Source organism: Peptoniphilus sp. BV3AC2, from assembly GCF_000478945.1.
Classification (GTDB): domain Bacteria; phylum Bacillota; class Clostridia; order Tissierellales; family Peptoniphilaceae; genus Peptoniphilus_B; species Peptoniphilus_B duerdenii.
In genome coordinates, this window is the sequence record NZ_AWXD01000020.1 from 1 (window position 1) to 55,277 (window position 55,277).

Here is a 55,277-nt window from a genome sequence, read left to right on the forward strand (position 1 = left end):
TATTAAAATCGAACTCTTGTCAAGGACATTTTTCAAATTTTTTAAAATTTTTTGAAGTTTAAAGGGAAGATCAATGTCTTAGACAAGGTCGACTTTACTAGTATACAAACTTTGTATATTCTTGTCAACAACTTTTTTAAAAAATTTATAAATTTATTTCTTTTCTCTTCCTAGTCTTAGGTTAAAGCCTTGTAATTCTAGTATGTCTGCTACATTTCTCTTGACTTCTATTTCTGGTTTTAGCCTTGCTACTACTTGTTCACTAAAGGTGTCACTTCTCTTACCATTTTCTCTTAGGTCGTAGTAGTTTGTCATTTCTTCGTCGTATTCTTTTATCGCTTCTTTATATGATGGAAGTATTTTGTATTCATTTTCGAAGAATTTAAGTTCCATTGGCATTCTTGGTTTTAGTTGAGGTTCTTCTTTTGGATATCCAAATCCTATTCCTAGTACTGGGAATACCAATTTTGGAAGTTTTAAAGCTTCTACTAATTTACCCATGTTATTTAAAATTGAGCCGAAGTATACTGCTCCCATTCCCATTGATTCTATTGCTACTGTTAGGTTTTGTATTGCCAATGTTGCATCGGTAAATCCTTGAAAGAATTTATCCATGTCACCTGAGGTCTTTGGTTCAAATCCATTTTCTCTTGCAATTCTATCATTTCTTAATGTATCTACAACGAAGATCCAAAGCTCTGGTACATCTAGCAAATATTTTTGTGTGGAGATTTCGTAAATCTTTTCTCTTAAGTCTTTGTCTGTCACTCTTATAATAGAAGAGTTTTGCATGCCGGTGCTTGATGCTGTTCTATTTACTACTTCCAGAAGTGTGTCTAGCACTTCTTTTTCTACTGGTCTATTTTCAAATTTTCTTATGGTTCTGTGGCTAAGTTGTGTTTTTATGGTTTCGTTCATACTTACCTCTTTTCTTTCTAAGTTTTCTATTATCTTCTAATAAATAATAGATAGAATTATCGCTGTCAGTAGTCCGCATAGACATGTGGCTAGGGATGCCATCGCTCCTGCAACTTCCGAATGTTCCATCGCCTTATTGGTTCCAAAGACGTGACTTCCTGTTCCTAATGCTAGTCCCATGGCTTCGTCTGTTTCAATCTTTAGTCCTTTGTGGATGAGTTCCTTGGTCATTACTCCCGTTATTCCTGCTACTACTATGGATGCTATGGTCAGCGGAACTATTCCTCCTATCTGTAAGGATACTTCTGATCCGATGGCTGTGGTTGTTTGTTTTGGAAGTAGACTTAGAAATGTTTCTCTATTTAGTCCAAATAGCTTGGAAAGTCCATACACTGATCCTAGTCCGACGCAAGTTCCTACTATTATGGATATCAAAATTTCAAACTTATATTTTTTTAGTAGATCTCTCTTTCTATATAGTGGAAGTCCGAGCGCCACTGTTGCTGGTGCTATGAAGAATGTGAGGATTGATCCTCCTGCGTTGTACTGTTCGTATGGAATTTTTAAAATATGGTTTATTGCCATTATTAATATCGCAGAGATTAGAAGGGGATTGAGTAGTGGAAATTTCACATTTTTAAGAGATCTTGTCACTACAAAAAATATGCAGATGGTAATGGTAAATCCAAATATTTCTGTACTTATAAATTTCATTTCTTCCTCCTTATTAATGCATCTGCAACTTTCGCTGTCACTACATTTATTATGAAGGTTGAGATAATACAAGTTGCCACTATTCCTATAACTTCTGTTTTAATCTGCGGATATATTTCCTTCACCTTTACCATTCCAGGTATAAATGCTATTACCATGTTTGCTAAGAGAAATTCTGCCGCTTTTTCTATTTTCTTTTCTTTTATTATTTTACTTTGTAGTAGTAGGACTAAGAGAATTAACCCTATTACTGGCGCCGGAAGCGGAACTTTCAAAATTTTATTAAAAAAATCTCCCGCTAGAAGCACCGCCATTATTATTGCAAATCCTTCAATCATATACTATGCTCCTTTTATAATTGTAGTAGGCACTTAGAATTATTATTGCCATACCTGTAAGACTTATTAGGTCCGTCCTCTCATTGAATAAAAAGTATCCTATAAATATGGAAAATATTATTTGAGAGAAACTGTAGATGGCAATCTCTGTTGCCTTGCCCGATTTATATGCTAAAGTCAAGAAAAATTGTCCAAGCCCAGCAGATACTCCTATCATTAGAAGGTTTAATATTTCCGTTTCATTTGGAATTACAAAGTGTCCCACTAAGAACGGAATGCAAGCTAATGTAGAAAATATTCCGAAGTAGAGAATTATTACTTCTCCTCTTACCTTCTTGCCTACAGATGAAAGCATAACCATTGCAAGTCCCGCTGTCATCGCCCCAGTTAGTGCAACAAGGGACGGGATAGTCGATCCATCAAATTTGGGTTTTACTACCATTAGCATACCTAAAATGGAAAGGATGATTGCAATTATGGAATGTCTCTCCAACCTTTCTCTGAGAATTAATGCTGCAAATATCATTACAAAAAATGGGCTAAGTTTTCCTATTGCTGATGAGTCTGCTATGTTTAGATATTTTACAGCATAGAAGTTACTCACCATTCCTATAAATCCAAAGAGAGATCTATAAAATATTTCCTTCTTCCCATCTTTTACCTTCATCTCATGTATTCTTTTTTCTTTTACAATTAATAAAAACATCAAAATGGAAATTACAAAGTTTCTAAAGACTACCTGTTCAAAGGTGGGTAAATCTTTTGTATACCTTATAAATACCGCCATTAATGCAAAGAAGAATGAAGATGCTATCATATAGATAGGACCTAGATTCTTCGCTTTTTTTAAACTATTCAACTATACTCCTTAAAAATTCTACTACTGTGTCTATTTCTTCTTTTGTGTTAAATGTGGAAAGGCTAAATCTAACCATACCTTGATCTACTGTACCTGCCTTCTTGTGTACCAGTGGTGCACAGTGGCTGCCAGGTCTTGAGCAAAGTTCAAGCTGTTCAAATAAAACTCTTGAAACTTCTCCTGAAGGATTATCTCCTATGTTAAATGAAAGTGTAGGAAGATGATTTTCTCCAAATGATCCATAGACTTTTATGCCTCTTATGGTCTTCATGGATTCGTAGAGATAATCTTTTAGTTCTCTTAAAATTTTGTAGGTGTCCTTACTCATTACATAGTCGATGCCCGCTCCTAGTGCCGCGATGCCTCCACTATTTATGGTTCCATATTCAAACACGTCTGGAAATACGCTCGGAGTTTCTCTTTCGAAGGATCTAAATCCTGATCCTCCAGAAAATACTGGATGAAAATTAAAATCTCCAAGTTTTATGATTCCGCCTGTCCCTGTTGGACCGTAAAGACATTTGTGACCGGTGAAGCAGTAAATGGTATTTGTAAATTTAGATAGGTCTAGTTTCACCGCTCCAGCTCCTTGTGCTCCGTCAATGATTAAAATAAGTCCGTGTTTCTTCGTAAATTCATAGACTCTTTCTAAGTCTGTCACGTTTCCGATTACGTTAGATGCGTGGGTTATGACTACCGCCTTTGTATTTTCTTGTAGAAGTTCTTCTAACATTTCCAGTTTCAAATCGAAATTTTCATCCACATCCACAAATGAAAGTCCCATTCCTTCATCTTCCAATTGGTATAGAGGGCGGAGAACTGAGTTGTGTTCAAGAATTGTGGTTATAACATGGTCCTCTTTGGTTAGAAGAGATTTTAAAACAAGGTTTAAACTCGTGGTTATATTGTAGGTAAATGCAACGTCCATCGGACTAACGCTAAAAAGTTTAGCAACCTTTTGTCTAGTTCCATAGACTTTATCCATTGAGTATTCGCTAGCTGTATATGATCCACGGGATGGATTACCCATTTTATTGAAATCGTCAACTATTTCTTTTAAAACTGACTCAGGTTTTATAAGCGTAGTGGCGCCGTTATCAAAATAAATCATAATAACTCCTTTCCGAATTAAGTGTTAATAATTATATTTTAGCAGATTTCTGCATTAATAAAAACTTTAATAGAAAATTAAACTAAAGTTATCTCAAATATTTTAAATATAAAAATAGGAAGGCAAAGCCCTCCTATAATTACTTAATAACTTCAATTGTAGGCGGTTTAAAAGCACAACCCTTGTCTATTGAATAGGTAGCTTTGTAAATGCCATCGATTTTTAAATCATTCTTTTCTATGATTTCATTTATTTTTTCAAGATTTTCAAATGGACTCTTAAGCATTAGTCCACAGCCCGCTTTTATTGCGCCGAAAACTGGCACAAGTCTTGCATCGACATCATGGGACTGTACCTCCATCTTGCAAGCTTCTGCAAAGCTGGTGCTTTCAAAAGTATAAAGTACAAATTCCAAATTAAGGTTTCACCACCTTGTACTTGCCCATAAGTTCAACGATCTTGTACATATTTGTAATAGATCCAACTTGAACCTTTTCTTTTAGTCCGTAGTGTTCAAGGCAAAGTCCGCAGGAGAATATTTCTGTACCGCGAGATTCGATGAACTTAAGATCCTTTATAGAATTTTCCCACAAAGTAGGAATATGAACTCCGCCGTTGTAGAATACAATTACCTTAGGAGCCACTTCTTGTTCAGAAAGAGCGTAGATAAAACCTTCGAGAAGTTTCTTAGCGAAATCTTCGTCTCCGCCGCCCATCATTTCAGAAGAAATAACTACCATGTATTCGTCGCTGTAATGAGGACCATCTTCGTGTTTAATTTCAATAGATGGATCTTTTTTAAATACAACGGTGTAGCTTTCCTTTGAATGTTCTGTCATTTCAGTTTTGTAGCCCATTTCATGAGCCATCTTCGCAAGGTTTTCAGTAGCAATAAAATTGTCAACCTTAACTTCAAATTCTTCTGGACTTTCTTCAGAAATCAATTTCTTAGAAAGAATAACTGGTCTTGGACATGCAAGTCCCATAGCATCAATAGTTTTCATTATTTCACCTCTATAATATTTTTATCAGTAATAACTCCCACTCTCTTTAGGAAGACTCCCTTATCTCTAAATTCACGCATAACTTCTTGTGAATCAGCTGGATCAAGGGTAAACATAAGTCCTCCAGAAGTTTGAGGGTCGAAAAGAACTTCTTCATATCTGAAATCATCGAAATCGAATTTAACATCGTTCTTCAATGAATTTCTATTCCTTTGACCTCCCGCAGTAAATAGGAAGTCGCCAGCAGCCTTAAGTGCGCCGCTAATCATAGGCACTTGGTCCTTGTAGATAAGAGCTCCCTTGCCTTCAACCATTTCTTTTAAATGGCCCAAAAATCCAAAACCTGTCACATCAGTAACAGAAGTAGGATTGAATTTTCTTAAAATATCTGCCGCATATTTATTTAAAGTAACCATGGACTCCTTAGCTTCTTCGTAGCAAGATTTGTCCACTTCACCTTGAAGATATCCACCACAGATTAGAGAAACTCCAAGCTTCTTAGTGATGAAGATTTCGTCTCCAACCTTAGAGCCTGTGTTCTTCCAGATCTTGTCAGGATGAACGACACCGGTTACACTCATGCCGTACTTAATTCTCTTGTCGTGGATACTGTGACCACCGATTAGAGAACCTTCAGCCTCTTTAACCTTTCTAGCTCCTCCTTGTAGAATTTCTTGAAGAATAGAAGAATCTTCCTCTTCAGGAAAACATACGATGTTAAGAGCAGAGATAACTTCGCCGCCCATAGCATAGATGTCAGAAAGAGCATTGGCAGCTGCGATTTCGCCAAAAGTTGCAGGTTCTTCCACCATCGCAGGGAAAAAGTCTAAAGTATTTATGATGGCAATATCATCTGTAAGTTTTATGACAGCACCATCATCCTTGCCTTCGAAACCAACAATAATTTCCGGTCTCTTATATATATCTAAAGATTTTAAAATTTCGTCAAGGTTTTCAGCGCCGATCTTCGCGTTGCAACCTCCACATACTTCTAGTTTCAAAAAATCACATCCTTTTCTTTATTTTACCACAGAGAAAAATAAAAAGATTAAACTTTTAAAAAATTCTTAAATATTTTTTTAAAATTTTTTAACAGGAAGTATATTTGTAAATAATAGGAATATTTTGAGAAGTAAATGTTACTTAATTCTAAAAATTGAAATGTAGTTTTATATAATTATGACTGAAAAATCAAAAATTTCGATTGTAATTTGCATTTGTAAATTTGAAAAGAAATTTATATTATTGAAAATAATTTTCAAATTTATTTTCTTTGTGTTATAATTTATTTATAAGTGATAAAACTTATTAAAATTATTAAGAGGTGATAAAATGAATTTAATCGGATTTAAGGTTGAAGATTTTAAATCTCCAGTACTAGTAGGAAGCCACTTTGAAGAATTGACAGCCAAAGATTTAGAAGGCAAATGGTCAGTATTCTTCTTCTATCCAGGTGACTTCACATTCGTATGTCCAACAGAGTTAGAAGATCTTCAAAATAATTATAAGAATTTTAAAGCAGCAGGATGCGAAGTATACGCAGTGTCAACAGACTCTGAATTCGTACACAAAGCATGGAAAGATCATTCAGATAGAGTATCAAAAGTTGAATACCCAATGGTATCAGACAGAAACCTTGAACTTTCAAAAATGTTTGGAGTACTAATTCCAGAAGAAGGACAAGCACTAAGAGGAAGCTTCGTAATAAGCCCTGAAGGAGAAATCGTAGCATACGAAATCCATTCACCAGGAATCGGAAGATCTGCAAAAGAACTACTAAGAAAAGTAAAAGCATCACAATTCGTACACGATCACGGCGATCAAGTATGTCCAGCAAACTGGGAAGAAGGAGACGAAACCCTAAGCCCAGGAATCGATCTAGTAGGAAAACTTTAATAAAAAAATCATCGGTGTTTCGGCACCGATTTTTTATTTTTTGATGCTATATAGATAGCATGAGGTTTATATTTTTTATGCTATCCGGATAGCATTTATTAATTAATTTATTAATTAGTATTTTTTAAATAATTCATTTGCATAGACTAGGTCCTCGGAGGTTATACCCCTCGGCTACGCTCGGGGTGACTGCAGTTGGGAGGATACTCTCTGTAAAGGTTCCAAAGAAGCCGAATGAAATGAAGTCTGATTTGCAGAACTCGACTGCCTCTCAGGGTGACTGTAGTTGGGATTTTAATCTCCTGCATTTCCAAAGGAAGGCAGTCACCCTGAGCGGAGACGGCGGAGATCACGTAGCCGTCGCAGTCGAACGGGTATAGCCATGGTTAGGTTATGCATGGATGACTGGATCTATTAAGCCTTCGGCTGTGGAAGCAAAATGCTTCCGCTACGGATTCGAATAGTACTTTATGCTGTTACACGCCTTCGGCTGAGGGAAAAGAATTTAGTACATAAGTTAATGGAAGCTGGTAGCTTCCGCTACGAAGATAAATCATAATCTATGTTTTTATACGGCTGCGCCTAATTTTTATTTTCCATACACAAAATTAAAAGTTTCTCTACATATTTAACACCATTTAAATTCCAGTAAATATAATCTTTAAACTTTGATACAACCAACCTATACAACTTCTGTGATTTTCCATGAGGCGTTAAAAAATTTGGGTGTCTGAGCGTAGCGAGTTCCCAAATTTTAGCCGAAATGTGAAAATCACTTCCCTGATAATGCGAGGTGGGCAGAGGGAGCTCGAGGGGGATGGGAGGAAACTGCGAGTCTCGTGCGTAAAACCGTAGGTTTTATCGGCGAGACGTTAATTACGTTAAAGCCCTAGCCGAAATCTTTGATTTCGTAGCAGGTCTTATGCAAAGAGTTCCAAAGAAGCCGAGCATTGCGAAGGCTGATTTGCAGAACTCGACTGCCCCGCCCCCTCGTAAAAGAAAATTGGAAGGAGAAAGAATAGGGTTAGGTTACCCATAAGATATTTATTTATATTTATTTTTGATGCTATCCGGATAGCATGAGTTATAAAAATTATTAATTTCATTTGTGAGGACTAGGTTAAATACAGCTTATACCCGTTCGACTACAACGGCGTTGCCGTCTCCGCTCAGGGTGACTGTAGTTGGGAAGGTTATTGTAGCCTTCGGCTATGGAAGCAAAATGCTTCCGCAACAAAGATAAATCATAACTTATATTGTCATACGGCTGCGCCTGATTTTTATTTTTCTAAAATTTTGCAAATTAAAACGCATTTTACATAAATAAAAAGCTCAAAATGAGATTCCGTCTGGAAGAAACTCGTCAAAATTCAAGCCTAAGGAGACCGGCTATAAATCGCACTGTTTGAGCGAAGCGAGTTGCGATTTATAGGTCGACGTGGCTTAGAATTTTTGAGTTTCTGTAATCGGAATCGACTTTGAGCTTTTATTTTTGATGCTATCCGGATAGCATTTGATTTTATTTTTTTATGCTATCTGTATAGCATTTAAAAATAACAAAAACAAAAAGCAGTATTTCTACTGCTCTTTCAAAAACTTTTCTATATTCAAAAGCAATTTCCTATTGTCTTCTCTTCCTAAAATACAAAATCTAAAGTATTCTTCTCCAAGATTTTTAAAACTTGCGAGGTTTCTTACCACCTGCTTTTGTGGAATCAAATAGTCATAGAGTTCCGCTGCGGTTTTACCTCCTGTGAGTTTACACATTATGAAATTTCCTTTGGATTTATAAACTTTTAGTCCTTCTAAACCTTTTAGAAATTCCAATGCATACTCTCTTTCTTCTTCGACAAATTTATATACTTCCTCTTGATATTTATTATCAGAGAACATCTTCTCTCCAGCGATAGTTGCGACGATGTTTACTCCCCATATCAAACTATCCTTGAAGAAATATTCTTTGCATTTCTCGTCAGATGTGGTGGCGTATCCCAGTCTTATCCCCGGAGATGCGAAGAATTTGGACGTTGAACGAGCAACTAATACCTTGTCGTACTTCTTTGTAAGTTCTATTTGGGAATATACTTTCTTGTCCGCAAATTCCACATAGGTTTCGTCGACAAATACTTTGCACTTCGTCTGTTTTAAAATCTCTTCTACTTCTGAAACTGTAAGTATGGTTCCCGTTGGATTGTTTGGGTTTGCAAAGATAAATAGTTCCACATTATTTTCATTTATTTTATCTATCAAACTTTCTATTTTGATTTCAAAGTTATTTTCTTCTTCCAAATCGTAGTAGAAAATCTCTGAGCCTATCTTTCTAAGTTCATTTTCATATTCTGAGTAGCATGGACTTAAGAGTATCGCCCTCTTCGGATTTACATATCTTATATAGTTTGCAATTATTTCAGATGTTCCTGAGCCGATTAAGATATCTTCTTCGCAGGCACCGGTGTATTTTGCGATGGATGCTTTTAGACTTCTATATTCTGGGTCTGGATAGGTGGATAGGTCGTCAATCCTTCTTATTACTTCGTCTTTGGCAGATTTTGGCATGCCGAAGGGATTTATATTCGATGAAAAATCGACTATGTCCTCTTCTTTGAATCCATACTTCTTAGATATTTCAAATAAATTTACTCCATGAGAATCATGTTTCATATTATCATTCCTTTTATTTTGTAATATACTATTATTATAGTTAAAAAAAAGAAGTTAAACAATGGAGGCGCTATGAAAAATTTTTTAAACGATTATAATGACAAAGGTCATCCACAAGTATACGAATTTTTGGCAAAGCTAGATGAAGATAAGATGATCGGTTACGGTCAAGACGATTATTCCCTTTCTGTTCAAGAAAAGATCAAGAAAGAAATCGGTCGTGACGATGTGGTGGTTGAATTTCTTCCAGGAGGAACTATTGCAAATATCGTCGCTGCAACCCATACTCTTATGAGTTACGAAGCAATCGTCTGTGCAACTACCGGACATATTTCCATCCACGAAACCGGATCAATGGAAGCGACTGGTCACAAGGTTGTAACCATAGACACTCCAGACGGCAAGCTTACAGAAAATCTTCTTCGTGACAAGCTCGCCCTCTTCGGTGCGGAAAATGATGTAATTCCAAAGGTTGTATATATTTCTAACACCACAGAAGCTGGTACTGTTTACTCCATTGACGAAATCAAAGCTCTCTACGAAGTATGTCTTGAGTTTGGAACTTATCTATTTGTCGACGGAGCAAGACTTGCTGTTGCAATGGCAAGGGAAGGATTTACCCTTAAGGAACTTTCCGAAAGCTGCGACATCTTCACCATCGGCGGCACCAAAAACGGTGCAATGTTTGGCGAAGCTCTAGTAGTTGTAGAAGATGATCTAAAGGAAAGACTTAGAAACCATATGAAACAAAAGGGTTCCATCATGGCGAAGGGATTTATCCTATCAGCTCAATTCGACGCCCTATTTGAAAATGGTCTCTACTACGAACTCGGTAAAAATGCCTACGAAAAAGCGATGAAGCTAAAGGATGGACTTTTAAAATTGGGAGTGGTATTTGCATTTCCACCAGAATCCAACCAACTTTTCATAAGTTTAACCAAGGATCAAATAGAAAAAGTAGAAGAGTTTGCGTTAATCGGTCTTGAAAACTTAGGTACCGATGTCTACAACGTAAGACTTTGCACATCTTATAGAACCACCGACGAAGAAGTGGAAGGTTTCTTAGAAAAATTAAAGGAAATTCTATAATGAAATATTATGGAAAAGTGTTCAGGCCTCCTAGTGAGGCTCGTTCTTTAATTGTGCAAGCAACGGTTGGATGCAGCTACAATAAGTGTGACTTCTGCTCCATGTACAAGGACGATACCTTTCATCTTAGAGATTTGGAAGAGCTTAAGGTGGAAGTGAAAGAATACTTGGAAGAGAGACCATTTTACAAGAGAGTCTTCATCGCCGACGGAGATGCTCTATGCCTTTCAAACGATAAACTCATAGATCTCTGTGATTTTTTCGCAAAGAATATGGAAAATTTGGAGAGAATCACCGCCTATGCAACGGCGAAGGATATCTTAAGAAAATCCGATGTAGAGTTAAGAGAACTAAGGAAGCACGGCATCGAAATGGTCTATGTGGGATACGAAAGTGGCTCCGACGAAATCTTAAAAGATGTAAACAAGAACTCCACTGCAGAAGAATATATCTTGGCAACTAAGAAGGCAAAAGCCGCAGGGATAAAGGTATCTGCCACCATCATTGCAGGACTTGGCGGAATGGATAAGATGGAGTTAAACGCAGTTGAAACCGCAAAAGTTGTAACTGGAGCGAAGCCAGATTATATTTCCTACCTGACCTTGGACCTATTTCCAGACACACCCCTCTACGAAAGGTATAAATCCGGAGAATTTAAAAGACTAAGCCCACTGGATATTCTTCAAGAGATTAAAATATTTTTAAAACACGTGGATTCAGAAGGCACAGTCTTCAGATCAAACCACGCAAGTAACTATATCTCCCTCGCAGGAAATCTAAACGAAGATAAGAATCGAATGATCGAAGAGATCGATGAAGCACTGCGGGAAGAAAATTATAAGCCAGAATATTTAAGAGGATTTTAAAAGATAAATCGAAAAAACTCGGAACTTTCCGGGTTTTATTTTTCTAAAAATTTACAAATTCAAAAGCCATTCATTGTAAACAGTTGGTTTGTAGACGAGTTTACGTGAGATTTACAATTATTTTACATATTGCTAAATGTAATATTTTAAAATGAAAGTGGAATAAAATATTGGAGGTTAATATGGAAAGTCTAATAGAAGTAAATGGACTTGTTAAAAAATATAAGGAGTTAACTGCAGTAGATAATTTGGACTTAGAAGTGAAATCCGGAGAAATACTTGGCCTACTCGGTCCAAATGGAAGTGGCAAATCAACCACCATAAACTGCATCCTCTCACTATTAAAAAAGGACGCAGGCAGTGTGAAAATCTTCGGCAAGGAGATGTCTCCAGATGCCTATGATATCAAAAGAAGGATTGGAGTCGTATTTCAAGACGTGGCTGTCTATGACGAGCTAAGCGTCTATGAAAATATCGACTACTTCTGCGGTCTATACATAGAGGACAAGGAAGAAAGAAAAAAACTCGTCAGGAGGGCACTGGATCTAGTAAGTCTAAATGACTTTGTGAAGTTCAAACCGAAGAAGCTCTCTGGAGGTCTATTAAGAAGGCTAAACATCGCCTGTGGAATTGCCCACAGGCCAGAGATAATAATCTTAGATGAGCCAACCGTTGCGGTGGATCCTCAATCTCGAAACAATATACTTGAAGGGATAAAAAAATTAAACAAGGAAGGCTCCACCATCATCTACACATCACATTACATGGATGAGGTCGACTTTTTATGTAACGATATAGTCATAATTGATAAGGGCAAGGTCATCGCCAAAGGCACATCAGAAGAGTTAAAAAACAGTATAGAAATGAATGAAAAGATAAGCTTCACCTCTTCCAATCTAAGTGAAGAAGTAAAAGAGAAGGTTAAATCTCTAGAACATATTCTAAGCTTTGAACAGAGAGACGGCTCAGTTAAACTCACATTTTCCCATGGAGATGGATATCTTATGAAACTAATTAAACTTCTCGATGAAAATAATATCAAGTACAGCTCCCTTAACGTGGAAAAACCTAGCTTAAACGATGTGTTCTTGGAACTTACTGGCAAAGATTTGAGGGATTAGTATGTTTATTCATTCTTTAAAAAATACTTTTAAGGTGCTTATAAGGCAGAGACCCCTGCTATTTTGGTCACTGATCTTTCCTATCATCATGGGACTGTTTTTTAAACTTGCCTTTGGCAATATTACAGAAAATATGAAGTTTAAGACAGTGGATGTGGCAGTAAACACAAATCTAATGGAAGATGCAAACTTCAAAAGCTTTATGGATGAAATGGAAAAAGAAAAATACTTCAAGGTCAGAACCGCAAGCAGCGAAAATATCTTGGATGAAGATAAAGATGTAAAAGTCTATATCAAATCCACGGACAAAATCTATACAAAAAAATCTGGAATTTCAGAAACGATCGTTGAGACTATCATGAATGCATATTCTCAAAAATCTTCTATGATAAGTAAAGTGATGATGAAAAATCCAAGGACAGACATAAGTAAAATATTGGGAGTTGAAAACCATATAAAAGATGTGTCTAGGAAAAATATGGATCAAGTCAACACATTTTTCTACACCCTTCTAGGCATGACAACCATCTATGGCTATATGTGGGGGCTCTTCGTAAGTTTTCAGTACGAGGCAAACCTATCTACAAACGGCAAGAGAAACGCAGTCGCCCCTACCAAGAAGAGCGTCATGCTGTCCGCATCGATTCTGGTAAGTTGGATAATAAATTTTGCAATCACACTTATATTTGTAGCCTACTTAAAGTATGCCCTAGGAGTTGGGTTTGGAAACCGCTCTTTGGAAATCATAGAACTTGCAGCCCTCGGCTCACTTTGCGGAGTCTCATTCGGTATCTTAATCGGAGTTTCAAATAAGGCAAGCCTCGACACCAAAGTCGGAATGGGAATTGCAATCACCATGCTCATGTCATTCTTAGCAGGAATGATGATTTCAGATATGAAGATAATAATCGCTGAACATGCACCTATTGTAAATAAAATAAATCCAGTTGCAATTATAACAGATGCTGTCTACTCCCTATACTACTATGATTCCACTGCAAGGTTTGGTAATGACATGGTAAATCTCTTGGTGTTAACTGTAGTGTTTATGGGTGCATCACTGATATTTATGAGAGGCAAAGAATATGAAAGTCTTTAAAAATTATTTCAAAATAACCTGGGCGCATAAGACATCCATAATTTTATATACGATAATATTTATAGTTTTGATGAGCTTCTTTACCAAGACTACGAATGAATCCTCTTATAAATCTGTGGATGTAAACATATATTTGGAAGATAATGCAGACACACAGCTTTCTCGCGCACTCACTGCTTACCTGGATAAGAACACCACCATCGTGAAGATGAATAAAGACTTGGTAGAGGACAAACTCTTCTACAATTTTATAAGTGCTGCTATAGAAATTCCAAAAGACTTCGATTCCAATAGAGAAGTACTTTATAAATCAGCTCCAGACGATAGCTATGCTACAAATGTGGAAAATAAAATAAATATATATCTAAGCCAAGTTGGTGCATATGAAAAAGCAGGGTTCACAGAAGATGAAGCTATAAAAAATACCGATGACGACTTGGATAAAAAAGTAGAGGTCAATATAAAATCCGGCGGCGCAGGCGTTAAAAAGGACACAAGTCGCTACTATTTCAATTTTTTAAACTACGTGCTTCTTTCTCAAATCATACTTATAGTCTCAACCATAGTAAAAGTCTATAAAGCAAAACCTATCCTAATGAGAAATATTGTATCTCCACTTCCAAAAACTAGGATCAACCTTGAGATGATGTTTGGTCATATAGTGGTTGGACTTGCTGCATGGATTCTTTACATGGCACTCTTCGTCATTATGTATCGCTACGACTTCAGTAAAACTCACATAAACCTCATGATGCTAAACTCATTTGTCTTTACAATTTCAGTGGTGTCAATGGCGGTTATGATTGCAAGTGTAATTAAAGATTTCAATGCCATACAAGGTGTGATGAATGTGGTTGGTCTAGGATCATCCTTTCTATGTGGAGCATTTGTGCCACAAGAAATTTTAGGGAAGACTGCCCTCACCATAGGCAAAATATTCCCAAGCTACTACTTTATAAAAAATAATGAAATCCTTGCAGAAGATCCAAGCCTATCCACAATCATTCCAAATATGATGATAGTGCTAGGATTTGCAGCAGCGTTTATAATTGTGTCCGCATTTGCAAAACCAAAGGCAAATGACAATATAAATTAAAAATAACACCTTCATAAAAGAAAAAATTGATTATTAATATATTTATTATGCGTCCATTATAGCGGGCGCATTTTTTTATAGACTGACAAAATTTAAAAAAGCAATAAAAAAGACAAGAAATATTTTTTTTCTTGCCTTATTCTAACTTCTATCTATCCTTGGTAGGTGCATATCAAATGTGATTGCCATAAGTCTTACCATAAACACAACCATAAACGCAAGCATCTTCGCCAAGTTTAAGTTAACTACTCCTATTAAACTTATATAGACCATCGCCCCCAAGAAACTTGCAACCGCGTAGATTTGCTCTCTAAATATCGCAGGGATTTCGCTTGCGAACACATCTCTTAGTGCTCCTCCACCTACTCCTGTCAAAACTCCTACGAATAGAAGCAGGAATTTATATTCAAAGCCCATGTTTAATGCGGTGGTGATTCCAGTTACGGTAAATGCACCGAGTCCTAGCGCGTCAAATAGCATCATCACAAGAGTGATCCTTCTCATCCACTTGGATTCGATGATATCAAACCTTATATAAAAAATCATAAAGAGAAGTACTGAGGACACTATTGCATAGATTGCCATGCGGGAATCGCGAAACATGACTGGAGGAGTGTTGCCGAGGATCAAATCTCTTACGAGTCCTCCTCCCAGTGCAGTTACCACTCCTAGTGCCATTACTCCGAAGAGGTCCATGCCCCTTTTGATTCCAACCATGGCTCCTGAAAATGCAAATGAAATAGTCCCAAGTATTTCAAAGATCATATCCAGTACGTTGTAATCTAATTTCATTTTTTCTCTCTATTTATTTTTAAAAAAATCTTTTAAATCTAGTACTGTATCTACGATGTAGTCTGCACCATAGTGTTCAAGTTCGTCTCTCTTTCCATATCCGTAGAGAACTCCTACCGATTTAACACCTGCGCCTTTAGCTCCTACGATATCTGAGAATCTATCACCAACCATGTAGATCTCTTCGTCTTCATCGCAATCTATTTGAGATAGCGCATCTCTTATTATTAGTTCTTTGTTGTGCTCTCCAGCCACCGCTCCGGCGATGTATTTAAAATACTTTGAGTATCCTAGTCTATCTAAGATATCCCTCGCCCTTTCCTGTGGTTTTGATGTGGCGACCAAGAGTTTGTGGTCTTTTATTTCTTTAAACACATCTTCTATATTTTCGTATGCAACTAGTTCATACTGACCTTTTCTGTCGTAATACTTTCTAAAATCTTCTATTACCTCTATAATTTCTTCGTCATCATTAAACACAGCCTTTAAGCTGTCGCTAAGTGGCGGACCGATAAACTGATTGTAGTCCAAGGAGTCTGCGTCCTTTACTCCGTATTTTTTAAAAGTTTCCTTGAGACCGGAGCTAATTCCAAGGTACGAGTCTATAATCGTTCCGTCTAAATCAAATAATACTACCATTTTCCTCCTATAAATTCTTCGTGAAATTTTCTAATATATCGATATAAGTTTTAAACATCAGCTCTGCCATGGAGACTTGATAATCAAAGATAATCTTTGCCAAATTCTTTTCTTCCGTCTTTGGAAGCATAGGTCTTTCAACCTTTTGTGGAAGTTTAGATGTCATGCTTATTGCAATATCTGTCACTTCCTCTTCTGGAGGATGAACTTCTATTATAAGTTCTGCCATATTTTCCTGCGGTTTTATAATCTTCTTCTTCGAACGAGGCTTTCTCTCCTCTTCTTTTAAAACCAGGTAGGAATATTGTTTTGGCACCACAGCTCCAGTGACCTTGGTAAGACCTAGAGATTTTTCGTAAAAACCTTCTGCATTTATCTTTCTAAAGATATGTCCGCCGAGGCTTTTCTTAACTTCCATTGGCATAGAAATATTTTCTAAATTTTTAAAATCAAATAGAATATCAAATCCGCCGTCAAACTTAGCATCTTCTCTAGCTATTCCTATGGCAAGGCTACCTTCTGCAACAAGGTACAGAAGATCGCCTTTTTTAATTTTATTTAGTCCATTTAAAAAGTTCTTTATATATTTTGAATTTACAAACTCTTGTGAAACTATTTCACTATATTCTTTGAAATTTTTATAATCTCTACTTAATTTAAAATTAAATGCAATTTTTCTTTCTTTTAAATAGCGGTTAAAATCATCTCTATCCACAATAAGTCTATAAACATCCATTATTTTCTATGCTCCTTCAAAAGTCTGTCCTTGATATCCCATAGATCTTGTGAAAGGTCGACGATGTATTCGTGAGGATTTTCAAGTCTCTTCACTTCGTCCCAAAGGCTAGCTAGTTCTTTCTGAGCGTAGTCTTTTATTTCTTCCAAAGTTGGCATATCGTAAACAAGTTTTCCTTTTTCAAATACTTTTACCATTAGATTCTTGGCTACAAAATTTGTAAATTTCTTTCTCTTCCAAGTGTAGATTGGATGGAAGATTTCAAGTTCGTCAAGCTCATCTAGCTTTTCTGAATTTAAACAAACTACGTCAGCTTCAGCCTTCATAGTGCTCTTGTCGTAGATTCTATATAGGGATTTGAAACCTGGAGTGGTGATCTTCGCAACATTTTCAGAAATCTTAATAGTTGGCACGATCTCTCCATTTTCTTCATAGGCAACGAGTTTGTAAACTCCGCCGAATACCGGGCTTGATTTAGAAGTGATAAGTCTTTCTCCGACGCCAAATGAATCGAGTTTCGCCCCTTGGGTCAAGATAGATTCGATGGTCCATTCATCAAGAGAGTTAGATGCCATTATAATCGCATCTGAAAAACCAGCCTCATCAAGCATAACCCTAGCTTTTTTAGAGAGATATGCAATATCTCCAGAGTCGATTCTGATTCCCTTTGGTCTGATTCCCTTTGGTACAAGTTCTTCGTTCCAAACTCTAATAGCATTTGGAATACCTTCCTTCAAAGTGTCGTAGGTATCTACGAGTAGAAGACAATTGTTTGGATATACCTGTGCATAAGTTTTAAAAGCTTCGTATTCAGATCCGAAAAGTTGTACCCAGGAATGAGCCATAGTACCTAGAGCAGGCACTCCGTATAATTTTTCTGCAAGAGTGTTTGCGGTTCCAGCACAACCTCCAATATAGGAAGCCCTCGCACCGAGGTTTGCACCAGTGTAGCCTTGGGCACGTCTGGATCCAAATTCCACAACAGGTCTACCCTTAGCAGCAGTTACGATTCTGTTTGCCTTTGTAGCCACCATTGATTGGTGGTTTATGGTTAAAAGAATCATAGTTTCAAGCATTTGAGCCTGCATAATCGGACCTTTAACTATTATAATAGGTTCTTGAGGAAATACAACGGTACCTTCCCTAAGCGCCCAAACATCACATTCAAATTTAAAATTTCTCAAATATTCTAAAAAATCTTCGTGGAAGATTTTCTTTGTACGCAAGAAATCTATATCTTCATCAGAAAAATGAAGATTTTCTATATAGTCTATGACCTGTTCAAGACCTGCGATAATTGAGTAGGATGCATTGTCTGGCACAGTTCTGTAAAACATGTCAAAATATACAATTTTTTCTCCCATGCCCGCTTCGAAATATCCATTTGCCATAGCAAATTCGTAGAAGTCGCAAAGGAGGGTTAAGTTTTCTTCCTTTAAATTTCTCATAATTTCCCCCTATTAGTTAATATAATTATACTCCATAAGGCGCAGTATTTCTAATAAATATAGAAATTTACAAAAATACAACTGTTTCACAAAAATAAATTTAAACTTAACAAAAAGTTTTGCAATTTTTAATAATAGCTGAAATAATAGAAACGGAGGTATCTATGAAAAATATACTAATAACAGGAGGCTCACGAGGAATCGGAGCAGCCATTGCAAAGGCTCTTTCAATTAAAGATTACAGAGTCATAATAAATTACAATAAAAGTAAAGACGAAGCGCAAGAAGTTTTAAATTACATAAAGGAAAGAACCGTCGGCTACATGGTGAAGGCGGATATTTCAAAACCAGAAGAAGTAGACGCCATGTTTTCAGAAATAGAATGTATGGTAGGCCCTGTTGATATACTTATAAATAACGCAGGCATCGCCATGTATGGACTTTTCCAAGATGCGAGCGTAGAAGAGATAGAAAATCTATTTAAAATAAATGTTGGAGGACTTATAAATGTTACAAGAAGAGCCCTTCCAGGTATGATTTCAATGAAGTCAGGAAAAATTTTAAATTTAAGCTCCATCTGGGGCATAGTCGGCGCATCAAACGAAAGCCACTACGCAGCAACCAAGGCGGCAATCATCTCATACACCAAGAGTTTAGCAAACGAACTATCATATAGCGGGATAAGTGTAAACTGCATCGCTCCCGGTGCGATTTTAACACAAATGTGCCAAGATCTCGGCGCGTGTACATTGGAAGAAGTCCGCCATGAAATACCATTTGGAAGACTTGGAACAGTAGAAGAAGTGGCAAACCTAGTTAAATTTCTCGTAAGCGATGAAAATAGTTACATGACAGGACAGGTAATCTCCCAAAACGGCGGGATGATTGTGTATTAAGTTTGTATTATTGAATAATGTTTTTAAATCTCCATATACAAGTATGGGGATTTTTGTTTTTTGGTATAGAAAATAATTTTAGGACATAATAACTCTACATCTATAGCCATTCCAACTGCAGTCACCCTGAGCGAACGAAGTGAGTCGAACGGGTATAATCCTGGTGAAGTCTATTCTTGCACTTGGTCATCCTGAGAGGCAAACCTCACCAATATTCATATAATCATTCAGATTTATATAATTAGAGCCTTCGCCTATGGAAGCAAGATGCTTCCGCTACGGGATAAATATTAATAATGGTTTTCCTACGGCTTACGCCTAATTATATTTATCCTTTTTCAAAATTAAAAGCATATCTACAGATTTAACACCATTTAAATTCCAGTAAATATAATCTTTAAACTTTGCTACTACCAATCTATGCAACTTCTGTGATTTTCCATGAGGCGTTAAAAAATTTGGGTGTCTGAGCGTAGCGAGTTCCCAAATTTTAGCCGAAATGTGAAAATCACTTCCCTGATAATGCGAGGTGGGCAGAGGGAGCTCAAGGGAGATGGGAGGAAACTGCGAGTCTCGTCCGTAAAACCGGAGGTTTTATCGGCGAGACGTTAATTTCCTCCCGCTCCCTCGTAAAAGAAAAGTTGAAGAAGAAAGAATAGGTTTAGGCTATGTATTGGATATTTATTTAAATTTATTATAATTTTTGAAATTATTTTATTTGCAAATACTTAACCCTCGGAGGTTATACCCATTCGACTCACTTCGTTCGCTCAGGGTGACTGTAGTTGGGAAGTTAGTCTCGTGAATAGTCCCAAAGGAAGACAGTCACCCTGAGCGGAGACGGTGGAGTTTTAACGGAACCGTCGTAGTCGAATGGGTATAGCCATTGTGGGGTTATGTATCGATGACTGTAGTTTGGAATTTTTATAAAAAATTAATTGCATAGAATAGGTTAAATATAGGTCAGATCCTTCGAAGCCCTAGCCGAAATCTTCGATAAAAAAATCAGATGCCTAAACATCTGATTATATTTTTATATTTTTTCTATTATTATATCGCTTCCATCTTTAAATTCTATTCTCCAGGATGGGATGGCTCTTCCTCTTAGTGCTTTTGTGATATCATCTAGATATCCCTGTTCTTCTGGGTCGAAGTAGTAGCACGGCTCTATCTTAACTATGGTTTTTTTATTTAAATTCTGTTTGTCCAGTAGTGTTAGTAGAGCTTTTGATGCTGAGCCTGTGCTTAGTTTCTTGCCAGATTGTTCCAGCACGTTTAGCCATAGTCTATCCATCTTCTGGATTCCATTTCTGTTTAGGGTAAAGTTGGTGTAGGATGTTTCCAAAAGCTTTTGGTCATAGGATTTTCTGTACTCTATGTCGTAGGTTCCGTCGTCGTTTTTTTCGGATCTTACGAGGATTAGGTCGTCGCTTTTAAATTCATGCTTCAATAGAAAATCCTTGGTTGCATCTATGGCATTCTCTATGTTTTGTACATTGTATCCATTCGGTTTTTGATCTTCGTAGATGATCCTTCTTCTGTTTATAAGGATTAGGGTCTTGTCCCTTCCCCTTATGATTCCATTTTCTCCTTGTGGATCTTCAACTTCTGCTGTTCCGCCAAAGAAAACTTTGTTTAAATCTTCGATTTCGCTGGTTTCAAATTCAACGCTCAATGTATTCATGTTGTAGTTTTGTTTTGGTACTTTCGCTTCTACTTCTATGTTTTTCTTTTTTAGAAGCTCCACAGTCTTTTCGATAAATGGCTTCTGGTTCGTCTCATCCATGTAGGCCACCTCTTTTTTATAGATAAATCCAAAGAGAATGATGTTTGTGATTATAAGAGATATTATGATGATTTTTTTTGCTAATTTTAAATCCATCAGATCACTCCTTTTACCACATTTTTATCCAGGTCGATGTAGTAATTCTTGTCATTGTAGTAGATTTTCATGCCTAGGATGAGTTCTTCTTCGTCTTCATCATCCATATAGACTAGACTTACTCCCTTTATATTTTCCACCACCTGTTGCACTGTTTCTGCTTCAAACTTATCTAAATTTTCTCCAATTATATATTCGAAATGTCTTAGACGATGTGGATATTTTACTAAATCTTCGTCAGAGTCTGCTCTTCTGTATCTTTCCTTGTAGCTTCTCACCATATTCTCTTCGTTTTCGATTTCGATGTATGGATTGCTATCTTTAAGCGGCACTACCTGGATGCCATCTTCTCTCTTTTCAAATAGTATCTTGGTCTTATTTTTTTCATCGTACATGGTTCTTAGATAATGACCTTCTGTACGACCGGTCTTGTCAACTATGAAGTTTAAACTGTTTATAAGCTTTTGAGATTTTTCTATTTCTTCTTGTTTTCTTGAGTTTAAGTCTTCGAATCCAAGGTGACCATCGTTTAATATTTTAAAGATTAGCGATTCATAGACGTAGATATCTTTTTCTTCGTCTCTGATTTCTTTTATAAAGTCTATATCTTTTGAGATAAATCTCTGCGCTAGCATTATTCTATCCTGTGCTGACAGATCTAGAACTCTGTTTGTGTATTTAAATTTTCTTGCATAGATGTAGTCTCCAACCGGTATAAATATATTTTTCGGCACATGGTATAGTTCGTAGATGGTCTTCGCTTCTATTAGATCCTTCGTTTCTTTTGATTTAAGAATATTTGAAACTACTACCTCTGATGGATTTTTGAGTTTAAAATGTTTCTCTCCTCCTGAGAGGACGATTGCTCTATCGGAAAGATATATTTCATTTACCTTTATATTTAGTCCTTCCGTCTTTTCTGAAAGTCCCATTGCTTTTACAAAGTCTTGGTCCTCAATGTAGACTGCCATGGTTAGAACTATGGAGTCTTCTTCTTGTAATTTTAAATATTCTTCGGCGCCTATCTCTTCGTAGTTTTCAAGTGTTGTAGTCGTGAATATTTTTGAAATATCAGGCAGAAGTTTCTTAAATATATCGTCTGTTTTGTATTCGAGGTAGTGTTTCTTGTCCTTGTTATATACTACAACTCTTGGACTTAGCACCTTGCGAACGAGATCTTCTGATTTAAATTCTTCTTTTACTTGAACCTTTTCTGATTTGTCGTCATATTCACTCCAAAGGTAGTAGGTCTGAAAGATTGCAGCTGCCGCAAGAACCACTATGAGTAAATTTCCTAAGAATCTTTTCATGCTACACCTGGGAATCTAAGTGTCATCTTGGTTCCCACTCCTATTTCTGATTCGATGCTGATTCTACCACCCATGGATTCCAATATTTCTTTTGCAATGGATAGACCTAGTCCTGTGCCACCCATTTCACGAGATCTCGATTTTTCAACTCTGTAGAATCTTTCAAAAATCTTGTTTAAATCTTCCCTTTGGATACCAATTCCATTGTCTTCAACGATTATTTCGACGCTTGCTCCTTCTGATTTAGCGGTGACTTTAATCTCGCCGCCCTTTCTTGTGTATTTAAGAGCGTTTGAAAATATATTTCTAAATACTTGATCCGCCCCATGTCTATCCACATACATGGAATTTATATCCATAGGTACGTCCAAGGTGACCTTGTGATGCTTTTCTTTTATGAGCATGTCTAGAGAATTTATATTTGTAGACAAAAAGTCGTAGGTGTCCACCGCTTCATAGTTCCACTTGGTTTCTTTGTAATCCATGTTTGATAGTTGTAAGAGATCTGTAACAAGCCTTGCCATCCTATTGTTTTCTCTGTCGATTACTCGAAGGAAATTACGAATAGAATCCAAGTCCATATCCACATCCAGCATGGTTTCTGTGTAAGATCCGATGGTTGTGATTGGAGTTTTAAGCTCGTGGCTGACATTTGCTACAAATTCTCTTCTCATGACATCGAGCCTGTGTTCTTCGTTGATATCTTGAAGCACAACGATTACTCCCAACACCCTGCCTTCGCTTTTGTATGGGGCATACTTAACTTTGTAAAAGACGTCCTTGATCTGCGCATTTACCTCCCCAGATAGTGTGCTCACATCTTTAAAGTCTATGTCCTTTATATTTACCATGGAAAAATCTACCACCGATCCAACGTGATTTTTGGAAAGGGAAAGAATCTTCCTAGCTATTGGATTTGCATGGACGAGCCTTCTATTTCTGTCGATTGCTACCACGCCTTCTGCCATATAGTCAAATATTGTGTTAAGTTTACTTCTTTCAAGTTCCAATCTGTCGAATGTATTTCCCAAATCCCTATTAAGTCCGTTAAACATTTTGGAAAGTTTGCCAATTTCGTCGTTTCCCTTTACTTCTATCTCTTGGTCGAAGTTTCCTTCACTCATCTTCTTCGCAGATGCGGTCAGTTCTTTAATCGGATTGGTTACAGAACTTGCCATGAAGTATGCCATTACAGATGTAATTGCAAGGGCAACAGCCACCGCAGAGATAAAGATGGATCTTGCGTATCCAAGGACTGAATAGACTGAAGATAGGTTCGCCACCATGTAAAGAGATCCTAGCACTTCGGAATTTTTCCCGATTATAGGAGTTGCATAGTGTAATGTGTTGGATGAACGATTCACGTCTTCTACTAATAGATCCTTCTTCTCACCTTGGAACGATCCAAGAAGTAGAGATGGATCTAAAAGCGGATAGTTAAGTGCGTTCACACGGTCTAGCTCCTTTGTATCCACCGCCGATGATGTGGCGATGATCTTTGGCGAATCTCCTCCTGTCACTACAAAGGCGCTTACATAGGATGGAAATGACCACACATCCATCAGTTTGTCTATTTCTTTTTTATCTATCGTATCTTTTGAAAATATATCTGACCCTGCCCCGATGAATGAATCGCTGGATTTTATCATCTCGTCCTTTATATTGTCAATCTGTTCAAATTCCAACCTGTTTAATATAAATGTACCGACTATTGAAAGTACGATTAAAACTAGGACGAAGTAGAGTCCAATCAATCGAAATTTTATACTTTTAAACATTATCCACCAAAATAATATCCGACACCACGGACGGTTACTATGTAGCGATAGTCTTTGTCCTTGTCTTCGATCTTTTCACGAAGCCTTCTCACAGTCACGTCTACGGTACGAATGTCTCCGAAATATTCATATCCCCACACAGATGATAGAAGTTCTTCCCTTGAAAAAACTTTGCCTTCATTCTGTGCCAAGAATTTTAAAAGTTCAAACTCACGAAGGGTAAGTTCTATGGTCTTTCCACGCTTCTTCACCATGTAGCGTTTTAAATCTATTTCAAGGTCGCCCCTCTCCATAGTTTCTTCTACTTCCACAGATTTCACTTCAACTTCTCTTCTTCTTAAGTTTGCCTTGACCCTTGCGATAAGCTCTCTCATAGAGAAAGGTTTCACTACATAGTCGTCCGCTCCCAGTTCAAGACCTAGGACTCTATCCACTTCGTCATCTTTTGCGGTGAGCATGATGACAGGAATGTAGGAGAATTTTCTAAGCTCTCTTAGAGTTTCAAATCCATCTAGTTTAGGCATCATCACATCTAGTATTAAAAGGTCGTATTCATTATCTTTTAATATTTCTAGACATTCTTCTCCGTTTGAGCAGGTGTCTGCCTCGTATCCTTCTCTTTTTAAATTAAATTTTATGATGTCCGCTATTGCAGTTTCATCGTCGCATACTAATACTCTGTTCACGAAATCACTCCCATCTCAAATCTTTTCCATAGAACTTAATCGGTACAAATTTTTCAAAGACTCTTGAAAATACTCTGTCCGAATATGTCGCTGCCAACTCTTCTGGATCTAGGTTCGTTGAAAATAGACATTTCTTACCTGATAAAAGTCTCAAATTTATAATGTTAAACAGTTCTGCCGCCACAAGTTTGCTGCTAAATTCGCTTCCCAAATCATCTATGATAAGTAGGTCGCAGCTAAGTAGGGCTTTGAATTTGTTTTCGTCGAAGTTTATATCCCTTCTAAATCTTCTCTCTTCCAAAAAGTCAAAGAGTTCCCAAGAGGTTTGGTACACCACACTGTGTCCCGAATCTAAAATCTCTCTTGCGATGCAGTTAAGTAGGAATGTCTTCCCCTGTCCCGTCGCTCCGTAGAATAATAAATTCGAAAAATTTCTGTCCTCAAAATTTTTTATAAATCCCCAACATAGATCTAAAATTAGGTTCATATTCTGTCTCGGACTTGGAAGTCCTTCCAAGTACACTTCGTCGGAGAATTTTTCTATATTAAATGTTTCAAAATTTTCTTTTTCCAAACTATATTTTAGGTTTGAGCTTTCGTAGAGGCTTGAGATTATCTTTTTCTCAAAGCAGCTACATCTTCTACCATCTGGCAAAACTCCAGTGTCCTTGCAAGCCTTGCAACTATAGATTGGGTCTAAAAAATCCGTCGGAATATTGTGTGCAGCGAGAAGTTCTCTCTTAAAATCAGAAAGTTCTTCGATTCTCTTTTTGTAACTTTCCACTTCCTGTCCTTCTATGGACATAAGCGCCGCCTTTATCCCCAATGACTTTATTTCCGAGTCCACATCTTTAATCTGCGGTATACTCTCGTAGAGAAACTTCTTTCTATTTTCCAGTTCCTTCTCGTTTTCTTCCCTGAGATCTTCGAAGTATTCTCCTATCTTTCTATACACGTCCATATTATCACCTGTTTATCTTCTTCATCGCATCCATCATCTTCTGTCTCGCAATCTTTTCCAGTTCTTCTTTAGAATATTTAGAAGTTTGATGGTTGGTGCTGGTGAAGTTCTTCTTTATATTTACCTTTGGAGGTCTCTTTTCGCTTCTTACCTCTTCAACGGTCTTAAATCCTTTTTTACGCCAATTATCTATGACTCCATTTACATAGGCAACGGAAGGAGATTTTACATTTACCACCTTCGACGTTGCTTCCATAATCATTTCATCGCTGAAGTCGTCATACCAAGAGTTGATCATTTTAAAATCATACTTGTTGAATTCCTTTTTAGAAAGTCCGATTGCTTTCATAATCTTATTGTATCTAAAGTATTTTTCTTCGTGGGTTCTATTGTATTCGTCCAGATCTTCCAAGGTCCTTATATTTTTATCTGCCCAGTTAAGCACGATCTTCTCAACATATTTAATCGCATAGACGCCACGAATTTCCGATGCAAAGTAGAATGCTTCTTCAATCATAAATAGTGGCATATTGTAGATGGAAGTCCAGTTGTAAATATTCATCTTTTCCGAAGACGAAATAGATTTTCTAAGGTAGAACTCTATATTTGCAAAGAATTCTGCCACCCTAGAATTATCAAGTAGGTCGCTGACATCATTTTGCACTGGCACCACATTCCATATATTGTCTATATATAGCTCTTTTAAATTTACATAGCTGTAGATATTTTCTTCCCCTTCGTTTTCAACTTCTACGATTTGAAGGTCGCTCCAATATTTATAGGCCCTCTTGATGTCCGATTCCGTCATGCCTAAGATGTCCGCCAAGTTTTTCTCGCTGATGGAGTCGCCTTTGTTTTCTTGAAGAAGTTTTAAGCCCATTAGGTACACTTTTACAAATGCACCGTCAGCGGAAGGCATAAAATCATTTATAAATATATTTTCGATTATCGTGTAACCGAGGTCTTTTTCTGTTTTTTTATATTTAATCATAGCACCACTTTTTTCATTAAATAGTATCTGTGGAAACTCATTCCCAGTATATTTATTTTATCTTTTTTTTCGACAAATTGTAGTATTCCTCTCGGCAAAAATGTATACCAGGTGAGGATCCTTTTAAATCCCAAACTTTTGTAGAGGTTTAAGGCGCGAATATTGTCCGTATGTACTCTTAGATAAAAATTCTTTATCCCAAGTTTTCTATAGTAATCGATCATGGTCTCCATTGCATCTCTGCCATAACCCATACCTGTGTAGTCCGCTCCAATTGAAATCCCAAATGTTGCAGATTTGAAACGAGTGTTCACATTTTTAAGGGAGATAAATCCAATTCTATCCCGCCCCACATTTATCGTGTAGTAGTAGGTGTGCCTTAGAGAAATCTTCTCCTTGTACCAACGCTCTACATCTCTTCTCGTCATCTGTTTGAAATTGTAGTAGCGAAGCCTTTTATCTTCGTGTTCCTTATGATTTCTAAAACTCATTGCATCGTCAAGAGTAATAGCACTCATGTATACATTCTTTCCTTTAATCATACTACCCCCTTATATTATAACAGAAAAATCATTGTAACTTTTACAGAAGAGTAATTCATTGTATAATAAAATAGAGGTGTATAATGGATTTTTTAAAAACTAAATTTGAAGGTCGCCAGGTTGCAAGGATGTTTCTCGACGGAATAATCGTAGGAATCTTCGCAGGGCTTATTTCAGTTCTATATAGATTTATCCTTGCGTCTTTAGAAAAATATAGATATATTTTCTTCGACGGTTCAACCAGGGCGATTCTTGCAATCTTAATCGTATTTCCAATATTTGCAATTATAATTACAAAACTTTTGAAATGGGCACCCCTTAGCGGCGGTTCCGGAATCCCACAGATAAGAGGAGAAGTCATCGGTCGTTTCGACATGGATGAAAATAAAACCATAGTCTCAAAACTAGTGGGAGGATCCCTGGGAGCATTTGCAGGACTGAGCCTCGGAAGAGAAGGCCCAAGCATCCAGCTCGGCGGTTCCATTGGAAAAGTCATGGGCAAGATTCTAAAAAGAGACGAAGTTGAGATGAGCTTCATGGTTACAGCAGGAGCATCAGCAGGACTTGCAGCAGCGTTTAACGCGCCAATCTCCGGCACACTTTTTGCATTGGAAGAAGTGCACAAATCTTTTTCAAGATTTATCCTCGTGCCATGTATCATCGCATCAGTAATAGCAAACTATGTTTCCTACACAATTATGGGATTTGAACCATCCCTATCATTTAGATTTGTACACTACCTTCCACTTAATAAAATATATATCGGAATCATCATCGGAATATTTTCTGGAATCGTAGGAGTAATATTTAATAAAGGACTAGTTGGCTCACAAAAATTATATAAGAAACTTGATTCACTATTTGTAAGAATCTTAATCGCACTGGGAATCTCTGCAATCTTGGGCTACACAATAAAGGAAGTCCTAGGCGGAGGTCATGGAGTGTTGGAAGAAATCGCAAAATCAAGACTACCACTTATGTTTTTGGTACAGATATTGGTATTTAAACTAATATTCACATGGACCAGCTACGGCTCCGGCGCCCAAGGCGGAATATTTTTACCAGTCTTAGTCATAGGTGGAGTAACAGGAGCAATCGTCTACTATATTTTTAAAGGACAAGTGCCGGAAGAATTCTATGTTAACTTTGTAATCCTCGGTATGTGCGGAGTGCTCACATCAGTAGTAAGAGCGCCAATAATGAGTATACTACTAGTAAGCGAAATGACTGGATCCTTTGCCCACTTGATATTTTTAACCACAGCGGCGATGGTATCATTCCTCGTAGCAGAGCTAATGGAAAATCCTCCAATCTACGAATCCCTATACGAAGGAATCGTAAAGTCACAAGGAGATGAAATAACAGAAGATAACAGTAACTACAAAATGTATGAGTACAATGTAGAAGAAAACGGAAAATTAAAAGACAAACTCATAAAAGATATCTCCTTCCCAGTTAATCTAATGATTGTAGAAATTGATAGAGGAACAGAAAAAATCGTACCTAAGGGCGATACAAAACTCATGTCTGGAGATAAACTCCTAGTCATCGCACCAAAAGGCGACTTTTACAAAGTGGACGAATACTTCAAAGATTGACTTTGTAAATCTTTACCTATAAGATTAGACTGTAAAAAGGATTTGTAAAAAATCCTGTTAATAAAAATAATCGGAGGGAAAATGGATAAATGTATTTATTGCGGCAGCGAATATGCCTACCACGACGGAATGACATACAACTGCCCAGAATGCGGAAAAGAATGGACAGAACACACAATCGAATCGATGAAACTATACGATTCAGCAGGAAATGAAATACAAGAAGGCGACGACGTAATCACCATCAGAGATCTAAAACTTGGAAAAGACATATTAAAAAGAGGTATTAGATATCCTGATTAACTATAGAAATAATATTTATTTAGAAAGGAGGAAATAAAGTGAGTCAAGAAAATAATATAAATCAATCTTGCTGAGTTTCAATACAAAAAACCATTGGTACAATGGAAGAAATAAAAAATTGCCCCAAATGTCACGAAATAGGAGAAAAGGTTAAGAATATAACTGTAAAGCATATGGTATCAGAAAACCTTATGGGAAAGGTTGTAGATGAAGAAACTTACTATTTATGTATGAATGAAGATTGTGATGTCGTGTATTATAACTTAAACAATGAAAGAGTTTTTTATAAGGAAGATGTAAAAGTTCCTATATGGTTTAAAAAGGATGCAAATCCCAAATATATATGCTATTGCAACCAAGTTACAGAGCAACAAATTATAAACGCTGTTTTAGATGATGGTGCAAAGAATATTAAAGATATTATTAGACTTACAGGGGCAATGAAAAATGGAAAGTGCGAAATTAACAATCCTTTGGGAAAATGCTGTAGTCCTTTTATTCAAGAAACCATCAATAAGGCATTAAAAAGCAAATAATAGTTTGCGACACATAATTTATAAAGTACGTCACAACAGTAATAAAATTAAAAATAATAAAAAACTATAGAATTAAAATTTTAACGGTTCAGATGCAAAAGTCTGGGCCGCTTTTTTGTTTTCCCCGGAAAGGAGGTCACCTATATGGTAAATGATGAAGTTAATAATAAGACTATAAATATTGATATAAAAGTGGCTCAGTATTCAGCAAAGGATATTTTAAAAGCTATGAAAAAGATTATAGAAGATGCCGATTAAATAACAGAAGATAACAGTAACTACAAAATGTATGAGTACAATGTAGAAGAAAACGGAAAATTAAAAGACAAACTCATAAAAGATATCTCCTTCCCAGTTAATCTAATGATTGTAGAAATTGATAGAGAAACAGAAAAAATCGTACCTAAGGGTGATACAAAACTCATGTCTGGAGATAAACTCCTAGTCATCGCACCGAAAGGCGACTTTTACAAAGTGGACGAATACTTCAAAGATTGACTTTGTAAATCTTTACCTATAAGATTAGACTGTAAAAAGGATTTGTAGAAAATCCTGTTAAGAAAAATAATCGGAGGGGAAAATGGATAAATGTATTTATTGCGGCAGCGAATATGCCTACCACGACGGAATGACATACAACTGCCCAGAATGCGGAAAAGAATGGACAGAACACACAATCGAATCGATGAAACTATACGATTCAGCAGGAAATGAAATACAAGAAGGCGACGATATAATCACAATAAGAGATCTAAAACTTGGAAAAGGCACATTAAAAAGAGGAAGTCGCGCAAAGAGAATAAAAATACTAGATGAACTCCACGACGGTCACGATATCCTAGGAAGAATCGACGGCGTAGGAGAAGTATATTTAAAGTCATCGGTAGTAAAAGTATTAAAATAATAGATTATGCCTATTATTTTTTTATTTTTTCAACTACATCCACCCAGTCATCCCGAGCGAAGTCGAGAGATCTCGAATATGGTGAGGTCAGTTGAAAGGAATGGTTGAATGTAGTCTATACTCCTTCGACTCCGGCGGTTCCATTTTGTTCCACCGATTTGGAGCAGTTCCAAGTGGGACAAGTAAAAAAACAAAGACTATCTCAATAAATACTAACGCAAGCACAAGTATAAAATAGGTTAAAGTGAATTATCAGCCTATTTGTGATATAATATACATTAATAAATTAAACAGATAAGGGGTAATAATATGGCAATTTTTTATAAACCATTATGCCACTTATTAGTAGAAAGAGAAATGAACAAGGAAGACTAAAAAAGTTCTGCACACGTAACAAGTAACATAGTTTCAAGAATGAGCAAAAACTCTTATGTGAACTTAGAGTCATTAGAAAAGAGAAAAGGTTAACTCAACAAGAATTAGCCTATGAGTTAAGTGTAACAAGACAATATATTAGTCTTTTGGAACGTGGAGAGGCTCAAGCCACAATTTCAATAGCAATGGAAATTGCAAACAAACTAAATACATGTGTTTATACACTATTTGGCTTTGATAGGTTTGAGTGTGAGCAGTGCCATGAAGGCGTAGGAGGAAATTAAATGAAGAATATAAAAAAATTTTCAATAGTACTTTTGCTTTTTACATTAGTTTTTAGTCTGAATGTAGTAATGGCTGCGAAAAAAAACAACGATGTAAAATGTTTTTCAAGCAAAAATTTTTTAGTTGAATCTAGGGATACGAAAGGATCTACGCATTTTCAAATCCGCTTGTTAAAAGGAAGTGTAGCTATTTTTGCTAGAGAAAAATGGAAAAAAGGTGATACCGTAGTCATTAAGTTAAAGTCTTTAAAAAGAAATGATTTAGAAGTAGGTATTTTGCCTGCCGAAGACATTAACGCTGGCTGGGGCTATAATGCTTATGGTGCTCCTATAAAAAGGGTAGAAAACCCAGAAGATGATGTAAAATTTACTATTCCAAATGATGGAGAATATGGAATTTACGTTAAAGATATGAAATCAAATGCTATTTCTTTTCTAGAATTATTTAAGGGAAAAGAAATAGTATCTACAAAGTCGGAAGGGAAAAAATCAGAAAAAGATCATGGTCATAAATTAAATAAACATAATTGTATTGAATTTGAGTTAGAAGTAAATAAGAAATTTATAAATCCTTTAACTGAAACAGAAGGCTTGGAGTAAAATTATTCATGATGTTTATAATAATATCTGTAATAATAGGAATTGTAATAAATCTTATTTTTCCATATTATGTAAATGGTGGTTTGATGCATACAGGAGTTGGAACTTGTATTACTATTGGGCTAATAGCCATTAAAATTTTAAACGAGATTAAAGAAATAAAAGAAAAGTTAGATAAGTGATACTCAAATTTAAGTTTGATTTTAAGCATCTAGAGAATCTAGGTGCTTTTTTCATGTCTATTTTTAGGAGGTAAAATATTGGCAAATAGAATAAAAGGGATATTTGTTGAGATTGGTTGGTACTACCAAATTACAGACGGTTCTAAGACATCCAGAGGCAAGTGTCAGAATACCAGCCACAGTTTTACAAATTTTCTATATTGTATATGTATTAGTAATGATTCTATACCTTTTAAGATATTTAAAAAGAAAGATAAAATAATGCTGCAAATGTAGCATTTTTTTGTTTTCATTTCCTAGACTAGGTTAAATATGGGTTATACCCGTTGTTAAGATGGTATTCTTTATAAAATTCCAAAGGAATGCAGTCACCCTGAGCGTAAGCGACGAAGGAGCTGGAGTCGAATGGGTATAATCTACGAATGTAAAGCCTTTACAAATGAAATAATTTCAAAAAATATAATGGATAAGAATAAATATCTTATGGATGACCTAACCATATTCTTTCTTCTTCAAATCTTTTTTTACGAGGGAGAGGGAGGGAATTAACGTCTCTCGAAAAAACCTACGGTTTTCTCTTCGAGACTCGCAGTTTCCTCCATTCTCCCTCGAGCTCCCTCTACCCACCTCGCATTGGGCTTTTTGTTGAAGTGATTTTTTTATTCGGCTAAAATTTTCCAAACTCGCTACGCTCAAACAGTGGAAAATTTCTTAACGCCGAAAGCAAAAATCACATGCAGTGGCACTGACTATATAAGAATATGGATTACAAGTAAGGATTCTACGGAATAAATATGATTAATGCTTTTCCCACGGCTAACGCCTGAGGGAAAATAATTTAGTATCAATGCTATGGAAAAAGCCTTCTTCCGCTACGGGATACACAGTTGGAAAAGCTGTAGCACATTATTTAAATTAATAAAAAATAAAATGGGATAAATTATGGACAAAAATTTTTTAGTTCTAAATGAACAAGAATTAATGCTAGTTGATGGTGGATCATTTTTGATAGGATGTGCAGTTGTCGGTTGTATTGCACTTTTTGGTCTAGGATTATATAATGGATATAAAGATCCTAAGGATCAAAAAATAAACCGTTATAGATTGGAGGCGACTTTTCTATGAAATTTTTAAGAAAATCAATGGATTCTTATCCTACATATTATAAAATAGTAGGTATTCTTATACTTATGTTTCTTTTATATAAGTTTGGGTATTTATTTGGCAAGTTTGCTGCAAATATCAATTTGTAAAATGTGTGCTGATTATTTTTAAAGCTCAGCATATTTGTAAAGGAGAATAATTGAAAACAGAAATACTTAGAGTTTTTAAAATTGTATTGCTATTTATTTCATTATTTGTGATTAATATTATATTCTTTAAAATTATTTCACTTTTAGGGTTTAGTATTATTATGACAGATTTAAGTTTTTTGGTGCCTCCGTTATTTGCAACAATTGTATTGTTATTAATTAATAAATATAAAAAAACTAAGTAATTATTTGATAGGTTGTAAAATTAAATGTGACAATAGAATAAAATAGAAAACTCTGAATAATAGGTTATGCCTATTATTTTTTTATTTGCAATTTTTAAAAAATTTACGCCTTCGGCTGTGGAAGCAAGATGCTTCCGCTACAAAAATATATCATTACTTAGACTTATGTAAAAATAAATTTAGAAACTTCCTTCGAACTATACCATAGAATCCTTAATCACAATCCTTCGACAGATACAAACTGTGCCACTACAAGTGATTTTTGCTTTCGGCGTTAAGAAATTTTCCACTGTTTGAGCGTAGCGAGTTTGGAAAATTTTAGCCGAATAAAAAAATCACTACCAAAACCTCCCAATGCGAGGTGGGTAGAGGGAGCTCGATCGGCAGTCGAGTTCTACAAATCAGCCTTCATTTCATTCGGCTTCTTTGGAACTCTTTGCATAAGACCTGCAACGAAATCGGAGATTTCGGCTAGGGCTTTAACAAGGGAGGAAACTGCGAGTCTCGTTCGCAAAACCGTAGGTTTTTCGGTGCCTCCCGCTCCCTCGTAAAAAAAGATTTGAAGAAGAAAGAATAGGGTTAGGTTATCCATAAGATATTTATTTAAAATTATTTTACATTTTTGTTTTAGATGGGTTAAATATGGGTCAGATCCTTCGACTTCAAAGGCTACCGCCTTTTCCGCTCAGGATGACAAGTTGTTTAGACTATCGCTATATTGGTTTTAATTATTTGCAAGTTTTAAATAATTTACGCCTTTGGATATGGAAGCTGGTAGCTTCCGCTACAAAGTTTACTTTAAAGGAAGGGTTGTTTTACGGCTAACGCCTGAGGAAAGAGAATTTAGTATCGAGGTTGATGGAAGCAGATTGCTTCCGCCACAATATATCAAAAAAATAAATCTCCTCCCGAAGGAGGAGTTTAATAATAAGGTTAGCAAAATCTTCCACGGTTGGGGTCAATTTTACTTTCTGTATCAAAGAATGTGTCTATCTTTATATTATTTTCATCTGCTATTTTTTGTATCTTTTCTCTATCTTCTTCATTTTCATAAAGAATTGCTATTCCACAGCAGTGATCTACTTCTCTTGGCGTTGGAGCCATTGTTGATTCTATTCCGTCTAGCTTTTGATAGAGTTCATAGGCTACCTTTGAGTTTGGGACTAGGACATAGTGTAATATTTTCATCCTTTGTCCTCCTTTTTATCCAAGTATTTCTATGAATGCACCTATTCTTGTCTTTAGTTGTTCTGCGTCTTCGTCTGTGTAGTCGGTTTCTATTCCTATTACTGGAATGTTGTCTTCTCTTAGAGATTTTTCTACTTTTAATCCTTCTACATCGTATAGGTTACAGAATTTAAGGTTGACGTCGATTACTCCGTCTGCGTTATATTCTTTTACTAGTCTCTTGATGTCGTCGATTCTTTCCATGTTTGGTGTGAAGCATGCGCAGTTGATGTGTCCTAGATATCTTCTTGCTAGATTTTCTACCATTGTATCCATGTCTGTAGCTTCTTCGTCTACTAGGTTTTCACAGTATCTTAGTCCTGTACACATTTCTTCTCCTACGATTGATGCGCCTAGTGTTTCGATTATATGATGTAGTTTCCAGTTTGGTATTGATAGTGGTGTTCCTGTTAGAAGAATTCTCTTTGATCCTTCTTCGTATACGGATACGCCGTTTTTAACTCTTTCGTCTAGTTCATCACATAGTTTGTTTACCATGGTTGTGAATCTTTCTGGATCGTCGAAGAATGCGATTTGGTGGATTAGTAGTACGTCTACTCCACTTATTGGTACATTCTTTTGTTTTCTAAAGTTATTTAGTCTTTGTAGTGCACGTCTCTTGTTGTTTACTATTTCTATTGCTTTATGAAGTGATTCTTCGGTTATTTTGTTGCCTGTTAGTTCTTCTAGTCTTTCCATGTAACCTCTGATTTCTTCTTCCCAATGTTTAAAGTCTCTTTCTCTTTTTAGTTGAGGAATATCCATTATGTACATAGGTGCGTCTTCGGCTAATATTTCCCAAGCTTTTTTCTTTCCATCACAGGTTGTTTCTCCTACGAATAGGTCTGCTATTCTGAAGAAAGGACAGGTTCTATCAAATCTTGCACCTAGTGATGCTTTGATTAGTGGGCAGGTTGCTGTTGGTAGTACTTTTTCTCCACCTGGTACCCAGAATTGTGATCCTGAGCATAGTCCTGTTGGGATTGCTCCTGCTGCTATTACTACTTCGTCTGGTACGTGGATACAGAATGATCCTACTACTTTTTGTCCGTTTTTTTGTGCTTCTATTAGCTCAGCAGGTCTGATTCCGTGTATATCTCCAACTACCATGTTGAAATAATCCATTCCCTTTGGTCTGTTTTCTTGTGATAAGAATACATCTGAGAATGCTCCTGGTAGTACTTCACATAGAATATCATGTGTTGCTACATCCATTCCTAGGTCAGCCCACATCTTATGATTGTCTGTCATAAAATTAACCTCCATATTTTAAATAATGTTTAGATCTTTTGTAGCAACCTCTTACTGCATACATTCCGTCTCTTGGCTTGACTTCATAGCATTTGCTACAAAGATCTTCATTAATGCCATCTATTATCCCTCCGGGACATATGGCGAAAATTTCATACCTTTTTTGTTTGTGAGTTTTGTTTGCGTCTTTAAACTCTGGAGAATACATGTTAAGTACGTTTTTGTAAAGTTGTATCCTCTCGCTTAAATCTATAATATATCTTGAATAGAATTTTAAAAGAAATAGTTCATAACCGCCTATGGAGGTTTCTCTTATTTTTTCATAAAGTGAGTCTAACTCCTCTAGGTTTTCCTTTGCTCTTTCGAAAAGTTCTTCAGAAAATTCATAACGATCTTTTAGGTAGGAATGCAAATCGTAATGATTTACGACGTCCTTTTCTGTTGCTCCTCTTAGTTCTTCTTTTAAGACATGGCAGTAATCGTCTAAAACGTAGAACTTAGATGAGTAGAGTATCGGGCATTTGTCGGTTTTAAGATACACTAATGTGGATCTTACCTGATCACATCCTTCGTGAAATCCATATTCAAAAATATAGCTATCAAGCCCCTCAAGAGGAAGGGGCTTTATGCCAAATCCATACAGAAGTGCTATGTCTACGTCGCCAAAATAAGATGCGAGATTATCTGTACTCATCTTAGTTTCTATTGCTGTGACGAAAGACAGCCTTCTTAAATTTTTTAAGTCAGTGAAATTAAATATTCCTTTTTCAGGAAGTAGGCTCATGACAATAGCGCCGCTCCTATTGCGCCTGCAAATCTTGCATCTGGATCGGTGGAAACTTCTGCTCCTAAACGTTCAGAAAGTTCCTTAGTCATGTAAGGAGAGCTACAAAATCCTCCAGTTAGGAAGTAGTGGTTTGCTCTCGATTTTCTGCTTGCCAAAGATACGACTTTTGCACAGATGGAGTTAACTACTCCTGCTGCAATATCTTCCTTTGGAGTTCCTCTTCCCATTAGGGAAATAATTTCTGACTCAGCAAATACTGTGCAGGTTGAACTTATCTTAACTTCAGTTCCTTTTTCGGCAGATGTAAACATCTCATCTATGGAAAGTCCTAGTCTATTAGCCATGACTTCCAAGAATTTTCCTGTACCTGCCGAACATTTATCATTCATAATAAAGTCTACAACCATGCCATTTTCAAGCACTATGATCTTAGTATCTTGGCCGCCTATATCTATTATAGTTGCGTCCCTTCCTAAGAGAAATTTGGCACCGGTACCGTGACATGTTATTTCAGTCAAGGTTTTATCTGCATAAGGTACCGAAATTCTTCCATAACCGGTAGCCATTATTCTGGAATCTGAAAGGTCTCCGTATTTTTCTTCTAGATAGTCTTTGATCTTAAGGCTGGTTTCCTTTGAATTCCATCCACTTGGCATGAGTATTTTTTCAATTATTTTTTCTTTATTCGAATCCATAACTACGACCTTGCTGGCGGTGGATCCAATATCAATTCCTATACAGTACATATTCACCTCATACATTTAAATTTACCTTAGCTATATTCTACAACAAAATAATAAAAAATTCAAATTTTCATTTAAAGAAAGCAAAAATATTTTTGTAAAATTTTTTAGAAAAATAAAAAAGGATGTTTTTTTAACATCCTAGTCCTTTAAATACTCTTCTATTTTTAAAATAAGTTCATCTATCATCTCTTCTGTTAAGTTCATATCCGTCTTGAAGGAATGGGCTTTTTCTATAATCTCGTCTCTTACTTCTTTTTCAATCTCTATGGTTTCGTCACTTTCAAGCCTCTTTACATACTCTCCAAGCTTTTGCCACTTGGTCACAACCCTGTGCTCATCCTTTATATGATCCATTAAATATTCCAGAGTCCATCTTAAGTTGTTAGGTGTGGCTACAGATTTATGCGGAAGATTAATTCCCATTTTGTTTGCAACTTTTAAAAAGTCGTATAATTTGTTCCTATCCATATTTGAGAAAAAAATGAAACTTATGGCATGTGAGAAATTTTTATAATCTGGTTCACTTTTTTTATAATATAAGATATCTTCCATAGGAACTTTTAAATCCTTATCACCTGTATAGATGGTTTCAATGTCAAATTCTTTAGCGATAGCTTGTAATTTTAAGTTTAAATCCTTTGTAAATCCGTACAAAATTATTTTATCCATTGCAGTTTTACCTCCCTGTTGCTAAAATAAAATAGTTAATATGAGTTAAGGAGAACTTATGAAAAATAAAAATTTAAAAGGTTATTTATATACACTTCTCGGTGCAACCTTTTGGGTACTATCTGGCACCTGTGCCTACTACTTGATGAATGATAGAAGTATTCCCCCACTTGAACTAAGCACTTATAGGATGCTAATAGCAGGAAGCATAATGCTTATATACATTCTAATTAAAAATGGAAAAGAAGCCCTAAGGGTCTTTACAAATCTAAAGGACACCCTTGTGCTAATTTTATTTTCAATCTTTGGCATGGCAGCGATGCAGGTCACATATTTAATCACAATCTCCTATACCAACGCACCCACCGCCACAGTTCTCCAATATACCGGGATAGTGATGATCGTGGTGCTAGTGTGCGTGCTTGAGACACGTCTACCATATAGGTCCGAAGGATTTTCAATAATATTTGCAATCCTTGGAACATTCTTCCTTGCGACTAGAGGAAATATTCACACCCTAGTCATCTCCAACGAAGGACTCCTATACGGAGGACTCTCAGCAGTAGCTATGATGATATATACCCTTGTACCGCCAAAGTTATTAAAAAAATACGGAACAATAAATATAACTGCTCTCGCCACATTTATATCTGGGGTTATGATGATTTTAATCTCTAGACCACCTATACCAGAAAAAACAGATTCACTGATTATTCTTGCATTTATGGGACTTACATTTTTTGGAACGATCATTTCCTACACCCTTTACTTTGAAGGGCTATCCATCATCGGACCGGTTAAGACATCACTTATCGCCTGCGTTGAACCAATCTCTGCACTATTATTTTCAATGATGCTCCTTGGAGAACACTTTGTGTTTATGGATTTTGTAGGAATCATGTGTATCCTATTTGCCGTTGCGATTCTTTCGATAAAAGACCTTTGGGTAAAGGAATAGTTTGATAAGTAAAAATTTAAATAAATGAATTTAATCTCCTTATATTAAGGAGATTTTTTTGAAGGTTTTAGATACACTTAGGATTTGCAGCCTAAGAATCTGTCAAGAAAACCCAATGAATACAGTCACCCTGAGGGGCAGTCGAGTTCTGCAAATCAGCCTTCGCTATGCTTGGCTTCTTTGGAACTCTTTGCACAAGACCTGCTGCGAAATCGTAGATTTCGGCTAGGGCTTTGAACGGGTATAACCCTGGTGAGGTAAAATATTTATGAAAAAATATTTAATCTAAGGTAAAAAAAGCCTGGTAGTATTTACTACCAAGCCTTTTCTTATAAAACTTCTTCTGCAACTTCTCTACAAAGAGCGACCTTTTTCCATTGGTCTTCTTCTGTCAAAGCATTTCCTTCTTCGGTTGAAGAAAAACCACATTGAGGTGAGATACAAATATTTTCTTTAGCTATATATTTGCTCGCTTCTTCTATTCTTCTTTTTAAATCTTCCTTCTTTTCAAGCTCCGGTCTTTTTGATGTAACAAGACCAAGCACAACTTTTTTACCTGCTGGGATTTTTGCTAGAGCTTCAAAATCTCCACTTCTTTCATCATCATATTCAAGATAAAAGGCTGAAACTTTTTCATTTGCTAGTAAAAAGTCTGCTATCTTGTCATATCCACCGCTAAAGTGCCAAGCTGATTTGTAATTTCCCCTGCAAACGTGGCTCGTTATATTTAAATCTTTTGGAGCATTTTCTATTGCCTTGTTATTTATTTCTAGGTAAAGTCTTTTTAATTCATCTACATTTTTACCATTTGCTTCATATTCTTTTATTGAATCTTCATCTACCAAAGCTCCCCAAGTGCAATCGTCTAGTTGAACATTTCTGCAACCAAGATCATATATCTCTTGGAAAAATTGTCCGTAGGCTTTTGCAACATCTTCTATAAATTCTTGGTCGTCTTTATAAACTGAATCTTCCTTTCCAATTTGAGTGTACACATTTCTTAAAAATTGTGCAGGGGCTGGTATGGTTTGTTTTGCACACACTTCATCATCTTCAAATTCTTTTACAAATTTAAAGTGTTCTAAAAATGGATGAGATGTTCCTGTGATTTTTCCAACTATCTTAACTCCTTCTGGTCTAAGACTTGCTCCATGGAAATGAATTATATTTGCATCTTCTAATTCATATTTTTCTACACCGTTTAAACCCCAGAAGAAATCATAGTGCCACCAGCTTCTTCTAAATTCTCCATCTGATATAAATTTTAAGCCTGCTTCTTTTTCTTTTTTAATTAATTTTGTAATTTCTTGGTCTTCAACTTTTTTCAAATCATCCTTTGTAATTTTTCCATTTTTGAAATCTTCTCTTGCCTTTTTTAAATTTTCTGGTCTTAAAAAAGATCCAACTACATCAAACTTATAAGGCGCTACTTTCTTTGTCATATTATCTAATCTCCTTTTGATTTTTCTACTAAGAGTTCCTTTTTTGCAAGCAAGAAGTAATAAAAATCTATAAAAAAAAGTCCTTACTGTTATAAAAAACAATAAGGACGAAAAATTTCCGCGTTACCACCTATTTTGCATAAAAATGCCACTCTCAAGTACCAACATACTCTATCTCTATAACGGGAGATCCCGTATGAATCTAATATCGATCCATCCTATCAGAGGCCATGTTCACCTAATCGTAAATTTTGTCCTTCTCAGCTAATCGGACTTCTCTGTACAAATCACTCATAGATTACTCTTCTCATTATCTAGTTTAAATTTAACATGAATATATATTAACATCGGCTAAAAAAAGTGTCAACATATTTTTTAATTTATTTTAATGTCCGCCTTTAAAATGATTTTTTTGTTGCCTTAATCTTTCTTCTGTATCATCAATTTTATCTTTTATTTCTTTTGACTCTTGTCTTATTTGATCTAATTTTTTCACATAAAACTCCTTTCTTGTAATAAAAAAAGACGATAGAGTTTTTAATTTCTATCGCCTAAGATATTAATCATTCATCCTAAACATCTAATTTCAAATTTTCCATTTTCTTTGAGTTCAATGCAAAAGACATTGAAAATATTACCAAGTATATTATAAAAAGTACAATATTCCCATCTGACTTAGAAAATCCAAGCCTATTTAATGCAAATATTTCTATTGATACTAGCACTATAGACCCAATCAATCCTAAAACTATCCACAAGTCACCTTTCTCTAAATCAATAAAGTACATGGCTAAGTAGAAGATTGATACTAATTGTAATATAAGACCTAATAGAACATTTAACAAAGATATTAAGTCTGAAGATCCATAATCAAAATAATGCTTACCAAGATAAATTGATATATAATTCAAAATAATCAACATCAATATAGAAAAGAGAATAATAACTACTTGACTTATATATTTTGATAGTATTATATTTTTACTTTTTATTGGTAGCATGAATTCATATTTATATAATCTTAAATCATAATCTTTTCTTTGAGATAAAAGAAGCAACAAACTGTTAGCGAAAATTACTACTGCAAAATACGCAAAAACAACCATTTGTATATCAGCAAATAAATTTATTAGAATCCATACTAAAATTAAAAATGCATTCATTATAAAAATATTTTTAATGTTTTTATAATATATTTCTAACAACAACCCTTTCATTTATTAGTCTTCCTTTCCTGTTAATATTAATAACATTTCATCAAAATTAGGTTTATTCACAACAAATTCTTTATACTTATTCTTTATCTTCGATATATCTTTTACTAAAATATCTACCCTTCCAAATTCCTTCCTGTATGAAATGATGTCTGTTTTATCGACTTTTTCTAAATCCGTATCAGTACAACGAAGTATCCCATAGTTATATAACAATTCATCCTTTTCTTCACTCAACACAACTTTACCATTATCCATAAATACTATATAGTCAGCTATTTTTTCCAAATCTGTTGTAATATGTGATGATATATATACCGAGTGTTCTGGGTTTTCTATAAATTCTAATAATATACATAAAATCTCATCTCTACTTACTGGATCTAAACCAGAAGTAATTTCATCTAATATGAGAAGTTTTGTTTCATGAGACAATGCTATAGCCAACGATAACTTCTTTTTCATACCAAAAGAAAATTGTTTAGTTTTCTTATCTATTGGCAAATTAAATCTATTCAAATAATTTTTAAAATTATCTTCTTCCCAATTACTATAATTAAATTTCATTACCTCATTTATCTCATTAGGCGTTAATAATAATGAAAAGTTTGGGTCATCTAAAACAACACCTATGTGTTTTTTAATATCTATTTGATTACAATCTTCAGTACCAAATATCTCTATTTTTCCATCATCTATTTGAAACATTCCAAGTATACAAGAAATAGTAGTACTTTTCCCCGCTCCATTTCTTCCTATATTTCCTACAATAGATCCATAAGGTACTTCAATATTTATATTTTTCAAAGAAAAATCATTTGTTTTATTCTTTTTATTTAATCCAGATACCCTTAATGCTAAATTATTTTCATATGAATCCATCATTGCCCCTCCTCATATATCTTTTTTATTAAATCTATCAAATCATCTATTGAAATAGAACTTGATTGTATGCTCTTGACAATTTTCTTAGCTAATTCTTCCACTTCTTTATATGTTTCTATTTTTTGTAATTCAATATTTCTTGCTGATATAAAACTGCCTTTGCCGTGAATAGTTTCAATAAATCCATCTTTTTGTAAATTTTCATAAGCCTTTTGAACTGTAATTACAGCTACCTTAAGATTTCTAGCTAATACTCTCATAGATGGTATAGAATCTCCAGTTTTCAAATCTTCATTCATAATTTGTTTTTTTATCTGATTTTCGATTTGTTCATAAATCGGTTCGCTAGAATCGGTATTTATAATAATATTGATATTGCACCTCCTGTTCCAGAAGTGTACTTATGTGTACTTGTCGATTTAATAATACCACCAACAAAAAGTTTTTTCAACCCCTTTAATTTCCTAATTTTGAGTATAAAAAAAGACAATAGAGTTTTTAATTTCTATCATCTTAGATACTATTTCCATTTAATTTTTTAGTTAGATAAATTGAATTTGTTATACAATAAATTTACTTGCTAACTTGTACACTTGATTTATTTCTTGCCTTAATCTTTCTTCTGTATCATCAATTTTATCTTTTATTTCTTTTGACTCTTGTCTTAGTTGTTCTAATTTTTTCACATAAAACTCCTTTCTTTCAATAAAAAATCGACTAGTTTTTTATTTCTAATCGTTTTTCAGCTTAGTGTTTTAATACAACTTGTTTTGTTGCTTTTATTTTTTATCTGCCCATATTACAATTCCTTTTAGAGAAGCCGGACACAAAAGACACACAGCGCCTGTAGCTCGACACATTGCTTGATACCATGAGCGATAATAGAATACGGATTGTAACCGCAAAGGCAAAAGAGATTAAGGATGTCTAAGAAAGCAATAAATCGACTGTTTTGCTTTCCTACGGCTTCGCCTGATTTTAATTTTATCTATGTAAAATTAAAAATCTATCTAAAGATAAAGCACAATAAAATTTCGTAAATATAATCTTTAAACTTTGCTACTACCAAACTATGCAACTTCTGTGATTTTCCATGAGGCGTTAAAAAATTTGGGTGTCTGAGCGTAGCGAGTTCCCAAATTTTAGCCGAAATGTGAAAATCACTTCCCTGCTAATGCGAGGTGGGCAGAGGGAGCTCGAGGGGGATGGGAGGAAACTGCGAGTCTCGTCCGTAAAACCAGAGGTTTTATCGGCGAGACGTTAATTTCCTCCCTCTCCCTCGTAAAAAAAGATTTGAAGAAGAGAGAATAGGTTTAGGTTAAGTAAAAGATATTTATTTAGATTTTTTAATAATTTGCAAAGACTTTGCCCTCAGAGATTATACCCGTTCGACTCCAGATCCTTCGGCTCTTTCGCTCAGGGTGACTGTAGTTGGGAAGACTGTTTTAGCCTTCGGCTGTGGAAGCAAGATGCTTCCGCTACGTGGGATAAATTGCTTAATACCAAAACAAAAAAACTCCTGGTTTCCCAAGAGTTTTAATATTAAAATCTTAATTTTTTTATTCAACTATTAAAAAGTCTTTTATTTCTTCGTACACTGTCGGTTTATTTTATTTCTTATGTGATGAAATACTTAACATCAACAAAAGAAAAAACGTCATAAAAAAACAACTTGCTATCATATAATTTCTTATTCTAAAAAAGAAGTACAATGAGGACAAAAACGTCGTAAATATAGCTATTATCAATAGCATATTTCTGAACTTTTCTAATCTAGGTTTACGCAAAATAAAGCCTCCAAACTCTCTGACAATTATCTATTGCATGGTTTAATGCAGTAACTTCAACAATGGCTGCACCTGCCGCGGTAGCAGCTTACCCTTCTCTTTATTAGATTTATTTAATTATAGTATAAATATTAATTTCATTCAATCTTACATTGATTTAGTGTTTTGTTTTAGAGAATTTGTTGTGTTATTCCCCTTATTTTGCCATAAATTGCTTGATTCCCAAACAAAAAACTCCTGGTTTCCCAAGAGTTTCAAATAATATTTTCCTATTCACTTATCAAAAAATCTTTTATTTCTTCGTACACCGTTGGGTCGTTTTCGTTTAAGACTTCGTGTCTTAGTTCTTCTTTTAGATGGAGTTCTGCTCTATATCCGTCTTCTAAATATTCTTTGTAGACTTTCTTTACTCCTATTCCTAGGGCTCCTACTGGATCTTTGTCCCCGGAGTAGAACATGATGTCTGTTTCTTTGTTTCTTCCAGATCTTTCTACTTTATTCATCTCGATTATTATTTTGCCGAGCATTTTATATCCATTGGTGGTGAAGTTGTAGTTACATAGGGGATCTTCTTTGTATGTGTTTATGTTTTCGATGTTTAGACTTAACCAACTGAGTGGGTCTGTGCTCTTTAGCTTTTTTTTGTAACTTCCTGTGGTTAGACTGTTTAGAATCTTTCCTCTGTATCTGTCTCCTTTGAATTTTTCAAATAGACTTGCTAGATTGTAAAGCGTCTTGCCTTCGAATTCTGTCATGTGTCCTGTGCCCATGATGATTATCTTATCCAAATCGTATTTTGAGATATAGTTTCTCGTAAGGAATGAGCCCATTGAATGTCCGAGAATGTAGTAGGGTACTTCTTTGTTTCTAAGTTCTGATACTCTTCTTATGTCTTCTATTAGATTATCCACCGTCGCTTTTCCAAAGTATCCAAGATCTTCTTTGCTCTTTACCGAATGTCCGTGGCCGATATGATCGTGACCGATTACTGTTATGCCATATTCGTTTAAGTACTTTGCGAAGTCTTCGTACCTATCCACATATTCGCACATGCCGTGCACTATTTGAAGTGTTGCCTTTTCATTTTTACTCTTCCAAATATTGGTATATAATTGTGTTCCTTTGTAGGACGATTCTATATATTCACTCATTTTCTACCTCATCTCTTGTTACTGCATCTCTTTTTGCAACTTTTATTGTGTAGTCCACGCCTTCTATCTTTCCGCCTTCCCTTAATTTTGTGTTTACTTCTTTCAATGCAATACTCGGGCTATTGTTGTCGCTGGAGAGATGGGCGAGGATGATTCTCTCACCTTTTTTTCTTAGAAGTTTATTTAATATTTCTCCTGCATTTTCGTTGGAGAGATGTCCTCTGTTAGATAGGATTCTCTGTTTCGTCTGCCATGGATAGGTGCCGTTTACTAGCATTTCTACATTGTGATTTGCTTCTAAATAATAAATGTCGGAGCCGTCCATCTTCTTCATCATCTCTGTGTTGACCCAGCCTGTGTCTGTTAGTATGGTTGCTTTTTCATCTTTGGAATGAATGATAAAGCTGTTTCCTTCCTGACAGTCATGGTAGATTTCCATAGGTTCGATGTATAGATCCTTGTACCTAAATCCTATAGAGTTTTGAAATATTTTTATTTTTTCTGCATCTATTTTCTTAACTTGGCTCTCCATTGCCCGAAATGTAACTTCGCTTGCAAAGACGTCCATCTTGTACCTTCTGTGAAGCACTCCCACGCCTTTTACATGGTCTATATGCTCATGGGTTACAAAGATTGCGTCGATGGTAGAAGGGTCCACGTCGATATCTTTTAATAAACTTTCTATCTTCTTGCCGCTATGTCCTGCGTCGATTAATATTCTCGTGTTATTTTCTTCTATAAATATTGAATTTCCAGAACTACCACTTGATAGTGGAATTAATTTCATCTATTTTCACTTCCTACGTTTCGTCTTTATGTCTATGATATTGGATTCTTTGTTTTCCTTTAGGTATTCGTCATAGAACTCATCGAAACCTTCTACTTTATCCAGTTCATATAATCCGACATATTGTAGAAGGAATTTCTGTTCTTCTGTCAGCACATTTTCTCCCTCTCTTAAAAGTTTTAGATTTTTATAGAGGTTTCTTGCTTTGCTAGGATCTATTAACTCGCTTAGACTTTCCTTGTCCAATATGTTTTCTATAAGCATGGTGTTCATTTCACTTTTTGTTATGGTTTCAAAGAATTCAGAATCAGAAGTCATATCTGCTAATCTTTCTAGATCTAGATATTCCGTTATAAATCCTCTCTTTAAAAGAGTTCCATAGGCAAAATTATAAGCCATTCTAAAGCTCTTTAAATCCTCTTTGTGGAAAGTACCCCCATAGGTCAATTCCAAAAATGTATTGATTATAGAATCCTCGCCGCCTTTTGTCAGAGTCATCTTATCCTTTTTCAAAGGATATGCTGAAGATCTAATCTCCCAACATATTTGTAGCATCATATCCGTCAATTCGCCAGGGTAGATTCCAAGTTCAAATAGCCTTAGTTGTAGATCAAAATCACTTATGAGTCCGAGTTTGGTGTTAGATAGAATATTTTTGTAGATAAAGAGATTGTCCTTTATATTCTTTGCAATCTTACTTTCTCCCTCTTTTTCTAAAAATGTCGCTACAAATCTTACGAAATCCTCTAGTGCATATGTGTTTAGCATCATTCCCCTAGAGCAGACACCTTTTATATAATCAGGGAGATTTTTATAATTTTTATAACTTTCTCTATATTCGATAATTACTTTTAAAAATGTAGGTAGGTCCTCTTCTTCTATCTCTTCCTCTTCAAGTGAAGCCATTATACTTTCTGCAATGTCAGCACACTCTCCGTGAAGTTTCATAAAGATGATATTCGTAAGATCTGTATTTACTGAAAGAAGTTTAGAAAAAATTTCTGTCATTTTTGAATTTTGTAAATAAATAGGGTTTAAATAATTTTTTTTCTCATTCTTATATTTTCTTACTTTAGCGATTATGTCACTATTATATACAATAAACTTCGTCATATTAAATTCTGGAAGAGGCATGTAGGAGTCGATACAGTAATACTCTTTATCCAATATTAAAAGTCTTATAAAGAGCACCTCTCCGAGATCCTCGTCTTTAATTTCAAACGGTGAATATATTTTTATATCCTCTCCCATTATGATTTCATAGGCATCTATAATATAATAGTCTTTTGTCTTCTTTATGGAATTTATACTGCAAACAGCGGAGTAGGATCCATATGTACAAAATGTATCTCTAAACTCATGTTCATTCATTTTAAGATCCTCTTTTGCAAGCTTTCTATATTCCACAGTCTTGTCTAAAAACTCCGGATCATAATCTATAAAAGGAGAAGCAAATCTGCCGAAAAAATCATAGTAAAAAGCGTGTTTAAACACTTCTACCTCACCAGGACTTCTGCCAGCGAAGGCTTTTTCCAAATCTCTATCTATTAATTTTTTAAAACTTTTTACAAAATCAAGGTTTGATTTTTTCAAGTATATCCTCCATTTCTTCAAAGCATCGCAAAATATTTGCCACTTGGTAATTATATACGATACTAAGTTCACTCTCTTCGACTTCCTCTTCTGTAGTTTCAATACCGAAGTCTTCAAGAAGTTTAACTCTATTTTCATAATCCAAAACCTTAGGCTCCAAAAGATCCAAAAGATTTAAACTGATTTCAAGATTTTTAAAAATTCCTTTTAGTTCCTTGGCGTGGACTATGTCCATCTTTGGATGCATTATAGTTTCGTACTCCTTTAAAAGCTTTTCAAACTTTTCTTCAACAGATTTTCTGCTTCCAGAGACGAATTCTATATTTCTTTCGTCCCTCTTTATAATGTTAATAAAAATATTTCTTAAAATATCTCTTTGGGTGATAGCGTCGTTGTAAAAATCCAAATCTAGTCTAGGTCTAGCAACGATTAGGTTTACAAGAAGACCTACGAGCATGCCGATTATAGTTCCTATGACCCTGTTAAGTCCATATTGAAACTTGTCGATTTTTGAAAAATAGGACGCCATAAAGACTATACAGGAAAGAGACGCCATTCTATTTAATTTAAATTGTTTTAACAAAAAAAGTATAAGTAAAACTCCAAAACCGCACACGAGGATTTCCAAATAAGGATCTTCTGTAAGTTTTGAAAGAAGATATCCCAAAGTAACCCCGAAAACCGCGGTAAAACCTCTCTTGGTCACATCCTTTACACTGTCGTAAACAGAAGACTGCATCGAAGTGACACAGGCGATAGACGTATAAAGTGGAGTGTATAATTTAAAAATATATGAAAGATATAGACCAATCATCACCGCAACAGCAGTTTTAATCGATCTAAGACCAATTCTCTTATTTGATTTCACATAATTATCCATATTAATATTATAACATTATTATTCAGGTATATAAATCTTAAAGTTTTTAAATAATCCACAGCTTAATTCTTCGTCAATACCATTCTCCACAAAGTTTTCCACATTATCCACATGTTTTTCTACACATTTTTGCATTTTATTTTAGACTTGTGGATAAAAATAAAGTTTATGTAAAATTTGTGTAATTTATAGGATTTAAAATTTTCTTTGAGAAAGTACGCTAATGATTTTAATTGAGAATCAAAAAAAATGTGGATTATATTTAGGGTAACACATTTTTTATTTGCATAATTTAGGTTTAATATAGGTCAGATCCTTCGACTCGGAAATAAATTTCCTCGCTCAGGATGACAATCCATAGAGACAGACCTTTAGAAATTCAGTAAATCAAAAGAGTTTGCCTGTAAAGAGCCTATCAGCTATGGAAGCAGATTGCTTCCGCTACATATACAATTTATTAGACTTTTTTAATAACAAATTCCGAACTTTCCTTCCAAAAGCAAATATATTCCAAATAAAAAAAGGAAAGAGATAACTCTTTCCTCTAATTCATATAAATCATTTAATTAATTTAAAAATATTAATTTTCCGTTTCTATTATACCGTAATCCCCATCATCTCTTCTGTAGATTACTGCTGGAGTTCCATCTTTTTCATTGATGTATACGAAGAAATCGTGATTTAATAGTTCCATTTGAACTACTGCTTCTTCTTCAAACATTGGATGAATTTTAAATCTCTTTCTCTTAACGATCTTTTCCTTTGGTTCTTCCTTAGGTTCTTCGAAGTTGTCGAATCTGATGGTTTCTTTTTCTTGACTCTTGTTCTTAAGTCTTGTCTTGTACTTTCTAACTTGTCTTGAGAGTACATCTACCACTTTGTCCATGGAAGTTTCCATATCATCAGAAGTTTCTTCTGCTCTTAAGGTCGCTCCCTTTAAGAACACTGTTACTTCGATTCTCTTTTTGTTCTTGATATGAGAAAATACAGCCCTTGCCTCAACTTCATCTGCAAAGTACTTGTCTAGTTTAGATAGTTTCTTTTCAGCCAATGCCTTTAAATCATCTGTCAAGGTTAGATTTTTGCCTGTTAATATAAGTTTCATAATGTACCTCCTGTCTTTTTATATAGTTACCCAATAAATTATAATTTTACACTCAATAATATGTTAAAATGTTTATGAGGTGTAAAATGACAGACAATACTCGTGAAATTCACATTAAAAAGGTGCTGCTACTCATATTTTTTGTAGCAAATTTAATTTTTAATATATTTTCTTTCGATATTTTAATTTCCAGATACTTGCACGTGATGCTTCTATTTATTTTGGGGGCATTCTTCTCTAAATCTTCAAAAGTTTTCTATTTTTTGGAAATTCCAACTTTTTTATATATTATTTTAAGTCAAAACGCTAGGATTCTTCGCGGCGGATACTTGACAAGCCTTGACGTAATCGTCGGAGCAGTTTTAATTTTAATTTTTATCTACATGGGCTATAAAGCCAACAAGACCGTGACGATCCTCGGACTTTTCTTCCTTTTGTTTCTATACTTCGGCAGATTTATTCCGGCGCCAATAGGTCACAACGGTTTTTCAATCAAACGAATCGTCTCTCACATGATCTACTCAACTTCAGGATTTTTCGGTACTGGAACTTCTGTGTCCATGTCCTACATATTTTTATTTATGATCTTCGGATCATTCTTAAAGTATGCAGGGCTTACGGATTTTATTGCAAATATTTCCCTTTCTCTATTTGGAAAAAGTAGCGGTGGCTCTGCCAAGGTCAGCGTAGTTAGCTCCGCATTTATGGGAATGATCAATGGTTCTGCTGTGGCAAATGTGGCGACAACTGGGACTTTTACCATCCCAATGATGAAAAAATCTGGATACAGTAGCGACTTTGCTGCTGCTGTTGAAGCTGTAAGCTCCACTGGAGGGCAGTTCTGTCCACCGATTATGGGTGCGGCAGCTTTTGTCATGGCAGAATTTTTAAATATAAATTATTTTGAAATCCTAAAGGCTGCTATAATTCCTGCGATTTTATTCTACTCAGGGATTCTCTTCGCGGTGCATTTCGAAGCGCAAAAGTCGAATATTAAATCCTCAGAAGTTAACATCGACATAAAAGAGGAGTTTAAAAATAATTTCCATCTTCTCATTCCAATTCTACTTTTGATTATTTTGATTTACTTCAAGGCAAATATCATAAAGGCAATTTTAATTTCCACAGCGAACATCTACTTCGTTTCACTTCTAAGAGCTCACACGAGTATGAGTTTCAAAGACGTTTTAGATGCGATCTACGAAGGCTCAATGGAATCTATAAACGTTGGAATATCTGTAGTGATGATTGGACTTATTATAGGCACCGAATCTCTAAGCGGTCTTGGAATATCTGTAATCGGATTTTTAACTTCCTACGGAATTAGATCCATGATTCTATCCGCATTTATAATCGCAATCTTATCCATCATTCTTGGAATGGGAGTGCCGGGGGTGGCTTCATTTGTAATCATCTACACCATCGCAAGTCCACTTCTAAATTCCTACGGAGTTAGCTACATGGCATCGGGACTTTTCTGTCTAATCTATGCATGTTTATCAAATATAACTCCGCCGGTGGCGATCTCTTCATACATGGCAAGCTCCATCGCAAGATCGGACCTTGTGAAGACATCTTTTACGGCGATGAGGCTCGGTCTCCATGGATTTATGATTCCATTTTTCTTTTTGGTGAACCCATTTTTCCTAGGAGATGGACCTATACTTAAAGTTTTACTCTATCTAGGACTGGGAATCCTCGGCACATTTGCCATGTCCATTGGAAATATCGGCTACTTAAAAAGAGATTTAAATATGTTTAAGAGGATAATATTTATGGTAAGCGGAGTGCTACTCCTCTATCCAGAGTTTTTCTCATCAGTTGCAGGTCTTGTACTTTTAATTGTCCTTGTAGTTTCGATTCGTTTCGGAGGTCAACATGAAAAAACTATATAAAATAATTTTACTTTCAATTTCACTTTTCCTTTTAACCTCTTGCAACGACTACAAGTACAGGGTCACCATGCCAACCGCAGGCACAGGTGGATCACTCTACCCGCTAGGGGCATCCATTGCCAAGGTTTTAAATCGAACCGGAGATTTCAAGGCGAGCCTCGAAGCATCCGGCGGAGGAATCGACAATTTAAATATAATCTACGACAAGGATGCAAATATTTCCTTCGGCGTGTCCTCCATCGTCTCCATGAGTTACGAAGGAGAAGGCATCTTCAAAGGCAGAGAAAACAAACATCTAAGGGTCATCGCATCCCTATATTTAAATCCTAACCAAGTTGTAGTTTTAAAAGATAAAAATATCAATTCCCTAAGAGATTTAGAAAACAAAAAATTCTCCTCAGGAGCAGTCGGCTCAAGCACGGAGATGGAATACTACTACCACATGGATGCTGTCGGCTCAGAAAAAGAAAACAAAGTCCACCTAGGACCGAGGGAAAGTATGGAAGAGATGAAGATGGGTGCCATGGACGGAGTGTGGATCATGGCAGGAGCACCGAGCGCACAGATAACAGAGATGCTTCTAACCACAAATTCCAAAGTACTAAGCATTCCAGAAGATGAAATGGAAAAAGTCATAGCGAAATACCCTTGGTACGAAAAATATACGATCAAAAAAGATGTCTACAACACCGATGAGGACATAAATACCACCGCCACAAGGATGCTCATCTACACCAGGGATGACTGCGACGAAGAATTGGTGTATAATTTTACAAAAGTGTTCTGGGAAAATATCGAAGAACTGAAAAAAGAAAACAAAGTCCTAAAGACTGTGAAAATAGAAGAAGCGGAAAAAGGCGCAGGAGTGATCCCGATCCATCCTGGAGCTATGAAGTACTACAAGGAGGTTTTGAAATGATTAAAAACGATACATTTATGAGGGAGATAAACGACATAATCAAGATGACAGCCAGTATCTACACCGACGATCTCGATTATGAATATGAAAATATAGACAACAAAACCAAGGAAGATAAAATCTACGACGAGCTAATGGAGCTGGTATCAAGCGGAGATTTAAACGCGGCAGACGAATGTATCTTCGATAATCTCGATCCAAACTCCATGAACTATCTAAAGCTTGCCTTAAACTTTTATAAAAAAATCAATGAACTTGACGATTACGAACTAAAATCCATGGACTTCGAAAGAGGAGAGATAAAATCTGCGGTCCTAGAAATTCTAGATGCATACGGAATTAATTTTATCAGCAAGTAGTTGGGTATAAATAAAAAAAGGAGGATTTTTATGAAGTACTTAAGTATATTTTTAGCATGTCTAATCATTCTAACAGGATGCGGAAAGAAAAATGACAACAAAAAAGAAAATAACAATCAAACGAAGATAGAAAACCAAACGGAAAATAAAAATAACAAAGAAACCAATACCCACGAGCCAGCCTCATCATCAGCAGGAGGATTTGCAGAAATAAAATTCGACACCAATCTTACAGAAGAAGAAGTGGTGGATGAAGCCAGCGCGGTGAATGCATTCTTAGAAGATAAGAATATCGAAATAATAAATCCGGCAACTGTTGAATCATGGAGCATACAAAAAGAAAATGACACAATAATTTCAATTTCAAAAGACAAGAACGAACAGACAGGAAAAGAAAGAGAGATAGAAGTAGAATATAAACTCGCAGAAGAAAGAGTTTTAAAAAGTATAAAAGTAGATGGAAAAGAAGTAAAATAGTAAAAGTTTTAGAAAATAGGTGCGAGACAGCATCTATTTTTTTATTGCTCTAGATGCTATCCGGATAGCATGTAAACTTTATGAATTTTATGAAATTTTATAAAGATATTCTAAAAAACAAAAAATACATATTAATATTGTTTGTGATGTTAAGATTTAAATCAAATGTAGCGGAAATCTTCTGCTTCCATCAATCGTGGTACTAAATTCTTTTCCATCAGGCTTTAGCCGTAAAACAAACAATACTTAAATGTTATCTCCATAGCGGAAGCATTTTGCTTCCACAGCCGAGAGGCGTGAGGTCTTTAAATAAAGCCGATGATTTAAACCTATCGAGCATCAACCTTCCCAACCGGTCATCATGAGAGGCAGTCGAGTTCTGCAAATCAGCCTTCACTACGCTTGGCTTCTTTGGAACTCTTTGCACAAGACCTGCTGTGAAATCAAAGATTTCGGCTAGGGCTTCGAAGGATCTCTTCAGAGACAACCATTCCAACTACAGTCACCCTGAGCGAACGAAGTGAGTCGAACGGGTATAACCTCCGAGGGTCAAGTCTTTACAAATGAAATAATTTCAAATTTCAAAAATTAAAAAATCTAAATAAATATCCTATACACAACCTAACCATATACTTTCTCCTTCCAATTTTCTTTTACGAGGGAGATGGAGGCACCGAAAAACCTACGGTTTTGCGAACGAGACAATGCCGGTCATTGTCCGGGATTTGACGATGACGTCGCCACCATCATCCTGGTTGACAGCAACTTGCAGCGAGAATAACTTCTTCCCAGTGAAAGGGCTTTTGCCTACAAGATGAAGTTGGAGGCTATGAAACATCAGGGTGAACGTATGGATTTAACTTGTGCAAAACTTGGGCACAAGTCCGATGGAAAGAAATCCAAGGATATTTTGGCGGAGCAGGTCGGACAAAGTAAAACTCAGATTCAAAATACATTCGCCTGACAGAGTTAATTCCCGAACTATTGAACATGGTGGACGAGAAGAAAATCACCTTTAATCCGGCCTATGAGCTGTCTTTTCTCAAACAGAGGAACAGCAGATGCTTTTAGAGACAATGGATTATGAGCAGGTCACCCCTTCTCTCTCAGACCCAGCTCATGAAAAAGTTTAGCCAGGACGGGAAACTCCACAGCGAATCCATGCTGGCGATTATGTAGGAGGAAAAGAAAAGCGATCTGGACAAAGTGACCTTTTCTTCCGATACCTTGCGGAAATATTTCCCCAAAAGCTATACCCCCAAGCGCATGGAAGAAACCATCATCAAGCTGCTTGAACAATGGCAGCGCAAGGGAGCCGCGGCTATCCTTGAGCATTACTTGCCGGTATTTACTATTTTGAGATTCATTGTGATACATATAATGAATTGGGCACACGCTGCACTACCTTTATGGAAATGTAGGAGGAATTTAA

Annotated in this window: 58 protein-coding genes, 2 pseudogenes and 1 other annotated feature; of the genes and pseudogenes, 24 read left to right on the forward strand and 36 right to left on the reverse strand. The window is 35.7% G+C overall.

Features of this window, described 5'->3' with window-relative positions:
• Positions 1 to 153 precede the first annotated feature (153 nt).
• The 8 genes from HMPREF1252_RS04600 to selD all read right to left on the reverse strand — a co-directional run bounded on the left by HMPREF1252_RS04600 (position 154) and on the right by selD (position 5,945).
• Positions 154 to 918, reverse strand: coding sequence for an NADPH-dependent oxidoreductase (locus HMPREF1252_RS04600; protein WP_023059606.1), 765 nt, complete (start codon positions 916 to 918; stop codon positions 154 to 156).
• A gap of 36 nt (positions 919 to 954) precedes the next feature.
• Entirely contained in the window at positions 955 to 1,632 is a 678-nt protein-coding gene (locus HMPREF1252_RS04605) for an LrgB family protein (protein ID WP_023059577.1), read from the reverse strand.
• Positions 1,629 to 1,970, reverse strand: coding sequence for a CidA/LrgA family protein (locus HMPREF1252_RS04610; RefSeq protein ID WP_023059617.1), 342 nt, complete (start codon positions 1,968 to 1,970; stop codon positions 1,629 to 1,631). Before HMPREF1252_RS04610 ends, HMPREF1252_RS04605 begins: the two co-directional genes overlap by 4 nt.
• Positions 1,963 to 2,829 carry a DMT family transporter gene (locus tag HMPREF1252_RS04615; RefSeq protein ID WP_023059594.1) on the reverse strand — a complete coding sequence of 289 codons (867 nt, stop codon included), beginning with the start codon at positions 2,827 to 2,829 and terminating at the stop codon, positions 1,963 to 1,965. The genes HMPREF1252_RS04610 and HMPREF1252_RS04615 overlap by 8 nt, the downstream gene beginning before the upstream one ends.
• Entirely contained in the window at positions 2,822 to 3,940 is a 1,119-nt protein-coding gene (locus tag HMPREF1252_RS04620) for an aminotransferase class V-fold PLP-dependent enzyme (protein WP_023059578.1), read from the reverse strand. Before HMPREF1252_RS04620 ends, HMPREF1252_RS04615 begins: the two co-directional genes overlap by 8 nt.
• 139 nt (positions 3,941 to 4,079) lie before the next feature.
• On the reverse strand, positions 4,080 to 4,355 hold the full coding sequence (locus HMPREF1252_RS04625; protein WP_023059571.1) for a DUF3343 domain-containing protein: 276 nt from the start codon (positions 4,353 to 4,355) through the stop codon (positions 4,080 to 4,082).
• Position 4,356: 1 nt separating this feature from the next.
• Positions 4,357 to 4,944, reverse strand: coding sequence for a sulfurtransferase-like selenium metabolism protein YedF (yedF, locus tag HMPREF1252_RS04630; RefSeq protein ID WP_008901102.1), 588 nt, complete (start codon positions 4,942 to 4,944; stop codon positions 4,357 to 4,359).
• Complete coding sequence (gene selD, locus HMPREF1252_RS04635; RefSeq protein ID WP_008901103.1) at positions 4,944 to 5,945, reverse strand: selenide, water dikinase SelD; 1,002 nt, start codon at positions 5,943 to 5,945, stop codon at positions 4,944 to 4,946. The genes yedF and selD overlap by 1 nt, the downstream gene beginning before the upstream one ends.
• Before the next feature lie 331 nt (positions 5,946 to 6,276).
• Between selD and HMPREF1252_RS04640 the strand changes: the two genes are divergently transcribed.
• The gene (locus tag HMPREF1252_RS04640; protein WP_023059579.1) at positions 6,277 to 6,840 is read left to right on the forward strand and encodes a redoxin domain-containing protein; all 564 of its coding nucleotides are present in this window, start codon (positions 6,277 to 6,279) and stop codon (positions 6,838 to 6,840) included.
• A 1,578-nt stretch (positions 6,841 to 8,418) separates the two neighbouring features.
• On the opposite strand, the gene HMPREF1252_RS04650 is transcribed toward HMPREF1252_RS04640, so the two are convergent.
• The gene (locus tag HMPREF1252_RS04650; RefSeq protein WP_023059591.1) at positions 8,419 to 9,501 is read right to left on the reverse strand and encodes a histidinol-phosphate transaminase; all 1,083 of its coding nucleotides are present in this window, start codon (positions 9,499 to 9,501) and stop codon (positions 8,419 to 8,421) included.
• A gap of 72 nt (positions 9,502 to 9,573) precedes the next feature.
• Between HMPREF1252_RS04650 and HMPREF1252_RS04655 the strand changes: the two genes are divergently transcribed.
• The 5 genes from HMPREF1252_RS04655 to HMPREF1252_RS04675 all read left to right on the forward strand — a co-directional run bounded on the left by HMPREF1252_RS04655 (position 9,574) and on the right by HMPREF1252_RS04675 (position 14,772).
• Positions 9,574 to 10,590, forward strand: coding sequence for a low specificity L-threonine aldolase (locus HMPREF1252_RS04655; RefSeq protein WP_008901106.1), 1,017 nt, complete (start codon positions 9,574 to 9,576; stop codon positions 10,588 to 10,590).
• Entirely contained in the window at positions 10,590 to 11,456 is an 867-nt protein-coding gene (locus HMPREF1252_RS04660; protein WP_023059569.1) for a radical SAM protein, read from the forward strand. Before HMPREF1252_RS04655 ends, HMPREF1252_RS04660 begins: the two co-directional genes overlap by 1 nt.
• Positions 11,457 to 11,638: 182 nt before the next feature.
• Positions 11,639 to 12,577: an ABC transporter ATP-binding protein gene (locus HMPREF1252_RS04665; protein WP_023059600.1), complete on the forward strand. Its 939-nt coding sequence runs from the start codon at positions 11,639 to 11,641 to the stop codon at positions 12,575 to 12,577.
• Between the two features lies 1 nt (position 12,578).
• Positions 12,579 to 13,676 carry an ABC transporter permease gene (locus HMPREF1252_RS04670; protein WP_023059601.1) on the forward strand — a complete coding sequence of 366 codons (1,098 nt, stop codon included), beginning with the start codon at positions 12,579 to 12,581 and terminating at the stop codon, positions 13,674 to 13,676.
• Positions 13,663 to 14,772, forward strand: a complete 1,110-nt coding sequence (locus HMPREF1252_RS04675; protein ID WP_023059616.1) for an ABC transporter permease — start codon at positions 13,663 to 13,665, stop codon at positions 14,770 to 14,772. Before HMPREF1252_RS04670 ends, HMPREF1252_RS04675 begins: the two co-directional genes overlap by 14 nt.
• 141 nt (positions 14,773 to 14,913) lie before the next feature.
• On the opposite strand, the gene HMPREF1252_RS04680 is transcribed toward HMPREF1252_RS04675, so the two are convergent.
• From HMPREF1252_RS04680 to HMPREF1252_RS04695, 4 genes are read right to left on the reverse strand one after another with little or no spacing between them, the layout of a single operon-like run.
• On the reverse strand, positions 14,914 to 15,564 hold the full coding sequence (locus HMPREF1252_RS04680) for a trimeric intracellular cation channel family protein (RefSeq protein ID WP_008901111.1): 651 nt from the start codon (positions 15,562 to 15,564) through the stop codon (positions 14,914 to 14,916).
• A 9-nt stretch (positions 15,565 to 15,573) separates the two neighbouring features.
• Complete coding sequence (locus tag HMPREF1252_RS04685; protein ID WP_023059566.1) at positions 15,574 to 16,203, reverse strand: HAD-IA family hydrolase; 630 nt, start codon at positions 16,201 to 16,203, stop codon at positions 15,574 to 15,576.
• 7 nt (positions 16,204 to 16,210) lie between these two features.
• A complete protein-coding gene (locus tag HMPREF1252_RS04690; protein ID WP_023059613.1) occupies positions 16,211 to 16,939 on the reverse strand; it encodes a hypothetical protein in 729 nt (242 codons plus the stop codon).
• The gene (locus tag HMPREF1252_RS04695; RefSeq protein WP_023059597.1) at positions 16,939 to 18,387 is read right to left on the reverse strand and encodes a nicotinate phosphoribosyltransferase; all 1,449 of its coding nucleotides are present in this window, start codon (positions 18,385 to 18,387) and stop codon (positions 16,939 to 16,941) included. The genes HMPREF1252_RS04690 and HMPREF1252_RS04695 overlap by 1 nt, the downstream gene beginning before the upstream one ends.
• Before the next feature lie 164 nt (positions 18,388 to 18,551).
• Between HMPREF1252_RS04695 and ymfI the strand changes: the two genes are divergently transcribed.
• The gene (gene ymfI, locus HMPREF1252_RS04700) at positions 18,552 to 19,283 is read left to right on the forward strand and encodes an elongation factor P 5-aminopentanone reductase (protein WP_023059590.1); all 732 of its coding nucleotides are present in this window, start codon (positions 18,552 to 18,554) and stop codon (positions 19,281 to 19,283) included.
• A 1,033-nt stretch (positions 19,284 to 20,316) separates the two neighbouring features.
• Here ymfI and yycI read toward each other — a convergent pair.
• From yycI to HMPREF1252_RS09265, 7 genes are read right to left on the reverse strand one after another with little or no spacing between them, the layout of a single operon-like run.
• The gene (yycI, locus tag HMPREF1252_RS04705; RefSeq protein ID WP_023059581.1) at positions 20,317 to 21,165 is read right to left on the reverse strand and encodes a two-component system regulatory protein YycI; all 849 of its coding nucleotides are present in this window, start codon (positions 21,163 to 21,165) and stop codon (positions 20,317 to 20,319) included.
• Complete coding sequence (locus tag HMPREF1252_RS04710; RefSeq protein WP_023059573.1) at positions 21,165 to 22,475, reverse strand: hypothetical protein; 1,311 nt, start codon at positions 22,473 to 22,475, stop codon at positions 21,165 to 21,167. Before HMPREF1252_RS04710 ends, yycI begins: the two co-directional genes overlap by 1 nt.
• Positions 22,472 to 24,253, reverse strand: a complete 1,782-nt coding sequence (locus tag HMPREF1252_RS04715) for an ATP-binding protein (RefSeq protein WP_023059575.1) — start codon at positions 24,251 to 24,253, stop codon at positions 22,472 to 22,474. Before HMPREF1252_RS04715 ends, HMPREF1252_RS04710 begins: the two co-directional genes overlap by 4 nt.
• Entirely contained in the window at positions 24,253 to 24,939 is a 687-nt protein-coding gene (locus HMPREF1252_RS04720) for a response regulator (RefSeq protein ID WP_023059607.1), read from the reverse strand. The genes HMPREF1252_RS04715 and HMPREF1252_RS04720 overlap by 1 nt, the downstream gene beginning before the upstream one ends.
• 4 nt (positions 24,940 to 24,943) lie before the next feature.
• Positions 24,944 to 25,900 (reverse strand): ATP-binding protein, encoded by a 957-nt coding sequence (locus HMPREF1252_RS04725; RefSeq protein ID WP_023059568.1) that lies wholly within the window; start codon positions 25,898 to 25,900, stop codon positions 24,944 to 24,946.
• Between the two features lie 4 nt (positions 25,901 to 25,904).
• Complete coding sequence (locus tag HMPREF1252_RS04730) at positions 25,905 to 26,891, reverse strand: DnaD domain protein (RefSeq protein ID WP_023059603.1); 987 nt, start codon at positions 26,889 to 26,891, stop codon at positions 25,905 to 25,907.
• A complete protein-coding gene (locus tag HMPREF1252_RS09265; RefSeq protein ID WP_023059609.1) occupies positions 26,888 to 27,433 on the reverse strand; it encodes a GNAT family N-acetyltransferase in 546 nt (181 codons plus the stop codon). The genes HMPREF1252_RS04730 and HMPREF1252_RS09265 overlap by 4 nt, the downstream gene beginning before the upstream one ends.
• Positions 27,434 to 27,516: 83 nt before the next feature.
• On the opposite strand from HMPREF1252_RS09265, the gene HMPREF1252_RS04740 reads away from it, so the two are divergent.
• The 10 genes from HMPREF1252_RS04740 to HMPREF1252_RS04785 all read left to right on the forward strand — a co-directional run bounded on the left by HMPREF1252_RS04740 (position 27,517) and on the right by HMPREF1252_RS04785 (position 33,713).
• Positions 27,517 to 29,031, forward strand: coding sequence for a ClC family H(+)/Cl(-) exchange transporter (locus HMPREF1252_RS04740; RefSeq protein ID WP_023059592.1), 1,515 nt, complete (start codon positions 27,517 to 27,519; stop codon positions 29,029 to 29,031).
• 81 nt (positions 29,032 to 29,112) lie between these two features.
• Positions 29,113 to 29,334 carry a PhnA domain-containing protein gene (locus HMPREF1252_RS04745; protein WP_023059587.1) on the forward strand — a complete coding sequence of 74 codons (222 nt, stop codon included), beginning with the start codon at positions 29,113 to 29,115 and terminating at the stop codon, positions 29,332 to 29,334.
• Positions 29,335 to 29,390: 56 nt separating this feature from the next.
• Positions 29,391 to 29,870, forward strand: coding sequence for a Csac_0668 family 2Fe-2S cluster-binding (seleno)protein (locus HMPREF1252_RS04750; RefSeq protein WP_304412247.1), 480 nt, complete (start codon positions 29,391 to 29,393; stop codon positions 29,868 to 29,870).
• A gap of 285 nt (positions 29,871 to 30,155) precedes the next feature.
• On the forward strand, positions 30,156 to 30,368 hold the full coding sequence (locus HMPREF1252_RS04755) for a TrkA C-terminal domain-containing protein (protein ID WP_023059595.1): 213 nt from the start codon (positions 30,156 to 30,158) through the stop codon (positions 30,366 to 30,368).
• Between the two features lie 82 nt (positions 30,369 to 30,450).
• Complete coding sequence (locus HMPREF1252_RS04760) at positions 30,451 to 30,774, forward strand: alkylphosphonate utilization protein (protein WP_023059612.1); 324 nt, start codon at positions 30,451 to 30,453, stop codon at positions 30,772 to 30,774.
• A 446-nt stretch (positions 30,775 to 31,220) separates the two neighbouring features.
• Positions 31,221 to 31,433, forward strand: a complete 213-nt coding sequence (locus HMPREF1252_RS10080) for a helix-turn-helix transcriptional regulator (RefSeq protein ID WP_081695919.1) — start codon at positions 31,221 to 31,223, stop codon at positions 31,431 to 31,433.
• A complete protein-coding gene (locus HMPREF1252_RS04765) occupies positions 31,434 to 32,033 on the forward strand; it encodes a hypothetical protein (RefSeq protein WP_023059580.1) in 600 nt (199 codons plus the stop codon). It begins immediately after the preceding gene.
• Between the two features lie 8 nt (positions 32,034 to 32,041).
• On the forward strand, positions 32,042 to 32,215 hold the full coding sequence (locus HMPREF1252_RS09725; protein WP_023059584.1) for a hypothetical protein: 174 nt from the start codon (positions 32,042 to 32,044) through the stop codon (positions 32,213 to 32,215).
• A 942-nt stretch (positions 32,216 to 33,157) separates the two neighbouring features.
• Positions 33,158 to 33,340, forward strand: a complete 183-nt coding sequence (locus tag HMPREF1252_RS04775; RefSeq protein ID WP_023059605.1) for a class IIb bacteriocin, lactobin A/cerein 7B family — start codon at positions 33,158 to 33,160, stop codon at positions 33,338 to 33,340.
• 178 nt (positions 33,341 to 33,518) lie between these two features.
• Positions 33,519 to 33,713 (forward strand): hypothetical protein, encoded by a 195-nt coding sequence (locus tag HMPREF1252_RS04785; RefSeq protein ID WP_008901133.1) that lies wholly within the window; start codon positions 33,519 to 33,521, stop codon positions 33,711 to 33,713.
• A gap of 933 nt (positions 33,714 to 34,646) precedes the next feature.
• Here HMPREF1252_RS04785 and HMPREF1252_RS04790 read toward each other — a convergent pair.
• From HMPREF1252_RS04790 to HMPREF1252_RS04810, 5 genes are all read right to left on the reverse strand, one after another.
• A complete protein-coding gene (locus HMPREF1252_RS04790) occupies positions 34,647 to 34,901 on the reverse strand; it encodes a DUF3343 domain-containing protein (RefSeq protein WP_023059615.1) in 255 nt (84 codons plus the stop codon).
• A gap of 15 nt (positions 34,902 to 34,916) precedes the next feature.
• Positions 34,917 to 36,191 (reverse strand): double-cubane-cluster-containing anaerobic reductase, encoded by a 1,275-nt coding sequence (locus tag HMPREF1252_RS04795; RefSeq protein ID WP_023059572.1) that lies wholly within the window; start codon positions 36,189 to 36,191, stop codon positions 34,917 to 34,919.
• A gap of 4 nt (positions 36,192 to 36,195) precedes the next feature.
• Positions 36,196 to 36,975 carry a hypothetical protein gene (locus HMPREF1252_RS04800; RefSeq protein ID WP_023059567.1) on the reverse strand — a complete coding sequence of 260 codons (780 nt, stop codon included), beginning with the start codon at positions 36,973 to 36,975 and terminating at the stop codon, positions 36,196 to 36,198.
• Positions 36,972 to 37,724: an acyl-CoA dehydratase activase gene (locus HMPREF1252_RS04805; protein ID WP_023059593.1), complete on the reverse strand. Its 753-nt coding sequence runs from the start codon at positions 37,722 to 37,724 to the stop codon at positions 36,972 to 36,974. Before HMPREF1252_RS04805 ends, HMPREF1252_RS04800 begins: the two co-directional genes overlap by 4 nt.
• A 138-nt stretch (positions 37,725 to 37,862) precedes the next feature.
• The gene (locus tag HMPREF1252_RS04810) at positions 37,863 to 38,393 is read right to left on the reverse strand and encodes a DUF3783 domain-containing protein (RefSeq protein WP_023059582.1); all 531 of its coding nucleotides are present in this window, start codon (positions 38,391 to 38,393) and stop codon (positions 37,863 to 37,865) included.
• A gap of 58 nt (positions 38,394 to 38,451) precedes the next feature.
• Here HMPREF1252_RS04810 and HMPREF1252_RS04815 point away from each other — a divergent pair, with 58 nt between their 5' ends.
• Positions 38,452 to 39,351 (forward strand): DMT family transporter, encoded by a 900-nt coding sequence (locus tag HMPREF1252_RS04815; RefSeq protein WP_023059574.1) that lies wholly within the window; start codon positions 38,452 to 38,454, stop codon positions 39,349 to 39,351.
• A 329-nt stretch (positions 39,352 to 39,680) separates the two neighbouring features.
• Here the strand turns inward: HMPREF1252_RS04815 and HMPREF1252_RS04820 are convergent, their stop codons facing one another.
• The 5 genes from HMPREF1252_RS04820 to HMPREF1252_RS09900 all read right to left on the reverse strand — a co-directional run bounded on the left by HMPREF1252_RS04820 (position 39,681) and on the right by HMPREF1252_RS09900 (position 43,578).
• A complete protein-coding gene (locus HMPREF1252_RS04820) occupies positions 39,681 to 40,793 on the reverse strand; it encodes a 5-methyltetrahydropteroyltriglutamate--homocysteine S-methyltransferase (RefSeq protein ID WP_023059618.1) in 1,113 nt (370 codons plus the stop codon).
• Between the two features lie 100 nt (positions 40,794 to 40,893).
• Positions 40,894 to 41,116: a binding site (T-box leader), on the reverse strand.
• Between the two features lie 249 nt (positions 41,117 to 41,365).
• Positions 41,366 to 42,010 carry an ABC-2 transporter permease gene (locus HMPREF1252_RS04825; RefSeq protein WP_023059585.1) on the reverse strand — a complete coding sequence of 215 codons (645 nt, stop codon included), beginning with the start codon at positions 42,008 to 42,010 and terminating at the stop codon, positions 41,366 to 41,368.
• Positions 42,011 to 42,013: 3 nt separating this feature from the next.
• Positions 42,014 to 42,892 (reverse strand): ABC transporter ATP-binding protein, encoded by an 879-nt coding sequence (locus HMPREF1252_RS04830; protein WP_036746900.1) that lies wholly within the window; start codon positions 42,890 to 42,892, stop codon positions 42,014 to 42,016.
• Positions 42,889 to 43,266: a GntR family transcriptional regulator gene (locus HMPREF1252_RS04835; RefSeq protein ID WP_081695922.1), complete on the reverse strand. Its 378-nt coding sequence runs from the start codon at positions 43,264 to 43,266 to the stop codon at positions 42,889 to 42,891. The genes HMPREF1252_RS04830 and HMPREF1252_RS04835 overlap by 4 nt, the downstream gene beginning before the upstream one ends.
• A gap of 186 nt (positions 43,267 to 43,452) precedes the next feature.
• The gene (locus HMPREF1252_RS09900) at positions 43,453 to 43,578 is read right to left on the reverse strand and encodes a hypothetical protein (RefSeq protein WP_023059599.1); all 126 of its coding nucleotides are present in this window, start codon (positions 43,576 to 43,578) and stop codon (positions 43,453 to 43,455) included.
• Positions 43,579 to 43,691: 113 nt separating this feature from the next.
• Between HMPREF1252_RS09900 and HMPREF1252_RS10085 the strand changes: the two are divergent.
• Positions 43,692 to 43,823, forward strand: a pseudogene (locus tag HMPREF1252_RS10085) (transcriptional regulator); the annotation flags it as partial.
• A 1,125-nt stretch (positions 43,824 to 44,948) separates the two neighbouring features.
• On the opposite strand, the gene HMPREF1252_RS04840 reads toward HMPREF1252_RS10085, so the two are convergent.
• From HMPREF1252_RS04840 to hpf, 5 genes are all read right to left on the reverse strand, one after another.
• Complete coding sequence (locus HMPREF1252_RS04840; protein WP_023059596.1) at positions 44,949 to 45,830, reverse strand: alpha/beta fold hydrolase; 882 nt, start codon at positions 45,828 to 45,830, stop codon at positions 44,949 to 44,951.
• Positions 45,823 to 46,617 carry an MBL fold metallo-hydrolase gene (locus HMPREF1252_RS04845; protein ID WP_023059619.1) on the reverse strand — a complete coding sequence of 265 codons (795 nt, stop codon included), beginning with the start codon at positions 46,615 to 46,617 and terminating at the stop codon, positions 45,823 to 45,825. Before HMPREF1252_RS04845 ends, HMPREF1252_RS04840 begins: the two co-directional genes overlap by 8 nt.
• Positions 46,618 to 46,623: 6 nt before the next feature.
• Complete coding sequence (locus HMPREF1252_RS04850) at positions 46,624 to 48,210, reverse strand: hypothetical protein (protein WP_023059583.1); 1,587 nt, start codon at positions 48,208 to 48,210, stop codon at positions 46,624 to 46,626.
• On the reverse strand, positions 48,191 to 49,078 hold the full coding sequence (locus HMPREF1252_RS04855) for an aromatic acid exporter family protein (RefSeq protein WP_036746902.1): 888 nt from the start codon (positions 49,076 to 49,078) through the stop codon (positions 48,191 to 48,193). Before HMPREF1252_RS04855 ends, HMPREF1252_RS04850 begins: the two co-directional genes overlap by 20 nt.
• Before the next feature lie 592 nt (positions 49,079 to 49,670).
• The gene (hpf, locus tag HMPREF1252_RS04860; protein ID WP_023059598.1) at positions 49,671 to 50,195 is read right to left on the reverse strand and encodes a ribosome hibernation-promoting factor, HPF/YfiA family; all 525 of its coding nucleotides are present in this window, start codon (positions 50,193 to 50,195) and stop codon (positions 49,671 to 49,673) included.
• 86 nt (positions 50,196 to 50,281) lie between these two features.
• Here hpf and HMPREF1252_RS04865 point away from each other — a divergent pair, with 86 nt between their 5' ends.
• The 4 genes from HMPREF1252_RS04865 to HMPREF1252_RS04880 are packed head-to-tail and all read left to right on the forward strand — an operon-like array spanning position 50,282 to position 53,845.
• A complete protein-coding gene (locus HMPREF1252_RS04865; RefSeq protein WP_023059602.1) occupies positions 50,282 to 52,090 on the forward strand; it encodes a TRAP transporter fused permease subunit in 1,809 nt (602 codons plus the stop codon).
• A complete protein-coding gene (locus HMPREF1252_RS04870) occupies positions 52,074 to 53,009 on the forward strand; it encodes a TAXI family TRAP transporter solute-binding subunit (protein ID WP_023059620.1) in 936 nt (311 codons plus the stop codon). The genes HMPREF1252_RS04865 and HMPREF1252_RS04870 overlap by 17 nt, the downstream gene beginning before the upstream one ends.
• Positions 53,006 to 53,368 carry a DUF6483 family protein gene (locus HMPREF1252_RS04875; protein WP_023059610.1) on the forward strand — a complete coding sequence of 121 codons (363 nt, stop codon included), beginning with the start codon at positions 53,006 to 53,008 and terminating at the stop codon, positions 53,366 to 53,368. The genes HMPREF1252_RS04870 and HMPREF1252_RS04875 overlap by 4 nt, the downstream gene beginning before the upstream one ends.
• A 30-nt stretch (positions 53,369 to 53,398) precedes the next feature.
• The gene (locus HMPREF1252_RS04880) at positions 53,399 to 53,845 is read left to right on the forward strand and encodes a hypothetical protein (RefSeq protein ID WP_023059608.1); all 447 of its coding nucleotides are present in this window, start codon (positions 53,399 to 53,401) and stop codon (positions 53,843 to 53,845) included.
• A 253-nt stretch (positions 53,846 to 54,098) separates the two neighbouring features.
• On the opposite strand, the gene HMPREF1252_RS04885 is transcribed toward HMPREF1252_RS04880, so the two are convergent.
• Positions 54,099 to 54,341, reverse strand: a complete 243-nt coding sequence (locus HMPREF1252_RS04885; RefSeq protein WP_036746904.1) for a hypothetical protein — start codon at positions 54,339 to 54,341, stop codon at positions 54,099 to 54,101.
• Positions 54,342 to 54,495: 154 nt separating this feature from the next.
• On the opposite strand from HMPREF1252_RS04885, the pseudogene HMPREF1252_RS04890 reads away from it, so the two are divergent.
• A pseudogene (locus HMPREF1252_RS04890) lies at positions 54,496 to 55,156 on the forward strand (ParB/RepB/Spo0J family partition protein); the annotation flags it as partial.
• Between the last annotated feature and the right edge of the window lie 121 nt (positions 55,157 to 55,277).

Bases quoted from the DNA above. Each gene is read 5' to 3' on its own strand.
- HMPREF1252_RS04870 (WP_023059620.1), top strand. From the start codon at position 52,074: ATGAAAAAACTATATAAAATAATTTTACTTTCAATTTCACTTTTCCTT.
- HMPREF1252_RS04675 (WP_023059616.1), top strand. From the start codon at position 13,663: ATGAAAGTCTTTAAAAATTATTTCAAAATAACCTGGGCGCATAAGACA.
- HMPREF1252_RS04775 (WP_023059605.1), top strand. From the start codon at position 33,158: ATGGACAAAAATTTTTTAGTTCTAAATGAACAAGAATTAATGCTAGTT.
- HMPREF1252_RS04795 (WP_023059572.1), bottom strand. From the start codon at position 36,191: ATGACAGACAATCATAAGATGTGGGCTGACCTAGGAATGGATGTAGCA.
- HMPREF1252_RS04665 (WP_023059600.1), top strand. From the start codon at position 11,639: ATGGAAAGTCTAATAGAAGTAAATGGACTTGTTAAAAAATATAAGGAG.
- HMPREF1252_RS04805 (WP_023059593.1), bottom strand. From the start codon at position 37,724: ATGTACTGTATAGGAATTGATATTGGATCCACCGCCAGCAAGGTCGTA.
- HMPREF1252_RS04760 (WP_023059612.1), top strand. From the start codon at position 30,451: ATGGATAAATGTATTTATTGCGGCAGCGAATATGCCTACCACGACGGA.
- HMPREF1252_RS04670 (WP_023059601.1), top strand. From the start codon at position 12,579: ATGTTTATTCATTCTTTAAAAAATACTTTTAAGGTGCTTATAAGGCAG.
- HMPREF1252_RS04845 (WP_023059619.1), bottom strand. From the start codon at position 46,617: ATGAAATTAATTCCACTATCAAGTGGTAGTTCTGGAAATTCAATATTT.
- HMPREF1252_RS04840 (WP_023059596.1), bottom strand. From the start codon at position 45,830: ATGAGTGAATATATAGAATCGTCCTACAAAGGAACACAATTATATACC.
- HMPREF1252_RS04790 (WP_023059615.1), bottom strand. From the start codon at position 34,901: ATGAAAATATTACACTATGTCCTAGTCCCAAACTCAAAGGTAGCCTAT.
- HMPREF1252_RS04620 (WP_023059578.1), bottom strand. From the start codon at position 3,940: ATGATTTATTTTGATAACGGCGCCACTACGCTTATAAAACCTGAGTCA.
- HMPREF1252_RS04865 (WP_023059602.1), top strand. From the start codon at position 50,282: ATGACAGACAATACTCGTGAAATTCACATTAAAAAGGTGCTGCTACTC.
- HMPREF1252_RS04875 (WP_023059610.1), top strand. From the start codon at position 53,006: ATGATTAAAAACGATACATTTATGAGGGAGATAAACGACATAATCAAG.
- HMPREF1252_RS04655 (WP_008901106.1), top strand. From the start codon at position 9,574: ATGAAAAATTTTTTAAACGATTATAATGACAAAGGTCATCCACAAGTA.
- HMPREF1252_RS04765 (WP_023059580.1), top strand. From the start codon at position 31,434: ATGAAGAATATAAAAAAATTTTCAATAGTACTTTTGCTTTTTACATTA.
- yycI (WP_023059581.1), bottom strand. From the start codon at position 21,165: ATGGATTTAAAATTAGCAAAAAAAATCATCATAATATCTCTTATAATC.
- HMPREF1252_RS04695 (WP_023059597.1), bottom strand. From the start codon at position 18,387: ATGAGAAATTTAAAGGAAGAAAACTTAACCCTCCTTTGCGACTTCTAC.
- HMPREF1252_RS04640 (WP_023059579.1), top strand. From the start codon at position 6,277: ATGAATTTAATCGGATTTAAGGTTGAAGATTTTAAATCTCCAGTACTA.
- HMPREF1252_RS04880 (WP_023059608.1), top strand. From the start codon at position 53,399: ATGAAGTACTTAAGTATATTTTTAGCATGTCTAATCATTCTAACAGGA.
- HMPREF1252_RS04605 (WP_023059577.1), bottom strand. From the start codon at position 1,632: ATGAAATTTATAAGTACAGAAATATTTGGATTTACCATTACCATCTGC.
- HMPREF1252_RS09265 (WP_023059609.1), bottom strand. From the start codon at position 27,433: ATGATTAAAGGAAAGAATGTATACATGAGTGCTATTACTCTTGACGAT.
- HMPREF1252_RS04830 (WP_036746900.1), bottom strand. From the start codon at position 42,892: ATGATGGATTCATATGAAAATAATTTAGCATTAAGGGTATCTGGATTA.
- HMPREF1252_RS04715 (WP_023059575.1), bottom strand. From the start codon at position 24,253: ATGTTTAAAAGTATAAAATTTCGATTGATTGGACTCTACTTCGTCCTA.
- HMPREF1252_RS04755 (WP_023059595.1), top strand. From the start codon at position 30,156: ATGTATGAGTACAATGTAGAAGAAAACGGAAAATTAAAAGACAAACTC.
- HMPREF1252_RS04690 (WP_023059613.1), bottom strand. From the start codon at position 16,939: ATGGATGTTTATAGACTTATTGTGGATAGAGATGATTTTAACCGCTAT.
- HMPREF1252_RS04685 (WP_023059566.1), bottom strand. From the start codon at position 16,203: ATGGTAGTATTATTTGATTTAGACGGAACGATTATAGACTCGTACCTT.
- HMPREF1252_RS04600 (WP_023059606.1), bottom strand. From the start codon at position 918: ATGAACGAAACCATAAAAACACAACTTAGCCACAGAACCATAAGAAAA.
- HMPREF1252_RS04820 (WP_023059618.1), bottom strand. From the start codon at position 40,793: ATGACAAAGAAAGTAGCGCCTTATAAGTTTGATGTAGTTGGATCTTTT.
- HMPREF1252_RS04745 (WP_023059587.1), top strand. From the start codon at position 29,113: ATGGATAAATGTATTTATTGCGGCAGCGAATATGCCTACCACGACGGA.
- HMPREF1252_RS04810 (WP_023059582.1), bottom strand. From the start codon at position 38,393: ATGGATAAAATAATTTTGTACGGATTTACAAAGGATTTAAACTTAAAA.
- ymfI (WP_023059590.1), top strand. From the start codon at position 18,552: ATGAAAAATATACTAATAACAGGAGGCTCACGAGGAATCGGAGCAGCC.
- HMPREF1252_RS04610 (WP_023059617.1), bottom strand. From the start codon at position 1,970: ATGATTGAAGGATTTGCAATAATAATGGCGGTGCTTCTAGCGGGAGAT.
- HMPREF1252_RS09725 (WP_023059584.1), top strand. From the start codon at position 32,042: ATGATGTTTATAATAATATCTGTAATAATAGGAATTGTAATAAATCTT.
- HMPREF1252_RS04740 (WP_023059592.1), top strand. From the start codon at position 27,517: ATGGATTTTTTAAAAACTAAATTTGAAGGTCGCCAGGTTGCAAGGATG.
- HMPREF1252_RS04730 (WP_023059603.1), bottom strand. From the start codon at position 26,891: ATGATTAAATATAAAAAAACAGAAAAAGACCTCGGTTACACGATAATC.
- HMPREF1252_RS04825 (WP_023059585.1), bottom strand. From the start codon at position 42,010: ATGAAAGGGTTGTTGTTAGAAATATATTATAAAAACATTAAAAATATT.
- yedF (WP_008901102.1), bottom strand. From the start codon at position 4,944: ATGAAAACTATTGATGCTATGGGACTTGCATGTCCAAGACCAGTTATT.
- HMPREF1252_RS04815 (WP_023059574.1), top strand. From the start codon at position 38,452: ATGAAAAATAAAAATTTAAAAGGTTATTTATATACACTTCTCGGTGCA.
- HMPREF1252_RS04680 (WP_008901111.1), bottom strand. From the start codon at position 15,564: ATGAAATTAGATTACAACGTACTGGATATGATCTTTGAAATACTTGGG.
- HMPREF1252_RS04650 (WP_023059591.1), bottom strand. From the start codon at position 9,501: ATGAAACATGATTCTCATGGAGTAAATTTATTTGAAATATCTAAGAAG.
- hpf (WP_023059598.1), bottom strand. From the start codon at position 50,195: ATGAAACTTATATTAACAGGCAAAAATCTAACCTTGACAGATGATTTA.
- HMPREF1252_RS04660 (WP_023059569.1), top strand. From the start codon at position 10,590: ATGAAATATTATGGAAAAGTGTTCAGGCCTCCTAGTGAGGCTCGTTCT.
- HMPREF1252_RS04710 (WP_023059573.1), bottom strand. From the start codon at position 22,475: ATGAAAAGATTCTTAGGAAATTTACTCATAGTGGTTCTTGCGGCAGCT.
- HMPREF1252_RS04725 (WP_023059568.1), bottom strand. From the start codon at position 25,900: ATGGACGTGTATAGAAAGATAGGAGAATACTTCGAAGATCTCAGGGAA.
- HMPREF1252_RS04800 (WP_023059567.1), bottom strand. From the start codon at position 36,975: ATGAGCCTACTTCCTGAAAAAGGAATATTTAATTTCACTGACTTAAAA.